Source organism: Pseudomonas sp. GL_093 (genome assembly GCF_057837605.1).
Genome location: NZ_CM174448.1, coordinates 6,619,447 through 6,677,117, shown reverse-complemented (window position 1 = coordinate 6,677,117; position 57,671 = coordinate 6,619,447). Strand labels below are relative to the sequence as shown.

Below are 57,671 nucleotides of genomic sequence, written 5' to 3'. Positions count from 1 at the left end.
TAATCCTGGTGCCATTGATCCAACGTGGCCATCTCGGTGCGGCCGAGGACTTCCAGGCAGAAGTTCAGGTAAGCATCGTTATCCAGCTTGCCGGCCAGGTAATCCTGATAGAACTCGTCGTTGCGTGCCTTGTAGGCGACGGCGTCGAGGAAGCCGCGTTCGCACAGGTAATCACCCCAGGCGTGGTCACTGTCACCGCCCAAGAGCGTGTTGTCCAAGTCGAATAAAGCCAGCCGCATTGCAGTTACTCGCTGAAAAGTCTGTAGAAAGGCGTCCAGAATACGGACTTTTCACAAGAGTGCACATAAGGTAGACCGGCTCGTTGCTGCTATCACAACCTTTGTGGAACAATGCGGCGACATGCGTTTGCGAGGTTGTTGCCGTGATCGACCCCGATGGTTTCCGCCCCAATGTCGGGATCATTCTCACGAATGATGCCGGACAGGTGCTATGGGCTCGCCGTATCAATCAAGATGCCTGGCAGTTTCCACAGGGAGGGATCAACCCCCAGGAGACGCCGGAAGACGCCTTGTACCGCGAGTTGAACGAAGAAGTGGGGCTTGAGCGCGAAGATGTTGAAATTCTCGCCTGCACCCGGGGCTGGTTGCGCTATCGTTTGCCGCAACGTCTGGTCAGGACGCACAGCCAACCGCTGTGCATCGGCCAGAAACAGAAATGGTTTCTCCTGCGCCTGGTCTCCAACGAGCAGCGGGTGCGGATGGATTTGACCGGTAAACCGGAATTCGATGGCTGGCGCTGGGTCAGTTATTGGTATCCGTTGGGCCAGGTGGTGACATTCAAGCGCGAAGTGTATCGACGCGCTCTCAAAGAGCTTGCCCCGCGCCTTTTATCGCGCGACTGACGACGGAGTTCGACCCCGAGCCATGCTCAATACGCTGCGCAAGATCGTCCAGGAAGTTAACTCCGCCAAGGATCTCAAGGCGGCGTTGGGGATTATTGTGTTGCGCGTCAAAGAGGCCATGGGCAGCCAGGTCTGCTCGGTCTACTTGCTTGACCCAGAGACCAACCGCTTCGTGCTGATGGCCACCGAGGGCTTGAACAAGCGCTCGATCGGCAAAGTCAGCATGGCACCCAACGAAGGTCTGGTCGGCCTGGTCGGCACGCGTGAAGAACCCCTGAACCTCGAAAACGCCGCGGATCACCCGCGCTACCGCTACTTCGCCGAGACCGGTGAAGAGCGCTACGCCTCATTCCTCGGGGCGCCGATCATTCACCACCGTCGCGTCGTCGGCGTGTTGGTCATTCAGCAAAAGGAACGTCGCCAGTTCGATGAAGGTGAAGAAGCCTTCCTCGTGACCATGAGCGCACAGCTCGCCGGCGTTATCGCCCACGCCGAAGCCACCGGTTCGATCCGGGGCCTGGGCCGTCAGGGCAAGGGCATTCAGGAAGCCAAGTTCATCGGCGTACCGGGTTCGCCGGGTGCGGCGGTCGGTACTGCGGTGGTCATGTTGCCGCCGGCCGATCTGGATGTGGTGCCCGACAAAACCATCACCGACATCACCGCCGAACTTGGGTTGTTCAAGACCGCCATCGAAGGCGTGCGCGCCGACATGCGCGCCTTGTCGGCCAAGCTGGCGAACCAGTTGCGCCCGGAAGAGCGCGCGCTGTTCGATGTCTACTTGATGATGCTCGACGATGCCTCGCTGGGCAGCGAAATCACCACCGTGATCAAGACCGGTCAGTGGGCCCAGGGCGCGTTGCGTCAGGTGGTCACCGAACACGTCAACCGTTTCGAATTGATGGACGACGCCTATCTGCGTGAGCGCGCTTCCGACGTCAAAGACCTTGGCCGGCGCTTGCTGGCTTATCTGCAGGAAGAGCGTCAGCAGACCCTGGTCTACCCCGACAACACCATCCTGATCAGCGAAGAACTGACGCCGGCGATGCTCGGCGAGGTGCCGGAAGGCAAGCTGGTCGGTCTGGTCTCGGTACTCGGTTCCGGCAACTCCCACGTGGCGATCCTGGCGCGAGCCATGGGTATCCCGACGGTGATGGGCCTGGTCGACCTGCCGTATTCCAAGGTCGACGGCATCCAGATGATCGTCGACGGCTACCACGGCGAGGTCTACACCAACCCGAGCGAAGTGCTGCGCAAGCAGTTCGCCGAAGTGGTCGAGGAAGAGAAGCAACTGGCCCTCGGGCTGGATGCACTGCGGGACTTGCCGTGCGTGACCCTCGATGGTCACCGCATGCCGCTGTGGGTCAACACCGGCTTGCTGGCGGACGTGGCGCGGGCGCAGAAGCGTGGCGCTGAGGGTGTCGGTCTGTACCGCACCGAAGTGCCGTTCATGATCAACCAGCGCTTCCCGAGTGAAAAAGAGCAGTTGGCGATTTATCGCGAGCAGCTCGCCGCGTTCCACCCGCAACCGGTGACCATGCGTAGCCTGGACATCGGCGGTGACAAGTCGCTGTCGTACTTCCCGATCAAGGAAGACAACCCGTTCCTCGGCTGGCGCGGTATTCGCGTCACGCTCGACCACCCGGAAATCTTCCTGGTGCAGACCCGCGCCATGCTCAAGGCCAGCGAAGGCTTGAACAACCTGCGGATTCTGCTGCCGATGATCTCCGGCACCCACGAGCTGGAAGAAGCCCTGCACTTGATTCACCGGGCCTGGGGCGAAGTCCGCGACGAAGGCTGCGACGTGCCTATGCCGCCGATCGGCGTGATGATCGAAATTCCGGCGGCGGTTTATCAGACCAAGGAACTGGCGCGGCAAGTGGACTTCCTGTCGGTCGGTTCCAACGACCTGACCCAGTACCTGCTGGCTGTAGATCGAAACAACCCGCGAGTAGCCGACCTCTACGACTACCTGCACCCAGCGGTGCTGCAAGCCCTTCAGAGCGTGGTGCGTGATGCTCATGCCGAAGGCAAGCCAGTGAGTATCTGCGGTGAAATGGCCGGTGACCCGGCGGCGGCGGTGCTGTTGATGGCGATGGGCTTCGACAGCCTGTCGATGAACGCCACCAACTTGCCGAAAGTGAAGTGGATGTTGCGTCAGATCAACCTGAGCAAGGCCAAGGAATTGCTCGCCGAACTGATGACCATCGACAACCCGCAAGTTATCCACAGCTCGCTGCAACTGGCGCTGAAGAACCTTGGGTTGGCGCGGATGATTAATCCGGCTTCGGCTAAAACTCTCTAAAATGCTGATGGCCTCATCGCGAGCAAGCTCGCTCCCACACTGGATTTGTGATCGACGCAAATCCCCTGTGGGAGCGAGCTTGCTCGCGATGAGGCCAGTCCTGACACCGCCAATCTAAACCCTGATCTCCACTTCCCCCAAATGCCCGCCATACGGCCCAAAACTCCGCTCAACCATCCACCGCGTCCCATCCGCCTGAACAATCAACGCCGTACTCGCTCGCGTCCCATAAGTCGGACTGGCAATAAACACACTCGACAGTAACGTCTCGGTGGCCAACCCGACCCCGGTATCCGGCAGTTCGGCAAATGGCGCCGTCAGCGGATCATTCAGCAACGCCAACAAAGCCTGGGGTTGCGGATCGTCCAGCACTTCCTCCAGCGCTGCCCGCGCCTTGAGCAGTTTCGGCCACGGCGTATCCAGCCCGGCGTTCGACAACCCATAAACACCAGGCTGCAGCATCACCGCCTCAGTCTCCCGGGCATTGAAGTGCCACAGTTCGTTGGCATTGCCGACCAGCAGGTTAAATCCGGCATATTCCAGCGAACGTCCGCCAACGTCCGCCAAGTAGTCATCTATCGACAGGTCGCCGGTCAGGAATCGCGCCACCAGTTCCCCCCGAGACTTGCGTGCGGGTGGCTGATGCGGATCGCGGATGTTGGTCAGTGCGGCGAAGCGTCCATTGGCGCCAACACCGAGCCAGGTGCCTCCCGCCTCCAGGTCGCGACCGGCATGCACGTGCGGTGCTTCGGGCCATTGCGCCAGGGGCAGGCTGGGTCGGGCATAGAATTCGTCGCGGTTGGCCGCCACGATCAGCGGCTGGGCGTGACCCGGTCGCCAAGCGAAAACAATCAGGCACATAAGGTAGTCCTTGTGTGTTTTCTGCCCACTCTACTCAGTCATCGTGTGGGTATCCATCGCCATCCAGTGGAGCTTGAGGCCATGCATCCGTTACCATGCCGCTCTCATTTGGGGATGCGCATGGAATTTCTGCTCTATCTGGCGCTCGGCGCCTGTGCAGGTGTGCTGGCCGGGCTGTTCGGGGTCGGCGGCGGGATCATTATCGTTCCGGTGCTGGTTTACAGTTTCAAGCTGCAAGGGTTCGATCCGTCGATCCTCACGCACCTGGCGGTCGGTACGTCCCTGGCGACAATCATATTTACCTCGGTCAATGCGATCCGCGAACATCATCGTCGCGGTGCCGTGCGTTGGCCGATTTTTGCCTGGATGACCCTCGGTATTCTCATCGGCGCCGGTTTCGGCGCGCTGACGGCTGAAGCGATCTCCGGGCCCAACCTGCAGAAAATCATTGGCGTCTTCGCCCTGGTCATCGCCGCGCAACTGGCACTGGATTTCAAACCCAAGGCCAGCCGAACGGTGCCGGGTAAAGTCGGTCTGACCGTGGCCGGCAGTGTGATTGGCTGGGCCTCGGCGATTTTCGGGATTGGTGGCGGCTCGCTGACGGTGCCGTTCCTGACCTGGCGCAGCGTACCGATGCAGCAAGCGGTGGCTACTTCATCCGCCTGCGGCCTGCCGATTGCCTTGTCCAGTGCATTATTTTTCATGATTCTGGGCTGGCACGATCCGTTGCTGCCGGCCCATAGTCTCGGTTTTGTTTATTTGCCGGCGCTGCTGGGGATCGCCCTGACCAGCATGTTCTTCGCCCGCCTCGGCGCACGACTGGCCCACAGCCTGTCGCCGAAGTTGCTGAAAAGACTGTTCGCCGCTTTGCTGTTCTGCGTGGGCCTGAACTTCTTGCTCTGACGTGTACCGCAATCCTGACTTAATCCTGGCGTGACAGCGTCGCCCGGGAATTTTGAAAGTTTCAACTCTAACAAGGAGTCGCAATGCTGCCTTACCCGCAGATCGACCCGGTGGCATTGGCCATCGGTCCGCTGAAAATCCACTGGTACGGCTTGATGTACCTGATCGGCATCGGCGGCGCCTGGCTGCTGGCATCGCGCCGGCTGAACCGCTTCGACCCGACCTGGACCAAGGAGAAACTCTCCGACATGGTGTTCTGGATGTCGATGGGCGTCATCGTCGGTGGTCGCTTGGGTTATGTGTTGTTTTACGACCTGAGCGCCTACATCGCCAACCCACTGCTGATTTTCGAAGTGTGGAAGGGCGGCATGTCGTTCCATGGCGGCTTCATCGGCGTGATGTTGGCCGCGTTGTGGTTCGGTAAAAAGAACAACAAGTCGTTCTTCCAGCTGATGGACTTCGTCGCACCAATGGTGCCGATCGGTCTGGGCGCCGGACGTATTGGCAACTTCATCAACGCCGAGTTGTGGGGCAAGGCCACCGATGTGCCGTGGGCGATGGTCTTCCCGACCGATCCGGCGCAACTGGCGCGTCACCCGTCACAGCTTTACCAGTTCGCCCTCGAAGGCGTGGCGCTGTTCGCCATTCTCTGGTTGTTCTCGCGCAAGCCGCGGCCGACCATGGCGGTGTCCGGGATGTTCGCGCTGTTCTATGGCATCTTCCGTTTCATCGTCGAATTCGTCCGGGTGCCGGACGCGCAACTGGGCTATCTGGCCTGGAACTGGCTGACCATGGGTCAGGTGCTGTGTGTACCGATGATCGTCGGCGGTCTGTACCTGATCTGGCTGGCGTATCACCGTGCACCGGCGGCTCCAGCGGCGGCCGTATAAATTCGAACCCCGGGGCGACGGTCCCGGGTTCAAGGACACAGGTAACTCATGAAGCAATATCTCGAACTGGTCGCCCACGTCATCAAGAACGGCACCAAACAAGCCAACCGCACCGGCGTGAACACCATCAGCTTCCCTGGCGCGATGCTGCGTTATGACCTGAAGGAAGGTTTCCCGGCGATCACTACCCGCAAGATGGCCTTCAAATCAGCCATCGGCGAGATGTGCGGTTTTCTGCGCGGGGTGAACAACGCCGCCGAGTTCCGAGCCTTGGGCTGCAAGGTCTGGGATCAGAACGCCAACGAAAACGCCCAGTGGCTGGCCAACCCGTTCCGTCAGGGCGAAGACGACCTCGGCGAGATCTACGGCGTGCAATGGCGCAAATGGCCGGCGTACAAGCAGATCCCGGTCAGCAACCAGGCCGCCATCGAACAGACCCTGAGCCAAGGTTATCGTCAGATTGCTGAAGGCGAAGAGGACGGTCAGGCCTACGTGGTGCTGTACAAGGCGATCGACCAGATCCGCCAGTGCGTCGACACCATCATCAAAGACCCGGGCAGCCGCCGCATCCTGTTCCACGGCTGGAACGTCGCCCAGCTCGATGAAATGGCTTTGCCACCGTGCCACTTGTTGTACCAGTTCCACCCGAATGTGGAGACCAAAGAGATTTCTTTGACCCTCTACATCCGTTCGAACGACTTGGGCTTTTTATACCCCTGCGAAGAATCCGCACATTACGCAATGGCTGCGTAGTAAGGCTCTACCTTCCAAGCTCATTTATTGTGCCCTGGTACAAATTGCACATTGTGTATAGTACGGGCCATTTTGAGGAGAGTGGAAGCATTGAAGGTCATCGCAGTTAGGGGCAAACCCCTAGATTTCAGAGAGTCCCCAACCAGGCGGGACGACCCATCCGAAGAACCTCAAGTCCAGGAAGCCGTGAAGGTTACAGGGGCAGCCGTCTTTGATGACGATGAGCGCCTAATGCCTTTGATCTCGGGCTACTTATCCCACGCGCTCCAGAACGCTCAGATTTCCCAGCTGACGGCTATTACCTACGGTCGCAACCTTGGGTATACCTGCGAGTACCTAATGAACCGTCGTGAGTTTCGTGATTGCGAGCGTGACTCAGCGTTCTTGGAAATCCGAACCCATGTCATCGAGGAGTACTTCGCTCACCTCCGCGAGGCAGAGGAACTCTCTAAGAAGACGGTGCGCAACCGGGATTCTTCCTTGATGGCGTTTTTCAATGATTCTCTGTGCAAGGGAGTGGATGACCTACCCGCACCTCGTACCGCGCCTAACCCCTACACTGCCGGCTATCTATCCCCCCGTCCCAACAAGAACCTGGTGGTGGCCTGCTCCCTGAATGACCTCAGAGAGCTCATCCTGGCCACGCAGAGTGAGCGTGAACGCTGCTTGCTGCAGTTCATGTATGACGCAGGCCCGCGACGCTCAGAAGTCCCGCGAGTGACCCTCAAGGCCATTGATGATGCCCTTCGTTTCCAAGACACGTTGTTCATCTCGCCAGGTGTGTCTGAGGCAATCAATGCTGACTATTGCCCCCTGCATATCGACGGTAGCAAAGGCCCTGCAGACTCCATTAAACCCCGTCAGACTTTGGTCAGTCGCGCCACTTTGCTGCGTGTGAAGAAGTATCACGCTTCCCCGCTGTACAAGATGTACAAGCGCCAATTCTCCGGAGCAGAGAACACCCCAGCCTTCCTGAATGCAGAAGGGGGTGAATACACCAGACGCTCGATTTCCAAGCTCTTGGAGCGCACGTCCACGCGTGCTCTGAACCTTCTGAAAATCGACAAGATGATCTCCCCGCACAAGTTGAGGCACGGGAACGCTTATGCCCTGCTGAGGACGCCTGACATCGGTAGTGATTACCTTGATCGACTGGTGGCCGTGCAAAAGACCTTGGGTCACTCGCACCTCAATACCTCGGAAACCTATACCCAGATCCCCTACGATCTCTACCAGAAGCTCGTACGCCCCGGAACTGAGGCCAAGACGAAAGCAGGTGAGATGGCTGAGCTTTCCCAACAGACGCGCCTGAAAATTGATGCGGGAGTTATGAAATGAGTCGGCTTAATAGTGCTGAGGTAGGCGCCGTTATCGAGTCGTTTGTGGCCCGCGTTACTGATGATCGTGAGTCGTTGCTGAAGGTATGTCTCAGCGGGGGTGAGGACTTGGCGGTGGCTTCTAGATACGTCGTAGAACAGACCAATCTAAGCCCAAAGGCTATCTCAAAGCGCACCTCATACTTCGAGCCTATCTTCGATGCTATGCGTGCCGAAGGAATCATTATCCCAGGTCATTCGTCGAGCGCCTGCGATTGGCGCCGTAGGCTGCTTGCTTGGTATGAAGGGATGCCTATGGAGGAGAAGTTGGCCATTCCAGTGAATGCCAATACCGTCAGGGATCGTGGCTTCATGAGCGAAATCCCTGAGCTGGCAGGCTTCAAGATGGCGAGGGGGAAATTCGAATTGGTGCGGATCACGTTCGAGGAAATTCTCGATGATCTTCGCAAGCTCGGTGTTCTTAATCCGAACTACCAAACCGTCGAGCAGCGTATCGCCTCGAAGAAGGTAGTCGAAAAGACTGAGTCAGTGCGAGATGCCTTCAGAGCTTTGCGCTCAGTCCACATCCATCGTCTGTCCGACTTCGCAAGCCCGGAGCCGGAGCGTCCCTTCCTGCACCTGCTGCACCTGTTCAGCGCTTCATCAATGAAGAGCAGTAGTGCGTCAGGTCAGTCGAATTTCATCGAAGCTTTCAAAAACTACCGAGCCTATCTCAAGGAATCGAGTTACACGGGCTTGGAAGACATCCGGGAGCTCGTAACTGCCTACTCTCTGCCAAAGTTCAGAAGCTATCTTCAAAACAAGATTCTTGAGCGCTTGCTATCTACCAGCCACTGCAGTTCGATGATGAGCTCGGCTCGGAAGATGATGGCTCGTGCAGTCCAGATCGAGGGCCTCGGGCTGACTAGTTATGTCGGAGCTGCGGGGTTCGATGCTGAACGTGAAACTGACCAATACAAGCCCTATCCCCAAGCTGTGCGAAACCGCATTTCGCAGGTCATTGAGCAAGAGATTGAGGAAACCAATCGCCTGGCTCATCCTTACGTCCTAAGCCATGTAGGGGAAGACCCGCTAAACCCTGACGGAAGAGTGCGTCGAGGCTTTAACAACCTTGATAATGCTCGGTGGGTTTTTGAAAACAAACTTGACTGCAAGCCTTTGAACTTCGAGTCAGTAGATCGTGATGACTCCTACCAAAAGGCTTTTATGTCGATTATTTCGAGCTCATCAATTTCGATCTTCGAGATTTATAAAGCTTGGGGTGTGCAGTATCAGGTTGATGGCCGTGCCATTGCGCCATACATCGCCCGGCTTGCTCAGGTCACCGGCATGAATGCTGACTCGTTGCTGGGACTGGAGCTGGATGATTTCATCGAGCGCCATGATTTAACCGATCGCCCATGCTTGCTGTATTGGAAAGAGCGCTCTGAGGGCGCGAAGATGCTTCATCTTGATATTTTCGATGCGGAGATCTCTTGGCTGACCACCTCTCAAGGCCGTGCAGTCAAGCAGATCTTCGACGATGTGAAATTTCTGACCCGTGATATTCGCCTTAATGCGCCCGTTGGGGCCCAGAACAAGCTCTTCATCTACCGGTCAAGCTCTCCCAGGAAGTTCGGGGTCGTGGACTCTTTTGAGAACTCTGGCGCCAACCAATTGAATAAGACCCTGGAGAAGTTCTCTCAGGATCACGGGCTGCTTGATGAAGATGGCAATCCTCTCAAGCTCTCACCGTCACGTTTCCGGCCAAGCTTCGTGAGTGAGCTGATCGAGCGCGGTGTCTCACCACGCGAGATCCAGGTGCTTCTGGGCCATAAGAGCCTCAGCACCACCATGGCCTATCTGGATCAGATGGACTTCAACCCCATGGCGCGCCGGATGCTGAACAAGGTTCTCCATGAAATGCAGCAAGACACTTTGGATGAAATGCCAAAGCTCATCCCAACCAAAACGATTGAGTCCACGCCAGAGGCGATGCCGCTGCGGTCTGGCTTGGCGACCTGCATGAACGTGTTTGACCCACCAGCTTTCATCAAAGCTTTGGCAAGCTACGACCCTAGCAAGCCCTGCACGTTGTTCAACAAATGCCTTTCATGCAGCAACAGCATTATCACCGTGTCGCACCTGCCAGAGCTCTTTGCCATGCGGCGCGATTACCAGCGGATGATTGAGGTCAACCGGGTGCTCGATACGCCCTACGGAGCCGTTATCCTGGACAACCTTGATGTGCTCAACAACATCCTTCACGCGGAGACATCTGACTTTTCCGTGGAAGAGCTGATCAAGGCTGAGCGTCTCTCTGAAAACCTGCAGGTCAGTATTATGACCGAGGTAGTAACGCTATGAGCCACGCTCTGATCCCTGTACTTGCAGCTTACAAAAAGTGGCGGACAGCCGCTCACACCCTCATGGTGGAGTTGCAAAAAAACGTCGCCGATCCGGCACCTGTGTCGTTGGAAGCGCTCTCTTGGTACCAGGCGCTGATGGCGTTACCTGTCAGTAAGACATCCGTCTTGGGTGACGCTGCTTGGGACTTCAACGACGATCATCCGAATGCCGCTAGGAACGTCAAAGGAGCCAAGCTGCGGCTCAATTTTGAATCGTATCCATCGCTTAACCAGTCGGCGGTGTTAGAGGTCAAGGTAGCCCTGTATTGCTGGCTTAAGATGCCGTCGGCACTGCGCACGTTTGCCTCGCCAAGAAACATCAAAGCCAATACTGCCATTTCATGCATGAAGGCGGGCTTGAGCTTCCTGGATACGATGTCTGGGCAGGCGCGGCAGCTCATGACGGATGAATTCTTTGAGGTTGGGTATCATGGTCTGACGTACTTCGACGCGGGTATGTATCGCGAGGCAGCACTCATTCATCCCTATGCTTTTGGCCCTGATCTCAAGAAGTTCTTCACCCTGCTTAGATCGCCATTTTTTCAAGAGCAGATTTTCGACGAGCCATTGCCTTACGTTGAGCTGGAGTCACTGGCTTGGGCTAAGGTGCTCAAGCACGTCCAGGATTCCGAGCGAACGTACCGGATTCTCCCGAACGACGTCTTCGAAAAGGCTTCTCGCGAGGCTTCGTTCGCAGTTGTCGATTTCCTAAGCACCCTCAGGGAGCCCGTAGATGACCTGGTAGCCCTGACCCGCCAAAACAACAGTGGCTACTCGCTGGCCAACGCTCAAGAGCTGTCGCGTTACAATTTCGAGTTGTACGTCGCGCTGAGGCTGCGGAGAAAAGGCTATGATTCCGATGCGATGGCGGATGCTCTGTCCGCAGCGTTTGGTCACGTTCCACCAGCCTTCCAGTCCGGCTCTGGTCAACATGATTTCAAGGCGACCGAAACGTTGCTCAAACTCTCGGATTCTAAGCTGGACGATGATTTCCGTCGGTACATCAACTTTGTATCATACAGCGCGTGCTATCTCGTGGCGCAGTACACCGGGATGCGTCCCTCCGAGCTCTCTGAGATCCTGGTTGAGTCGTGCATGGAGCGAGAGAGCGACTACTGGTTGCTCATCAGCAATGTGATCAAACACCGGCAGGGCTTGGCCAAGCTGTTCGATGACAAATGGATCGCCATTCCCGTCGTCCGTGATGCTATTCGAGCGGCCCGTCTCATCGCCAAGGTTAAGCAAAACCCTTACCTGTTTTCCAACGTGGATACGGTTGCACAAGGGGCGGAACCAGCTTCTATGAAGTCATTAGGAATCGCCTATCAATTCAGTGCATTCTTCGAAGAGATCCTCACCGACGAACAGTTTGAAGTCCTCCAGTTCTCGCCCTACACGTTGCGGCACACCTTGGCGTACCAGATGGCCAGGGCTGAGCTTGGGCTCCCATTCATCTCTCACCAGCTGAAGCACTTTGGCGACCTCATCGGTGGGGCGGGTCAGAACAAGGCGTTCAGTGCGGTGACGCTTGGGTACGGTGCGATCGCTGAAATCTTGTCCAAGGGTGGGCGCTCCTCTGGCAAAACGCCGGCGCAAATGGCAGAGGAGGAGTACATCCAGAGCTACTGCGATCCTGACGGTAACTACGCCGGCCCCAACGCGGAGAGCCACAAGGCGCGAATGAAGAAGGTGTTCAGCGGGTACATGGCTGCTGGCTACACCAAGGAGCAGATCATCGCCCAGATGGCCAAGAAGCGCATGGCGATCATCAACGTGGGACAAGGCTTCTGCTACGGCAGTCAGCGCGAGGCATTTGATGAGTCTCTACCTTGCATCGGATCGCTGCGTTGCAATCCGAATCGCTGCAAAAACGCCGTGGTCACCAAGGTTCATGCTCCTAAATGGCGGGAGATCTATGTGCAGAACAGCTTAGCATTGGGCTCTCCTAACTCTGCAGGTGTTGAGGAGGAGTTGAGAGCGGCGATGGAGGAGGCCAAAGGCGTGTTGGAACATCTGGGCGAGGAGGTCGAGGTATGACGGGCCAAGCGTTTGATGCCAAAAATAAGCTCGACTACGACAAAAACACTGAGCTGCTGGCTCAAGGGATCCTACAAATCGCCTCTGACCCAAATTTGAAGCCAACGATGGCTGAGCTCAGCCGCATTACTGGCATTCATCGCAACACCATCCGCCAGCGAGATTTTCCGGCGGAGCGCCTTGAGGCGATCAAGGAGAGCCGCCGCGTTGCAGTGCTTGCTCAGAGGGTGAAGGCAGAGAAGAAGCAGGATCCCAAGACGATTCTGCTGCAACGCCTTGAAAAGAGTCGATTGGAAGTGCTTTATTGGTTCAATAGGTATCAGGAGTCTGAGAACTCTTGCGCCACGCTCGACAAGCGGTTAGTCACCGTCCGCGAGTCTAGGGATTACTACGTCCAGATCGCAGATGAGCTGCGTCAGAAGATCAAACAGCAAGATACTGAAATTTTGAAATTGCGTAACGCGCTGGATTTGGTCAGCGCGAACCTTGAGGAACCGAAATGAAGATGTACCACGATTTGCTGGCCGACGTGCTGGAGAATGGCGTCGAGAAAGGCGATCGCACCGGCACAGGCACGCTGAGTGTCTTTGGTCGCCAATTCCGCCACAACCTTGAAGATGGCTTCCCGCTCCTCACCACCAAGAAGCTGCATTTCAAGAGCATCATCAACGAGATGATTTGGTTCCTGAACGGTGACACGAACACCAAATGGCTAAAGGAGCATGGTGTAAGCATCTGGGATGAGTGGGCGACTGAAGACGGTGACCTCGGCCCGATCTACGGCAAGCAGTGGACGGCCTGGCCTACCCAGGATGGCAAGACCATCAATCAGATCGACTATGTCGTTAATACGCTCAAAACGAACCCGAACAGTCGTCGCATCCTCTTCCACGGGTGGAACGTCGAGTACCTTCCCGATGAGTCGGTGAGCCCACAAGAGAATGCAAGTAACGGGAAAATGGCTTTGCCGCCTTGCCACCTGTTGTACCAGTTTTATGTGGCAAATAATAAGTTGTCTGCGCATCTATATATTCGGTCTTCCGACCTACTGCTGGGCAATCCGTACAATCTAGCTGGTGTGAGTTTTTTAACACATATGCTTGCGCAGCAGTGTGATTTAGGGGTTGGGGAAGTTGTAGTTACCATGGGTGATGCGCATATTTACTTGAATCATATTGAGCAAGTAAAACTGCAGCTGACTCGTGAACCTCGCCCTCTCCCGAAGTTGGTACTCAAGCGTAAGCCAGAGAGTATCTACGACTACAAATTCGAGGACTTTGAGATCGTAGGCTACGACCCACATCCTCATATTCCTGCTCCTGTATCGATCTGACCTATAGAGGGATTGAGTCCGCCGGTATCAGCGCTTCAAGCGCTTGAGAGCAGCTACCGGGCTCTTTCCCTCCTTCCTCAAACGCCAGCTTCTCTGGCGTAAGCTTGAGCTCACCCATTAGGATTTCCACGAGATGGATCTGGTCGATACTCTGCGTAACAAAATTTCGGCACTGGGCGATGAGGAATGTGTTCCAGGGCTCAAGGCCGTGCTCCTCCACATAGAGACCGCATTTGGTCATCTGTCGAGGGGGCAGGAGGATGGTGAGGATACCGCCTTCACAGATTCAATCTATCGTACCAACCAAGCATTCGAAGGCAGCATTAAGGAAGCGTATCGAGTTCTGGCCAACAAGGATCCTGGCCGAAAAAAACCGTACGAGATTGAGAACTACCTTGAAAAAAACGGTGTGTTCAAACCTCGGGTTCTGTCCCAGCTAACGACCTACCGCACAGAGTGGCGGAATCCATCCTCTCACGATTACAAACTGAATTTTGACGAGAGCGAGGCCTTCTTGGCCATCGTGTCCGTCTCCGCATTCTCATGTCTCTTGTTGGATCAGATCACTGAGCGCGTTGCTTACAATGCGGCTCAGGCGGAAGCAAAGCGTGAAATACAAGCTGCTATTGAGAGTATCAATGCTGCGAAGGAAGCTGGTCTTCTGGAATGGGTGGCGGAATTGTTTTTGCGTTTTTTGTCCCATTCTGAAGTGGATATGAAGTCAGGCCCAGCGCGTCGGCAAGCACAGTTCATCGGCGGTCTATCTGGGTATATGGCTACCGTTGCCCCTGAGCTTGTTGTCCAGACAAACGTTCCCTTAGGACGCATGAGTGCAGATTTTATAGTTGCTCATGGGGATGAGCAGGTCATGGTTGAAACCAAAGGCCGATACAGTTCAGAAACCTTTCGTTGGTCGTTAACGCAGTTGCACGAGCTTCTGAGGGCCCACAGAGGTGCCCTCACCAAAGGTCTGATCATTTTGGGTCTAAGTGGTGATATGAGGCAGTTACGACTTCCTTCTGCCTTGCCAGGGGTCGAAGTTATCGTTCTGATACCAGCGGATGCACGCGTGCCAGAGGATCTGATGACTCGTTTCTCGCAGGGCAGTCTGCTGTAGCTGGCCACTCACGATTCTCCGCATAGCCTGTGCACCTCTCCCTAGGGCTGCAGCGGATCAGTCAGGCAGATCCTTGTGTCAGTTGCGCCCACCGACAAACAACATGAGAGCCCTCCATGAATAACGTTGAGCTGATCCAACAAAAAGCTGAGTTGGTTTTTGGCAACAAAACGAAAGCAAATGACTGGCTGACTCAGCCCAAAGTCGCTCTGGGTGGTCAATCACCGATTGAGCTCGCCCGCAAAGAAGCTGGGTATCTATTGGCCAAGGATGCGCTTGAGCGAATCGACCATGGATACACCGGCTAACAGGGTCAAGTGATGGGAAGAACATCAGATCGCAACAGCACGCGAGCTGATGGCCAACTCCGCAGGCATGCGTCAGTCGCTGAAAGCGAGCTTTTCAGCCAAATCAATCACCTGTTTTCGAGCGTATTTGTTCAAGCTGTGAAAGCACTGCAGCAGATGCGCCGTCTCGTCATCCTCGCAATAGAAATAGGGCACTGGCAGGTTCAGGACAGCAGCGATCTGCTTCACGATGCTTTCACCCGGCTGGTGAACGCCCTTTTCGTATTGAGACAAGCATGCAACTCAGTAGCCTATGTTCGTGCATGCACCTTTCTGTTGAGCAGCCCCGACCACAGCATTCCTTAGGGCTTCAGCTGTCGTGCCTGCCTTAGGGCGACCAATCTTGTCGAACTCGATCGGCCCGATGGCGAGGGGGGATCCTGGTGAAAGAACTCTAAGCAAAGGATCCTTATCAACATCTTTCGGCCAGGATGACATCTTGAAGATCTTCGCCTCCGAACAGACCATACGAAGAGGTGCGACCTCAGGCGATAGCGGATTCACTGGATCGAAACCATTGAAAGGAACCTCGTCTTCGTATACGAATGCGACGTACCAAGGACTTCGATGCGAAGCGTCGCTCGGCGCTGAATGCAGCTCGAACCGGATGGGTATGTCCGTGTCCTTCGGTAGTTGAACGAGCTCCGGAGTGTTTGAGTCCATGTAACCGAAATTTGTTTCCTGGGAAAGCACAACCCAAACTCTTCGTGCGTCACGAAGACCACTGTTTCTTAACGTGATGGTGACTGCGTACTCCTTCACCGTCTGATCTGAATAGAAGGTATCTGGCCTTTGCGAACTCAGAGACGTCTCCCCTGAAAGTACAGAAATCGAGGGGCGACCAAGCGCGATTTGATCGATATAGACTTTCTGGGCGAAGGCCTGAGAAGCCTTTGCAACACTGTTCGCGCTCTCCGCCGCTTCCCACGTGAACCAGGCCGCTACCGCCGAAGCCACCGTGGCAATGAACGTGAACCCTCCCAGAACGCCCACTTTGCAAGCAAGACGCCATACGGCCCGAAAAGAATCAAGAATCCCTTCCCACAGCAGCTGCAGATTCCACAAAATGTCCACCTGAACGCCCTACCAATTAGTCCCGTCACGGTATCGGCCAAGGGGGCATCGGCATGAGCTCAAGCACCCTTCCACGGGTTCGCTCCCCCAGGGAGTGAAAAATAACGGTTAACGACGCACTCTTCTGACGAACAATCCAAGGACTGGAACTGCATCATGATCAATCTCTACGCACACAAACTCTGGTCAATATTCAGAGAGCAGATCATTGCTCTTGATGGCGGGCTATGTGTTGACTGCGGAAGAGGCAAGGATGAGGTCGTTCTGCAGGTTCACCATAAGCACTACATCAAGGGCCGCAAGCCTTGGGAGTACGAAACACTCGATTGCGAAACGCTCTGCAGGGGCTGTCACGCCAGAGAGCACGGAGAAATCCAGCCAGACAGCGGGTGGGAGTATATCGGCGAGGAAGATCTGGGAGACTTGAGTGGAAACTGTGAACTGTGCGACAACGCCATCCGCTATGTTCACTACGTAATACATGAGCACTGGGAGCAGATGGGCGTCGGCACACATTGCTGCGACAACCTCACCGGAACGAAAGAGGCTACAGAAGGAAGGCGACGCCTAGGGCGATACAGGCGATTCATGTCCGTGACGAAATGGACTGGAGACAACAACTGTCTGAAAACCAAACATGGTGCCCTCACTGTCGCAGTTATCCCTGACCAGCAAAGCTTCCAGTTGATCATCAATCAGGCGCCAGGGCGAAAGAGATTCGCGAGCATGCTGGACGCGCAAAATTTTGCCTTCACTTTTATTGATAGCGGTGAAGCTGCGCAATTTGCCCAAAAACAAAAGGCAGAAAACAAGAAACTTCGAGTCTAGCCCCCTGGATGGATGATCAGGTACACCCTGGCCAATCGTATAACGCGGATCAGAGCCGCTAGCCTCCCGCTTTCGCTCACAGACAAGTGCCCTGCACCTGCCGTCCTCGATAGCGTGCAAGTAGGCATCTAGAGGTACTTGCCTAACACTGCTCCGCCCAACGACAGCACCTCAGCCACTTGCTCAAACAAGCTGACCGGTAGGCAGTAGTCCACGAAGCCGTGATCCACTGTATCTGCCAAAGCTAGATTTAAGGTCTTCAACGTATGATGTCGACGCCGCCCATGAACTGCTTAAGAACAGCCGGCACGCGGATCGAACCGTCAGCCTGCTGATAGTTCTCCAGTACCGCCACCAGCGTACGACCGACTGCCAACCCTGAACCGTTCAAGGTGTGCACCAGTTCCGGCTTGCCGGTTTCCGGGTTGCGCCAACGCGTTTGCATGCGGCGGGCCTGGAAGTCGCCACAGTTGGAGCACGAGGAGATTTTGCGGTATTTGTCCTGGCTCGGAATCCATACTTCCAGGTCATAACTCTTGAACGCGCTGAAGCCCAGGTCGCCGGTGCACAGCGCCAGGATGCGGTAAGGCAGGCCCAGCAGCTGCAGGACTCTCTCGGCGTTGGCAGTTAGGCTTTCCAGCGCTTCCATCGACGTCGACGGCTCGACGATCTGTACCATCTCGACCTTGTCGAACTGGTGCAGGCGGAGCATGCCACGGGTGTCGCGACCCGACGCGCCGGCTTCGCTGCGGAAACACGGGGTATGGGCAACAAACTTGAGGGGCAGTTGTTCTGCATCGAGAATCTGCCCCGCCGCCAGGTTGGTCAATGGGACTTCGGAGGTAGGGATCAGGTACAGATCGGCTTCGCCGTCGCGCCCGATCTTGAACAGGTCTTCCTCGAACTTCGGCAGTTGACCGGTACCTTGCAGCGCCGATGCCCGCACCAGGTACGGGGTGTAGGTCTCTTCGTAGCCGTGCTCGCTGGTGTGTAGGTTGATCATGAACTGCGCCAGGGCGCGGTGCAAACGGGCAATCGGGCCGCGCAGCAGAGTGAAGCGCGCACCGGATAGCTTGGCGGCGGTTTCGAAGTCCACCCAACCGAACTTCTCGCCAAGTGCGACTTGGCCCTTGATCTCAAAATCAAAGATTCGTGGAGCACCCCAGCGGCGTACTTCGACGTTATCGTCTTCGTCTTTGCCGAACGGCACGGACTCGTGCGGCAGGTTGGGAATACTCAGTAGGATCGCCTCCAGCTCGGCTTGGATCTTGTCCAACACAGCCTTGTTCTCGTTCAGCTGGCTGCCCGTGTTCTCGACACTGGCCATCAGCGGTGCGATGTCTTCGCCGCGTTGCTTGGCCTGACCAATACTCTTGGAAATCGCGTTACGCTCAGCCTGCAGTGCTTCGGTGCGGGTCTGGAAGGTCTTGCGCTGTTCCTCCAGCGCTTCGATGCGCGCAACATCTAGGATGAAATCACGGGAGGTCAAGCGATCCGCCACTTCCTGAGTATGACCGCGTAGTAACAGCTTGGGATCGAGCATAGGAATATCTCGCAGTGTTGGAATATGTCGCTTCGCATAGGGCTGGGTTGATCGATGATTCGAACTTGATCTGAAACCGAGATCAGTTGCCCAGAGGCAATCCTAATTTAATCAAGGCATCCATCCCCGTGGTGTCATGGATGTGTGCGTAATGCTGTGGCGTCCAAGTCGCAATTTCCGCCCGGAACACCTCCATAGATTTAAAAGGCATGGTGGCCGTGGCATCGAGCATTCCGACGCGTTTGTTGCTCCACCGATCGACGTCGTCCAAGCGAACAAAGTAGGCGTTGATACCTGGCGCATAAACCATTTCGGCGCGAGCGCTCAGGCATAAAAACTCCTTCAGAAGTTGTAGAGCGGCCCCCGTCCCCAAACAGCCTCAACCGCTTGTATGTAGTAGCTGGCACACAAGGGGAGCTCGCTGCGGGGATCAAACATTCACAATATCCGAAGTGAGTAATGGGGAAGACTCTGAAGAGTGTTCGCGAGCCAGGAAGGCAGTTACGATCAGCGTGTCTTACTGTATGCATTTAGCGCTTGAAAAGCCGGCAAGCTCACATGCTTGCGAAAGCCTCTGCCGGACAAGATGTAAAGGGCGTCTTCGCTTTCAAAAAAACATCCGTGGAGGTCTTTTTGAAATCCAGTGATGAACCTGTCGCGTGCTGCAATTCGCCCTTCGCTGTCGAATATTGCTTCGTGGACGAGCAGAACTGAAGGTTGCAGGCCTCGTTTTCTGACGTCCCTCTCTTCAGTTTCAGGGAGCAAGATGTCTAGGAGCATCCAGTTTCGAACGATGCAAAATGGTTGGCCATCGAACTCCTCGCGTGCCAGTCTGATCAGCTCGTCATCCTCTAATCGCGATCCCCCTATCATCCTTGCCGGGCCATACAACACATCTTCAATCAATTCGGTTTGCACATTGCTGCCTAGTTCTTTGAAAATTTTAATGCTGCACGAAAGCCTTCATCTGCTGGCCTTGCGTCGTGAGTATTGTTTTAGCTTCGCCTGAAGATTTGGAAACCTAAGCTTCGTCAATGAATTATGTTGAACGCGGGCAAGGCACCATTTTCATACCACCAGTGACAAATCAAGTATCGGCTCCCGCTGAACGTCTCACAGAGCTGATACCCCTTAACCTGGAACACTATTTCGAGCTTGGAACTACGGATCGTTTTACCATCCGCAAACCGCCCTAGCGTTTCTGAAAAAAACACTCCAATCACGCAGGGAGGTTGAAACTCGGCGCAACATAGATACCCAGTAATCGGTACACCGAAATCGATTTTCTTTGCGTCCCGCACACATTGTGGAAGCCCCATTTCCCTAACTTTTTGCCTGCAAACGCCACCGAAGGCGACATCAGTGAACTCGGTCAAAACGGTCTAAAGCGCCATTTTCATGCAGCCAATGAGCAACGACGAAAATCCCGCCATCGATTATCGTGAATAGGTCGTAGCCTGCACGCCGACACCGGTTGATGACTGGCAGAGCATGGATGGGCAGACCTTCCGGGTACTTTTTTGCCGGGTCGAAAAACAACAGACCTGTGATTTTTGGAGGTCGCTCCAAGGCGCAGAGCAAGTACCCGGCAACATCAGGATCAGTAATGGCTTCACGTGCTCTCTCAATGACTCTTGGATATCTGTGAAAGCGGAGATCCGAAAGTCCGGCACCATAAGTCTTTATCCAGTACATCCTGGCTACCTTCCTTAAATGGGTCAGATTTCAATCGTGAAATCCGGAATGAATCCTGTGTCCTCCCGTGGATAACCTCTCGGATTTGAGATAAACCGGCACCCATCCAGCTCGACATCAACAGCGCGATGCGTATGCCCAAAGATCCAAACGTCCACCTGTGGCAGAAGCGAGTGCCATCGATTTGTGTAAGCCGCGCTGAGATCACCGTCATGCTTGTCTCCCTCAACTTCCGGGATCGGACAATGGTGCGTAACAACGACCGTTGAACCTTCAAACGGCTTAGCGAGTTCATCGCTCAGGAAGTCATACGCAACCCGGTTTCGCTCAATCACGTCATTAGGGCGTAGTCGGCGAAAGCTCTCCTCCGCTCTGATCACCTGGAAGTCATTCATCCATTGGCCACACGTCTTCGTCGCTGCCACAATATCTCCGGTGGATGAGAAATCCGTCCACCCCGTTGTGGCCAGGAAGCGCGTTTGGTTGCAAACAAAAACCTGGTTTTCCAGGACGTGAATATGCGGTGAAGCGGCCTCTCGCATTTTGCGTAGCGTGTGGTCGATGTGGCCTTTGTAAAACTCGTGGTTGCCGGCGCAATAAATAACGGGCTGGCTGAACACCTCGTTTGCCCAGCTAACGCCTCTCGCCTGGGTGTCGATGTCGCCGGCCAAAATGACCAGGTCGGCGTCAGTCGAGGGCGGTTCAAATGGGGCGAACTCGTTGTGCAGGTCTGAGTAAACTCGAATCCTCATGGGCTCGCTCGATCTCGATTTAAACCTATATTGACTAGACCCTAGGCACAGCTTCACGCGTGGTGAGTGCGACCTGCCTTCCTAACGGAGCAGATGCGCAGGGTTGAAAAGCCAGAAGTTCCGATACTAGCACTAAATTGCATTTATCGGAACAGCTGCGATGTGGCCCCATCCTTGTCTTTTGGGACGAACATGTCGCTCACTAAACAGCTTGCCGCAGCGATCAGAGTGATTCGCAGGCAACGTGGACTCGGGTATGAGGATCTGGCCGACGTCAGCGTGCAACGCCATATCAGTGCGCTGGAGCAGGGCAGTGCCAACCCCAGCCTTGGCAAGCTGATGAGTCTTGCCGCCGCTTTAGACTTTGATCCAGTGGCTCTATTGGCGATATGCGTTGCCTTGCGAGATGGCAATACTCCCGATCAAGCACTCGAACGCGCCCATGCCCAACTGAGTGACTTCAAACACTTGGGAGGTATCAAGCAGCTGGAGAGCGAATATGCCGGAAGCGAACTGGTCAAGCGCCGCTCTGGCAAACCGACCAATAACGAAAATGCTGACGCGGTCAAAAAATTAAAATCTGACGGGTTAAGCCAAGCAGAAACCTGTCGGATTCTTGGATTGTCAAAGTCAACAGTACATCGCTACTGGCAAAAATGATTGAATTATTTGAGGCGCTACCGGACTATCTTTACAGCGTTAAATAAACGCAACGATGTAAGCATGATCGAATACGGGGCGCGCTGGAGGTCTGCCAAGATCGACATCGACATCGGCACTCGATGATCACCGCCTTCGCGCCCATGCAGCGGATATCGGCAAGCGGGGCGGTTGCGAGAAGGCTGGCAGGGCCCCTCATTTTTGGGCAAGGGAAGCCCATCATGACCTGAGGTGCTAGAGAGGTAAATCCCCCACGAAACCGGGCAACCCTGCGGAGACGCCCTCTTTCCAATACCTACGGATACAGCATGAAAGCGCTGCCATCATGCCACTGGTTAGGATCGATATCCGTGATGTCTAGCCCGTAGGTACGTAGCAGCCAGCGTGTTTGCTGGCCGTGGTCACTTCCAGGTTCACTGCGACCGTGAAGCGCGATCCGATTGTTTACGAGGGCGATATCACCTGGTTGCAGAGCTACAGCGATCGCACAGTCAGCACATGCGTGCTTCAAAGCGTCCATTGCTTCCTGCGCGGATTTGTGGCCAATGTCAGCAATCTGCGTAGTGCTGTGGCTGAACCGGATCCACCAGCTCCCATTCATTTGGAAGAGAAGCTGCGCATCATCGACATCAAGTTCGTCGCCCAGAATGTCCACCATTCCATCACGGAAGGTCAGTTGCGAACCAATGATGTACTGGGGCTTCTGGAGCTCTTCGATATGCTCTTGGCTCAATCGCGCCATGAGGTGGTCGAGGGGCATCACCGTAGTCGGAACTTGCTTCGGGTTACGCAGTGCCGACAAGCACACGAAGTCTGGAGACGGTGCAATGCGGTCATTCAGAGGGTCGCGGTACCCCCGCAACGGGAAGGTCACACCATCCGTGTGCCCGCTCATCTTGTCCGCCGATTTGACTGTGAATTTACCTCGGCCAGGCGGGAACACCACCAAGTTCACGAACAGGTCGCCTTCGTTCTCGGATCCGTAGGAAACCGTGGCTGAATTGATAGCCGCAAGGCACGCGATCGCAGTTACTCGGGCCAGGACAGTTCCTTCTGCTTCGGGCACCGGGCAAAAATCAATGGGGGTGTCGGGTAGGTCACCTGGCTGGAAAATAGCCTCCAGCTTCAGGCATGGCTGTGCCCATGCAAAGGCTTGCACGTCTGCACAGCTGCTGCCCCGGCTAATCAGCTCACGTTCGATCGCTGGCTGCAGCTCACGCCCCAGATCGCCAGGGCGCGCCAAGTACTCAAGCACTTGCTCAAAGGTCACGTTCGCTCGCCATTCGCTGACAGCGACACGCACTGCTTCTGAAAAGATTGTCTGGATCAATTGTATCCCTACACTCGCGAGTGATATAAAAGTGATGTACGTCAGCGTGATTCTCACGCACGATCCTACCAGCGACCAAATCCGTCTATGAAATTGCCTAAGCTTCAGCCTGCCGATTATCTCCAAGGGTGCGCTAGTTTCCTAGCCTGCCTTAAGCCATTCATGCACCTGCGGGAGAACTCTCAGGGCATTGAGTGCGAGATGACTCTGGCTAATGGCCAGTCTGTGGTGGTCACTGGCAAGGACGAGCCGCATCTGCTGCTTAGCTTGATGTCCGTACTCGTCGAACTGATTCCTCAAGTTCCCACTGACGAACGGTCAGCGATGGCACCTGTCTCACGCACAGCGCCTGCTGATAAGCAGACTTTGGAGACGACCATGCAACCTGCCACTAGTACCAAAAACACCGATGAACGAACCCAAGCTGCCCGCTTGCAAATTGGTTTAACTACTAAGGTCTCGCTTCACCAGTTGGTAAGGGGAGTAGCAAAACGCCGTGGGGTATCGCTATCGATCGCTGCGCGTGATCTGTTGCAGGATGGGTTGACTCGATTCGACAAGGAATCAAGGACAGTAGACCCGTCGGAGTTGCTGACTGATTACGAGCGCACTGCCAATGATTACGAAGGCGCGGATTCGGAAAGTTGGATTATCCGGGCTGACAGACGGCTGGTGATGAGAGCGCGTTTACGCGCAGGCGAGTATGAGCGCTCGTTGTCTTCCTTTACCAACTTCCTTCTCGCCGACGCGTTGATCCATTGCCCTCACGCTGCCGCTGTGCGTGAGGCGACGACTAGTTCGAATACCAGTGATGAGGCTGTCGTAGAGGCTATCAGGGAGATCGAGCAGACCAGTGGGGTCAAAGCTCGTGCTCTCGCTCCTCAGATCGATCTAGGTGAGCAACGCGGCTTGACCAACATGATCCTTGGTGGTTCGGTACTGGCACCTGCGCGAGTCCTGGCGAAGCTGGCCGCCGCTTTGAAGATGCCTCTGGACGTTTTGTCGGTAGCCTTAGAGCGTCGGTTCGCCACCCAATGCGTTCCAGCTTTTAAAGCGACTGATGGAAAACCAACCGTGCAAGCGGAACGCAAGGCTTGGAGTGTTGCAGTCAAAGAGCTTCAGCTACCAGCTGAGGAGCAACAGCGTCTCCTGAATCTAGAGGGCTAAGTGTGAATCCATTCGACCGGGCACGTCGGCAAGCATTCGAAACCCGAGAAGCCCTAGTCGGATTGGCCGACTCTCTAGGTGGGGTCAGCTCCTCTGAGCTACTGGCTCATGTTGAGGACGCACTCGAAATCGCAATCGAGCGGTTGCCTTTCGGGCACCCAGAGCTGGGTGGCGGCAGCGGGGTGCTCAAGCGAGAAATTCAAACCATCTACATCCGCAACGACGTTTCTCCAGGAGAAACCGCCTATCTCATCGCCCATGAGTTGGGCCATTGGTACCTCGACGGCGATCGCCCTGCACAGACTGTTGCTCATCTGACTAGCATGACGGATTCCTACGGGAGTCAGGCTACAGTGGCGGTGGAAGCATACGGTGCTCGTGAGCGCTTGGAGCTTCAAGCCAACGTATTTGCCCGTGAGCTACTGCTACCACGTGGCGTCGCAAGCCACCTGTTCCATAATGGTAATGGTGCTACGGCCATCGCGGTCACTCTGGAGGTACCGCTGGAGATCGTTCGTCTTCAGCTGTTCGACGGCATTTTGCTCCCAATATTGCCTCCCGCTCCACCTCCGCCTCTGCCGCTTATGACGCAGGGGCAGCACGATGCCGCTACCGCGTCCGAAACCTTCGTCAACGTTGTTGCGGGGCCGGGTACTGGTAAAACGACAACACTGATCCATCGCATAAAACACTTGGTAGAGCGCGGTATTCCTCCTAGTCAAATCTTGGTGCTTACTTTCACGAACAAGGCAGCTCATGAATTGGTGGAGCGCCTGAAGGTATCTGGCATCGCCGGGGCCGCCGACGTGTGGGCCGGGACTTTCCATGCATTCGGGCTCGAATTCCTTCGCAAATATCATCAGATTTTCGGCCTGCAGTCCGACGTTCGGCTCGCAGATCCGCTGATGCAAGTTCGCCTGATGGTGAGCACGCTGCCCAAGGTGCGGCTCAAGTACTATCTGAGACTGCAAAACCCCTACGATTGGCTACCTGGCGTCTTGGGCCATATCAAACGACTCAAGGAAGAATGCCTCACCGTTGCCGACTACCGAGCACGCTTGGCTGCACTGCCGCCCTGTGAGCCGGATGTAGCCAATGAGCGCGAAGACATTGCCACTCTGTTTGAAGCCTACGAAACGGCAATGCGGGCTGAGCATTTGGTCGACTACGTTGACCTTATTGCCCTCCCTGCATCCCAGGCCAAGCGGGATCGAACAACCGTTGCTCAGTACATCGACCATTTCTCGCACGTGCTAGTGGACGAGTATCAGGATGTCACCGAGGTGATGGTCGACCTCCTTCGCCAATTGGCTCTCAATGCTCAATCATTCTGGGTCGTTGGTGACGTGCGCCAAGCCATTCACCATTGGCGAGGCGCATCGATCCGTAGCTTGATGCACTTCGACGCCACGTTTCTGAGCACCATTCCAGGAGCAACAGTGCGCCGTTACGCTCTCGATCTGAACCGGCGAAGCACGCCTGAGATCTTGGAGTTATTTTCCTGCGCAGGCATCCATCATGCACTGAATGACCGGATGCCTCTGGAGCCAGTCACGGCGTATCGTCCCTCAATCGGGGTTATACCTACCCTGTATGAATGCGACTCCAAACCCTCCCAAGCCGTCACGATCGCTCAGCGCATTGATGGACTAGTGCAGAGGGGTGTCCCGTACAGGGATCAAGTCGTGATCAGCCGTAAATCGGCAAACGTTGAGCAAATTGTTGAAGCGCTTGAAAACCTGAATGTGCCAGTGCTGCACATTGGCGATGTCTGCCAGCGCCCCGAGATAAAGAAACTGCTGTGCCTGATGGAACTGCTGTGCATGCGACAGCCGCGCTCACTGGTCGGGCTGATCTCTGAGCCAGCGTTTCGAATGCCACCCCAAGACATCGAGCACCTCATATTCCTGACCCGCAAAGGCGCGGGATTGAGCATGCAGCGAGGCCGTTGGCTGTGGCTGCCTACGCCAGGTCTATCGCCTGCTGGCCAGCAAGCCAAGTCAAATTTGGCGTTGCTGTTGAAGGGGCTCAAGCGTAATTCAAGGCCCTGGGATTTTGTCTCCAAAGTACTGCTCGATCAGCGCTACGGTCTTCCAAACCCCGCTGATCAGACCATACAGGCCCATACTCAGCGCTTGGCGACATGGCTATTCGTCTACGCCGTACGCAATGGTGACGGAGATATCCGCCAGGCACGGCTTTCCCAGTTCCTGCTTCGTGAGGAGCTACGCCGCAGGATCGGAGAAAAGCTGGGGGATCGTGGCTTACCGCCTGAAGCGCGAGTCCTGGATGCGGTGAGCGTCATGACTGTGCATTCCAGCAAGGGGCTTGAATACCCTGCAGTTCACGTCACCGACGTTGACGACGCGTCATACGGCGCCAATCGGCCCTTCGCATACGATGTGCGGGGGGTGGATCTCATCCCCCCGGAAGTGCTGAATAGCACCGGAAAAGAGTTCATGTTCGAAGAGCGGGTGGAGCGCAATAACCTGCTCTACGTCGCTCTGTCTCGGGCCCGTGATTACCTGTATCTCTATGAGATCAGCGGGTGGCCACGTCCAGTTCCGCTCAATCGCGCTGCTGCCACGAGTCTGGTTAAGCGCTCGGGGGTGAAGGTACCGCCCGCACCCATCATACCGGTGCCGTTGGCTAGCAGTACCGTGGTACCCACTGTGAGCTATGAGGCGTTTCAGGCCTACATGAGCTGTCCCCTGCAGTACCACTATCGTTACGAGCTAGCGCTCACTGCCGAGCAGGAAATCGATGTCTCGATCCGTGCTCGCTGGGCGATTATGGACATGCTGTTGGCAGTGGCGAGGGACGGCACTGACCCCAACACGGCATTTCAAGCCGCATGGGCGTTACACGGTCTACCAGATAGGACAGAAGATCCTGGCTTGATGGATGATGCGATTGCCGCCGCCAAGCGCGGGCTGGTAGTGGTTAACAGCGTCGGCGGCGCCGTCGAAGAAGGGATGGTTTCCGAAGTCAACGGGGTGCGCATTGAGCTCCCTTGGATGATCGCCGATAAAGGGCAGCTGCACTGGATTCGAGCTCAGACGGGGATCCAGTACACCCTCAGTCACCTACGGCCCATGATGCTGGATATCAATGGGTCTAGAAGGCCGAGTGTGAAGATCTATTCCATTATCACTGACCAGCACGTGATGGATGGCCCTTCCAAGCAGGTCGCAAGCACGTCCGTTTACAAGATGGCTCAACGTTTTGCTGCAGGTGATCGATCTGCTTCCAGGGGGCGGCATTGTGGGCGCTGCGCCTATCTGAGCATCTGTGCCAATATCCCCTGATTGACCTCAAGCTCCAGCGCTGTATCGCCATGGGCTATCTCTCAGCGGTGCGGAAAGCTGTGCGCTGAGATGAGGAGGTAGCTTGGCCGCCATTACACAAGGACAGTTTTGGGTATGACCTACATTAACCTGCCGAGTAATCAGCAAGCTGTAATCAGCGACGTGGACGAAACGGCGCTTCGGGCAGCAGTACGCAAGTGCCTGGATGAAGAGCGCATAGGGCCGATTCATGGCCTCGGTCTCAGTAACTGTGGGCCCTATGTGGCTAACAAGCTCCATGGGTTCCAGCAAGCGATCACTGAGTACAGCAAGGCCAAGGCCCATGCCAAGCGCGAACGCACTCGGCAGGATGCGCTGTATGCCGGCAATGACCTCATTCACGCTATGCAGCAGATGAAAGGGCGGCTCGAAACTGAGCGTAAAGAGGGTGAGCTGTTCTTCATTGATGATCAGATCAGGCCGCCTTTCCATCTCAGTAAGCGACTATCGGTGCAAGTGTCGTTCCGCTGGCGAGCGTCGCCGTCTGCGGACTGGAAGCACGGGTACCTCACCTTCGTCTACGATTTCTCCCCTCAGCCCAGCTACACCCTGCCGTTGCCAAAGCGCAAACCGAGCGCAGCGCAGGCAGCTAGGGATCTCGAAGACAGCCTGTACCGTGAATGGGAGCGCTTGAAAGCTCAGGCGCTGTTCTCTATGAGGGAGTTCTTCCGCGATGGCGGTGACGGTGATGATGTGCCTGAGGTGTTCGCGGTGAGGCCTAGTTCCTTCGGTGGGGGCTTGAATAACTTCAGCTGCAATTTTTGGCAGCCCGAGAGGCCAGCGCCATAAATTCGAGCAAGCATCAGCCTCGGTAACTAGGGCTGGTGTAAACGACCGTCTGCTCATCCAGTATGCGCGGGCGTTACCAAGCATCGTGTACCGCACACCATCACGATGACGCCGAGCCCTGTGTTGACCCAGGGCCAGAGCGTTGATCGTAGCCGGGCGATGCCAGTGGTCATTTCAGGAGTGGATGATGGACAAGGAACAATCGGCTACCAAGATAACTGCTCCCAAGCCGCAAGACTTTCTGCGAACGAGACGTCCGGAGCAGTTCTCGGACTCTGTAAAGCTACAGGAGTCGACTATCGATCGCTCCATGCTGGAGTACCACTTCGAGACCCTGAACAATCGAAGCCAAGAGCTTGAGTTCGAGATATTCGTAAAGAAGCTTTGTGAGCGAGAAGTCTGTCCCAACCTGGTTGCCCAAACCGGCCCCACTGCGGGTGGAGACGGTAAAACCGATACCGAGACGTATCCTGTAGCCAGCCAAATCGCCTTTTTCTGGGGGTTAAATGAGGCCCCCGAGTCCGAGCGATGGGCGTTTGGGGTCAGCACCCAAAAAGACTGGAAGACGAAATGCACGAAGGATGTCGAGAGCATCATGTCGACCGGGCGTGGGTACGTCCGGATCTTCTGTGTCTCCAGCCGCTTCATCAAGAACAGCTTGAGAGCGCAGCTTCAGGACGATCTTTCGACGAAGCATGGCGTCAAAGTGACCATCTACGATAGAACCTGGTTGCTTGATAAAACACTGCAGCCTAAGAATCAGCACCTTGCCATCGATCACCTATGTCTTACAGGCAGTATTGAAAGCAAGATTCAGATCGGCCCGTTCGACGCTGACAAGCAAATTCAGCTCACAGAGATTGAACGCCAGATCGAACAGATTGAAGATCCGGGCCGTCTGACGCTCTCCCAGGTCGACCTCTACACCAAGCTGGCCATAATTTACAAAGAGCTGGAACGTGATGCCTTTGCTGTGGAGCACCAGTTCAATATCGCTGTGCGGACAGCGAAAAAGTTTGGTACCCAGAGACAGCATTTCGACGCCCTTTACCAGCTGACATGGGCCGCGTACTGGTGGCTGGAAAATGCCGAGCTCTTCGAGGAAAACTTTGAGAAGACGTTTGGAGTTGCTCAAGATACGGACAATGTCGAGGTCTGGGAGAAAATTGTAACGTTGTTTAATCTGGTGGTTACGACTCACAGACACGGCACTTGCACCCTCGATGTACCTGCCCTTGAAACCATAATTCGCATAAAGTTGGACGCGATAGCCTGCGACGACAGCATGATCAGCGCAGCGCTCCAAGCTCGGACGTCCTTGGCACTGTTGGACTTATTAATGGCTGACAGTGAGGATCAAATCACCGCTACTTTCCAGTCCCTAGTCCCGATTGCTGAAAGCGCACAGAAGCTTATCGGCTATCCAATGGCTAGGCTCATCAACCTACTGGAGTCGCTGGATGTAGCCTTTGGCGAATTTGAGGACTATGAGCTACTGATCGATAAGCTTATTGACGATGCCAGTGCGCGAGAAGGTGATCGACTGGTAGCTGATAAGTTTCTCAGGCGCGGTGCGTTAAGTCTCGACAAGAAGGATTATTACCGAGCGATCAAGTGCTTGGGCTTGTCTCTCTACGGGTTGTACAAAAACGAGAGCAAAAAAGAAGTTTTCGGTGCCCTCTACATGCTCTCCGACGCCTATGAAAAGCAGGGGTTGCTCTGGGCTGCAAGAGGCACAGCATTAATGGCGGCCCATATTGTCAGTGCCGACGCTATCAAGGGGCAGCGAAGCAGCGCCAAACAGGCTGCTATATACAATCGCCTCATGTGGATTGACGCACAGTTGGGGCGCCTGAGTCAGTCGTTGCATTGGTATTACCTATGCCGGCTCATAGCGCCCACGCTAGCTGACGAAATTTGGTCTGATGACCAGCAAATTAGTTACGAATGCTTGATCGGAAAACTTTTTTTAAATGCTAAGTTTTCGGATATTGAAAAGTTAGCGTGGTTGCCGGACAAACTTAATCAGCTGGATCTGACGTTCAGTGCGGACGCGCTTTTAATTTGCTTGGGGCACGAGGATAAAGTGGGCCCTGAAGGCGAGCCTATTGATTTAGAGTTTATTAATAGGTGGCGATCCCTTGACCTTGGCGCTCCAATTGCGGCACTGGATTTGTATTCGGAGCGTTGGACTACCATAAATTCGGACATCTTGGGTTGCAAGGTGTCGGTAACCTTTCCTGTTAAATCCCCTTGCATACAGCTAGCGCAGCAGTTGCTGGCTGTGCTGGAGAGCTTCTGTGCTCCGATGATGGCAGATGGTTTAGTGGCCACGTTGCCCAGCGTAAATATTGATATTTCCTTGGAAGACGATGATGACTTGGTGTTACATCATACGTTTGATGTGAGTACGCAAGTAACTACAGCCCACATCCAGTGCTCACTTTTCAATGCCTCCACGCTGGACGAAAAGCAGCTAAGCATAGTTCAACAATTTTACACTGAGTTTTGCCTCCATTTTGTAACTGTTATTTGTCCCCAGGTCAGCTGGTCAAAGCTTGAGGCGATGCTACGGGAAGATAAAGCGTTAGAGCGTTCAGTAATGTTCAACTGCAATCTTGGGTTAGAAGGTTTCATGATAGGTCATGACATTTTTCCAGGAGTAATGTCGCACCAAAAACCGCCCTTTGAACTTTATGAGCCGACTCGTAAGGTGGCTTGGTTTGATCATTATATGGTTGAACCTAAGGATTGGCTCTCCAGCGCAGAGGCTTCTGAACAACGACCCAAGCACCCCTTAAAAATTTCTAATTTAAAACACAGGGAAATAAAAGTCGACTCCCTCATTCAAGGTGGCCTTTGGGACAGCGCTGGATGGAATGGCATAGGTTTCATAGGAGACGGCGAACGCGTGACTGGACTGATGTTTGTGTTTAAAAATCCTGCAGTTGGTAATAAAATTTTTTCAAATATCGCGAGCACTATTGGAAAAAAAGACCCTGCCAATAAATTGCGTATTATATTAATCAGGGGGATTAGTAAAAAGAACCCTGCGCACTATCGTGTTGTGGTCACGAGTCGTCTTGATATGAGCGATTCTGGGTCGGCGAGAATGCAGACGATACTTTCTAGATTCAATACCATGACTCCAGAGTCTTCTGAGAATCTTGAGCAATTCTTAAAAAATTACAAGGATCTTAAAAAGAGTGACATCGCTACAATGAATGTCCAAGGAGATCTTGTTATCCACTTGGAAACCTGCGGTGTAGAGGTAAAATATGCTTGGGAAATTGATGAGAACGATCAGGATATCTCCGCTATAAAGCCTGACGACGACATCTTTATTCCGCAAGGCATGGAAAATCCGCCAATCAGCCGTGCGCTGGCGAAGATTCGTTCATTTAAAACTAAGTAAAGGTTAAACACCTACGAGGGTGCGCCAGGAGTGTCATCTCGACTGTCCGGGGGGGTAGTGCCTTCCAGCCGAGATTCCTTACGCAACGATGGTGATGGCAGCGACATAACCTCCAGCAGTGGCGCAAATTTTCATCGATAAATTCTCCAGCATTCTAATAACGGAAGTGAGTATGTGACCCGAAATCGAGTAGAGCTCGCCTTGATTGCGAGAGGTGTAGACAGTGCATTGGCCGAGAAGCTCAGGAAGGAGAAGTGGACGCTTGCGAAGCTTCAATCGCAAGCCCCGGAGAAACTGTTGGATCTTGGCATTGGCGAAGTCGCCGTGCCCGTAATCCTCGGGAGTGGAAGGCCGCCGATCCCTCCTGAGCACCTTATCCGGACGCTTTATGACAATCGCTGGCTTTGCTGTGTTTGTCGAGATGCTAGCCGTCCCATCATCGTTCATCACATCAAACCATGGGCGGAAAGTCGCGACCACTCTCAAACCAACCTAGCCGTCCTGTGCTCAATCCATCACGGTGAGGCCCATTCAACGCACGCATTGGAGCTTACGCTTACGCCTGACCGGCTTAAGGCTGCAAAGGCCACCTGGGAGCAGGAGGTCAGTCGATTAGACCCTCTTGCCATATTCCAGGCCACTCAGCTGATCAGTTGCCAGTGGTGGTATTTTAACCACCTCAGGGTTTTTGAAATCGCGGAACAGGTTGGGGTGAACGTCTCCGAGCTTGAGGGATTCCAGGACGCCCTACTAAATGGCGCGTGTGACGCACAAGGCCACCTTCGCCCCAGGAAAGGCCCTCTGTACGTTGGTCATGCGCTCTCGCATGCTTTGAGGCGATACATGAGCAGCATGCTTGAGACCGCTATGGGGCATGCCTGTGTCAGGAACATCTCAGATGATTTAGATCGAGGGACACTTGATCGTCTGATCATTGAGGGTGACCTAGTATTCGTACAGGGATTGTACAGTTTCACCAATTTGGATCCTGACGGTTCAGGGCAAGATTTGGTCAGGGGGCGACGGCACGCTAACAAAGTTGAGGTCACATTCGTCTTCGACAGAAACGAAGGAACATCTGGCTCAGCACGTTACGAATGGCTTCGTCGCGTGCGCGCGTTGGGCTGTCTCCTACGCGTGAACAGTCTAAGGAAAGATGTAAAGGGTGTTTTGCATATCGAGGCTACAGTCCTGGCAATTCGTAGCGTTAATCAAGAGCTGAAGCTGAGGAGTTACGAGGCTGGGCTGCAGAAAAGCGGTCTGCTTGGAGAGGTGTATGAGGATGAAGAGTTCGACATCCATGATTACGACGATGGGTGTGATGAGCCTGGTGAGAGCTCTGGAACGTTTCGACGCAGGCTTCTATCGAAGAGTCAGGCAATCTGGCGAAAGCTAGTAGTGCGGTTTTGACCAACCTGGAGAAACGTCGAGCTCTTGCACGAGACCATCATCGTCTCGATTGGTGTGGTACACGGTCGTCCGCTCACCACGTGCGCGCGGGCGTCGCCTGCCTTACGAATCGACCACCGTTAGGGGCTGAGGTCGGCCAGGGGTAAGCTGGTCAAGCCAGGAATGACCTAGCCCAGGCTTGACTTTTCGTCATCGTCTTCACCCCGTGCCGGACAGATATCACGCTGGTGCGGGCCCTGCGGTGATCGACGACTGGGCGCTTTTTAGCGTGAGAAGCCTCAATTGTCTGTCTATAATCCGCGCATGTTGAATCCAACCGAAATCCGCCCAATCCTCAAGCAGTGGGTCGCGAAAGCGATGTGCCATGAAGAGAGTGACGTCTTCATCGAGGAACTGTGCTTCATCGATAAGGCCAGACGCGCCGACCTCGTTCATGCCAATGGAAAGCTAACCGCTTTCGAAATCAAATCTCATGCTGACACCTTGGCACGCTGGGAAGGCCAGCAGCAGGCCTATATGGCGTGCTTTGACGAAGTCTGGCTATGCTGTCATTCAAAGCACTTGGTGAAGGCTCTTGAGTCATGTCTTCCGCATGTTGGCGTGCTCGTCGTCGATGACTATTCGGGCATGGCGATGATTCGAAAGGCGAAGCCCAACAAGCTCCAGGATAAATTTCACCTTACGGGATTCTTGTGGCGTAGCGAGTTGGACGTACTCGCGAACCAGAATGGCGTGCCAACGAAAAGTCGTGACCTCATAAAAGAAGTGCGTCGCCAGCTATGCGACGCCCTCCCCATGAGCTTGATCAGATCACATGTCCTAGCAAGCTTGAAACAACGCTATCGCTCGCTAGAGTAAGTCGTCGGCATCGAGATCATCGAAACTGTTATCCGTAGCTACGATGGACTCGATCATGGCGCAGATATGCTGATTGACCCTGTATCCATTCCACGTACCGTTGTTCCCGTAGCCGGTAGATGTGGCGACAATTCTGCTGTACTCACGAGTAGCCCAGCAAAAATCATCACCGTGGTAACCCGGCAGCCCTCTGATTTCTTGGGCGATTTCAATGTACCGCACAAATTCCTTGTCCGAACCTTTGCGTCGTTGCCACCATTCTGTTGGTGTGTAATAGCAGGCGAAAGGAAGCACAGGCATGCCTCGTATGTATTCCATCGAGGCGGTTGGATTGGTGGCGGCGTAATCCCCATAGACAATATCCGACGCTATGCCGCTGGTATCGACCCTTGCTTGCCACGCAACGTCGTAACAGGCGGAGGAACGTGAAGTGTTTGAGGCCGGCTTATCGATAGGGAAGGAGGTGCTCATCAGCACCAGATTCCGTATCTGATAGGTATTCAGTTGACGCAGCGATAGATTGAAATCCGAACCTGAGGCAGTGTTGGCCGGGGCTGTGGCGCCGAAATCCAAAATCACCGTCGCGGTGTCTGGGCTTTCAAGAGCATCCAGGATTGATAGTAATCTGTTCCACGAAGTCGCAGTCGGGTTTTCCGGACAGGTAACCCTGATAGCTATATGTGGGAAATCGCGTTGAAGAGCGAGTGCACTTTGGATGACTGCTCGTTGGGGGTCATCATCAACCCAGGAAACCACTGGTATAACGTTCTGGTTGATGCCTGCCACATCTGAGAAGAATCGACGTTTGTTCTCAAACGCACCATGAGAATTATGCAGGTCATTCGTAGTAATGAAGGCCTCAGCAACGTCCTTCGCTACTCTTGAAACGTCCAGGAAAAAAGGATGCTCAGTCCAATTCGCCAGGAATGTTTGTAGGTGTCTGTCTTCGTCGCCTCGCATGTCCAACAGCGGAGCTACGACGTCCCGCCTGTGGTCTTCCAGATTTATCAGCGCCTTAACGTCATTCTGACCAACTCGTAAACAAGCCACGTATTGCATCTTGCACTCCTTGCATGCTGTAAAGAACGGCTTCGCCGTGGTGCTGAATGCATCATGAGTAAAGTGCCCCGGCCATCAGCAAGCGTCGACATGCAGAACATATCGGTGCGTGCTGCACTACCATTGGCCGACGTCATGCTCCCAGCGAGACGGCAGGTGAAGATTGGTACGATAGCACTTGGCTACTCAATAAAAGCCGTAATACGTTGTTTTTTGGATATGGGGTGCGCCTATGTCCGATTAGTCGGTGCGTTACTCATAGTGGAGTTCACCAAACAGTCCGATCATGAGGTCACCATCCAGGATCTCAAAAGGGAGGGTGACGTACTGGTCAGGATGCCGAGGCAGCGCCTTTCCGTCGTGCGGTGCATTCTTCGTGTGCCCTTGAACCTTTTCCCCGTTCTCCTTGATATAGGGAAGCACGACGATCCGGCCATGGTTCTTGGATAGGATCGTTCCCTCGTGCCATAAGGTGTTTCCTTCTTCACTGCTGGACTCGCCACCCGTGTTTTTCACCACCCACCGTGGCACCCCGTCGTCCTCATACCAGAACACAAAGCCAGCGCAGACCAGTACCCTCTGGCCGCGCATCCTTGCCTCAGCGAGCATTTGCTTGACGCTCGCTAGTTGCAGCAGCTGATTGGCTCGGGGTAGCAAGAGTGCGCGTATCTGCGCTTTAGTTCTTCCCCAGTGTTCAGCTCCCGAAAGACCAAACCCTTTGGCTGTCACTTCGCGCAGACAGATCTGCGAGCGTTTGGGCGTCAGGGCTCCGATGTGTTTCCATGTCCGGTCATCGACACGGCGAAGGCACATGTTGAATCTCGGCAGGGCCACCACATCCACATAGGGGGCTCGTTCGAGCTCCTCGTAAAGAGGTTGGCGCAAGCTCTCCATCGTATTGTGCAGTTTCAGCTCTTGCACCGAGAGCCGGGGCAGATGGGCATTCCGCTTGATCGCCTCGCGCTCCATGAGCTCCTCTTCTCCCTGGATACGGCGCGCCGCCGTCAGTGCTTTCTCGACTTTCAGGGTGGTCGAGCTCTGAAGCACAGGATCCGATACCGCCTGAACTACCAGATCACTAGTGCGGCTGTTGAACTCGTCTGCAGCTTCCATGGCCTCCTCGTAGGAGGTGAAAACAGCTGCCCTCGCATGTCCGCTGCCGTTATCGTAGAAGTAACGCTTCCAGGACAGCTGGGAGTCGGGGAAGAGCTTGAGTGCCCGCAGCTGCCACGTCCATCCGATGCGGAACTGCCGGAATGGAAGGACGGCCAAGGTGGGCATTGAGTGGTATGGCATCTGATCTAGGCGCATCGATTCTCCCTGCTGTTTGCGTCTTAGCGCCTGCGGAAGCGCTGGAGCTGATCCTGGGGAGATAGATTCCCCCGACCTCATGGATAGCACATTGCCAGGATGAATCAATTTTTTGGCTATGAGGCCCGTATTTGGCCTCTTCAGAAGAAGATGAGCTTTGGGCGAGACTTAAAAAAACTGGTGGTTCATCCAGTATTATGGCTTGAGTATGTTATGTGCAAAAGCTATAATGCACATATACCAAGTTGCTTTGAAGGCATTACAAGTCAACGTAATGTGCAGTAAGATGGGGGCGAGAGGGGCCTGGGCACGCCGTTCAACCTCACCGAAGGCGCCGCGCTGCTGAGCCTGATCGGTCGCCTGACCGGCTACACGCCGCGCTGGTTCACCTATTTCATCGGTGATGCCCACGTCTACGAAAACCACTTGGACATGCTGAATGAACAGCTCAAGCGCGAGCCGTTCCCGATGCCGAAACTGGTGATTAGTGATCGTGTGCCGGAATTTGCCAAGACCGGTGTGTATCAGCCGGAATGGCTGGAGTTGATCGAGCCGAGCGATTTCTCGCTGGAAGGCTACGAACACCACGCCCCAATGACCGCGCCGATGGCGGTTTAAGCCTTAACACCGACCAAATGTGGGAGCGGGCTTGCTCGCGAAGAGGGAGTGTCAGTCGACAGAGATGTTGTCTGACACACCGCATTCGCGAGCAAGCCCGCTCCCACAGGGTTATTTGGTGTTCTTAATGGCCGTGACTGCGGCCCACATGAGAATGCTCAACCTCCGTCGCCACAACCCCGCCGCTCACTTCCAGCCGCTGCAAAATCCCGCACTGATCAATATCCGGCCCTTCGCTGCAACGTTGGCGCAGGTCGAGCAGTTGTGTCTGCAACGCCATCAACCCATCAATCCGCGCTTTGACGTGATGAATGTGTTCGTCGATCAACGCATTCACGCTTTCACACTGATCTTGCGGGCTGTCGCGCAGGGCCAGCAGGCTGCGGATTTCTTCCAGGGTCATGTCGAGGGTGCGGCAGTTGCGGATGAAAGTCAGGCGCTCGGCATGGGCCTGGGTGTAGACACGGTAGTTGCCGTCGCTGCGGGCCGGCTCCGGCAGCAGGTTCTCGCGCTCGTAGTAGCGAATGGTTTCCACGGCGCAGTCGGTGAGTTTGGCCAGTTCTCCGATCTTCATGACGGCAATCTCCAAATAGGTGCTTGACCCTATAGTGGCTACAGGGTCTTTACTTGGCAACAGGCACCTTTCCGGACGCGACCCAATGAGCGATTCCCTTCACACGCACAAACCCGAGGCTGATCACGATCACGATCACGATCACGATCACGATCACGATCACAGCCACAAGCTGCAGCCTGCACAGAAGCATGACCATGGCGGCCACGGGGATTCCTGCTGTTCGTCCAAAGTGGCGGCACCGTCGCTGATCAAGTTGAGCGAAACCCCAACGGCTGGCGCGCGCCTGAGCAGCTTCCGCATCGACGCCATGGATTGCCCGACCGAGCAGACGCTGATCGAGAACAAACTCGGCAAGCTCGCGGGTGTGCAGCAACTGGAATTCAACCTGATCAACCGCGTGTTGGGCGTGACTCACGACCTGCCGAGCACTACGCCGATCATCGACGCCATCAAGTCCCTCGGCATGCAGGCCGAGCCGATAGAGCAGGGCGTTGAACCGCCAGCGCCGGCGCCCGAGAAAAAGCCCTGGTGGCCCTTGGCGCTGTCGGGTGTTGGCGCACTCGCCGCCGAAGTGATCCACTTCACCAACGCTGCGCCGAACTGGGTCGTGGCAGTCATTGCGTTGATCTCGATCCTCAGCGGTGGCCTCGGCACCTATAAGAAGGGCTGGATCGCACTTAAAAACCTCAACCTGAACATCAACGCGCTGATGAGCATCGCGGTGACTGGCGCGATCCTGATCGGTCAATGGCCGGAAGCGGCGATGGTGATGTTCCTGTTCACCGTGGCCGAGTTGATCGAGGCCAAGTCGCTGGACCGGGCGCGCAACGCCATCGGCGGTTTGATGCAGATGACGCCGGAACAGGCCACGGTGCAGCAGGCCGACGGCAGTTGGGTCGAGCAAGACGTCAAAGCCATCGAGCTGGGCGCGCGAGTGCGGGTGCGTCCTGGCGAGCGGATTGGTCTGGACGGTGAAGTAGTTTCGGGCAGTTCGACCATCGATCAGGCGCCGATCACCGGTGAAAGCCTGCCGGTGGAGAAGACCATCGGCGATAAAGTCTTCGCCGGCACCATCAACCAGGCCGGTTCCCTGGAGTACTCAGTAACCGCAGCGGCCAACAACTCGACCCTGGCGCGAATCATCCACGCCGTTGAACAGGCCCAGGGCGCGCGGGCACCGACCCAACGTTTCGTCGACAGCTTCTCGAAAATTTATACGCCAGCGGTGTTTATCCTGGCGCTCGCGGTGGCGGTGATTCCGCCACTGTTCATGGGCGCCGTATGGTTCGACTGGATCTACCGGGCGCTGGTGTTGTTGGTGGTTGCCTGCCCATGTGCGCTGGTGATTTCTACGCCAGTGACCATCGTCAGCGGCCTCGCGGCAGCGGCGCGCAAAGGCATTCTGGTGAAGGGCGGCGTCTATCTGGAGGGCGGTTACAAACTCGATTACCTGGCCTTGGACAAGACCGGCACGATCACGCACGGCAAACCGGTGCAGACCGATTACCTGTCGCTTGATCCAACCGCTGACGCATCAGCTCCGGCGATTGCAGCGGCGCTGGCCGGTCGCTCCGATCACCCGGTGTCCTTGGCCATCGCCAACGCGGCTGTGGATAAACAACTCGCGCCGCTGACTGTGGATAACTTTGAGGCGCTGGCCGGTCGCGGTGTGCGCGGAGAAATCAATGGTCAGGTTTACCACTTGGGCAATCACCGTTTAGTGGAAGAACTGAACCTATGCTCGCCTGCACTGGAGGAAAAGCTGTTCGCGCTGGAGAAGCAGGGCAAGTCCGTGGTGCTGCTGCTCGACAAATCCGGCCCCTTGGCGCTGTTCGCCGTGGCCGACACCGTAAAAGAGTCCAGCCGCGAGGCGATCCAGCAACTGCACGACCTGGGCATTAAAACCCTGATGCTCACCGGCGACAACGTCCACACCGCTCAGGCGATTGCCGCGCAAGTCGGCATCGACGAGGCCAAGGGCGATCTGCTGCCGACCGACAAGCTGCAAGCCATCGAAGCCCTTTATGCACAGGGCCATAACGTCGGCATGGTCGGCGACGGCATCAACGACGCACCGGCGCTGGCGCGAGCCGAGATCGGTTTTGCCATGGCGGCGGCGGGCACCGACACCGCCATCGAGACCGCCGATGTCGCCCTGATGGACGATGATCTGCGCAAGATTCCGACCTTCATCCGGCTGTCACGGCAAACCTCAAGCATCCTCAAACAGAACATTGCCCTGGCATTGGTCATCAAAGCGATCTTTCTTGGGGTAACCTTCGCCGGGATCGCCACTATGTGGATGGCGGTGTTCGCCGACATGGGCGTGAGCCTGTTGGTGGTGTTTAACGGTTTGCGCTTGTTGCGCAAATAAACGATGAGGAAAGGGTGTGCTGAGTGCCGAGCTGAAGGCGTTTTACATGGTTGCCCGCCTGGGCAGCATTACCCTGGCGGCGAAAAAACTCGGCCTGAGCCAACCCACGGTGACGACGCAGATTCGCAATCTGGAAAGTCAGTACTCGGTCGAGCTGTTCTACCGTGGCGGCCGCCGCCTCAGCGTCAGCGATGAAGGTGCGCGGCTGCTGCCGATGGTCAAGGCGCTGTTGCAACAGGAAGCCGACATCGAGTTTTTCCTGCGTAACAGCGGCCAGGTCCAAGGCACGTTGCGCATCGCCGCTACCGCGCCGTATTACATCCTCGACCTGGTGAAGACCTTTCGCGAGCGCTTGCCGCAGGTGGAAGTGTCGGTGGAAATCGGTAATTCCCAGCAGGTGCTTGAAGCGCTGGAGGATTACCGGGTGGATGTTGCTGCGTCTTCGCAGTTACTGGAGGATGCGCGGCTGATTCGCCGGGTACTCGGCAGCGATCCGCTGGTGCTGGCGGTGCATCGCAATCATCCGCTGGCGGTTCACGATCATGTTCCTCTGAGTGCATTGGCCGGGCATACCTTATTGATGCGCGAGTCGGGTTCGACCACTCGACGTCTGACCGAGGAGTTGCTGGCCAGCGCTGGGGTGAGTTTCGGTCCGCTGCTGGAGATTGGCAGCCGTGAGTCGATCCGTGAGGCCGTGTTGCGCAACATTGGCATCAGCATCATTGCCCGGCAGGAAGTGCCGCATGATCCGCAACTGCGCGTGTTGACCATCGAGAATGCGCCGCAGATTCCCGAGTATTTGTACTGCCTCAAAGAGCGAAAAGGCGCGCGACTGCCGGCGGCGTTTCTCGGCCTGGCGCAGGAAATGGCCCCCGCTTAAGATCTTCGTCGCCTATTAGGGCCTCATCGCGAGCAGGCTCGCTCCCACAGGTGACCGCATTCCCCTGTGGGAGCGAGCCTGCTCGCGAAGGGGCCAGACCAGCCAACACATCACTCAACCCCAAATCCCTGAATACCACTATCAGCCGTTTTTGCCTCACTGCCACATGACGGACGCATTACAAATCTAGGATGGCCTTCATCTGCTTGATGAGGCCTGTCCATGAACCACTCGATCGCAACTGCCCTGACCAATCCCGGCGCCCCGATGAAAGTGCGCGGCGTGCAGAAACGCTTCGGCGCCTTCACCGCGCTGGATAACGTTTCCCTCGACGTGGCGGCCGGTGAACTGGTGTGTCTGCTCGGTCCGTCGGGCTGTGGCAAAACCACTTTGCTGCGCTGCATCGCCGGTCTTGAGAAACAGGACAGCGGCGAGTTGTACCTCGGCGATCGCGACGTTTCCCACCTGGCGCCCCAGGCTCGGGACTACGGCATTCTGTTTCAGTCCTACGCGCTATTCCCCAATCTCACCGTCGAAGCGAACATCGCCTACGGCCTCGCCGGCAGTGGTCGCGATGAAGTGCGCAAGCGCGTCGGTCAGATGCTGGAACTGGTCGGCCTGATCGGCAGTGAGAAAAAGTACCCCGGCCAATTGTCCGGCGGCCAACAGCAGCGCGTCGCACTGGCTCGGGCCCTGGCGCCGGCGCCTTCGTTGCTGCTGCTGGACGAACCGATGTCGGCGCTCGACGCCCGGGTTCGCGAGCATCTGTGCACCGAATTGCGCCAACTGCAGCGCAACCTCGGCATCACCACCCTGATGGTCACCCACAATCAGGACGAAGCCATGCTGATGGCCGACCGCATCGCCGTGATGAACAACGGCAAGGTCGAGCAATACGCCACGCCACAGGAAATCTACGATCGCCCGGCGACGCCGTTTGTGGCGGAGTTCGTCGGCCAGGGCAACTGGCTGCCATTCCAGCGCAGCAGCGACAGCCATGCTCAGGTCGGCGGTATGAACATGCGCCTGGCCGACGGCAGCGCCAAAACCGCGTCCGGACGTTTGTTCTGCCGCCCGGAAGCGATCAACGTCAACCCGCCCGTGCATGAAGAAAACCTGTTCCCGGCCAAGGTTCGCGAGATCACCTTCCTCGGCAACCGCTGCCGCATGAGCTTCGAACTCGATCAACTGCCAGGCCACGCATTGCTGGCCGAGCTCGCGCCGGAAGCCATGCCACGCCTCGGCGCCCAGCAGATCATGGTCGCCTTGCCGCCACGCAGCCTGCAGGTGTTTGCCTGATGAGCGCGAACCTCGCGCTGCCGATACCGCACAAGCAGGTTCGGCAGACCTCCCGTGCCGAGATCGGCGACCGGGTGTTCGTGGTCGGCGGCAAGGTCCTGTTACTGGCGTTGCTCGGCGTTGCGGTGCTGATGCCGTTGCTGGCGATCTTCTGGCGCGGCTTCAGTTCGGAAGCCGGGCAGGGCGGCGGTCTGGTGGCCGCCCGTGAATTGGTGACCAGTGCGAATTTTCATTGGCTGCTGGGCAATAGCCTGAAAGTTTCCCTCAGCGTGGCGGCGATTGTCGTACCGCTGGCCTACCTGTTTGCCTACGCGCTGCAACGCACATTGATTCCAGGCAAAGGCATCTGGCGCGGCATGTCGCTGTTGCCGCTGATGGCGCCGTCGATGTTGCCGGGCATTGCGCTGGTTTATCTGTTCGGCAACCAGGGCATGTTGCGCGGTTTGCTTTCGGACAATATCTACGGCTTCTGGGGGATTGTTCTGGGCGAGGTCATCTACACCTTCCCACACGCCTTGATGATTTTGCTGTCGGCGTTGTCCCTGGCGGATGCGCGACTGTTCGATGCCGCCTCCAGCATGGGTGCCAGTCCGGCAAAGGCCTTTCGCAGCATCACTTGGCCGGCAACGCGTCAGGCTGTGTTCGCGGCGTTCTGTCTGGTGTTTACCTTGACCATCACCGACTTCGGCGTGCCCGTGGTGGTCGGTGGCGATTATCAGGTGCTGGCGCTGGAAGCCTACAAAGCCGTGGTCGGCCAGCAACAATTCGGTCGCGGCGCGTTGATCGGCATGGTCCTGCTGCTGCCAGCGCTGTTCAGCTTCGGTGTCGACGCCTGGCTGCGTCGCCGTCACGGCGACTCCATGAGCGGCCGGGCACAGGTTTTTCAACCGGCGCCGTCGAAACTGCGGGACGGTTGCTACCTGGCCATCGTATTGCTGATCTGCGCGGTGTTGCTGCTGGTGTTCGGCATGGCGGTGTATTCGTCGCTGGTGAAATTCTGGCCGTACAACCTGTCGCTCTCGCTCAACCATTACCAGTTCAACGACACGGCGGGCGGTGGCTGGCTGGCCTATGGCAACAGCGTGAAGATGGCGTTGTGCACGGCGCTGATCGGCAGTGTGTTGATCTTTACCGGCGCGTACCTGATGGAAAAAACCAAGGGCCAGCGCGGGCTGAATCTGATACTGCGCATGCTCAGTTTCGTACCGATGGCGGTGCCGGGTCTGGTGCTGGGCCTGGGTTACGTCTTCTTCTTCAACCTCACCGGCAACCCGCTGCATGTGCTCTACGGGACCATGACCCTGCTGGTGGTCTGCACCATTGCTCACTATTTGACCACCGCGCAAATGACCGCGACCACGGCGCTGCGCCAACTCGACGCCGAGTTCGAAGCCGCTGCGCTGTCGCTCAAGGCACCGCTGTATCGGCATTACCTGCGCGTCACCGTGCCGATCTGCCTGCCGGCGCTGCTGGACATCGTGCGATACCTGTTCGTCTCGGCCATGACCACCGTTTCGGCGGCGATCTTCCTCTACAGCCCCGACACCATCCTCGCGGCGGTGGCGGTGCTGAACATGGACGACGCCGGCAACGTCGGCGGCGCGGCGGCGATGTCGACCCTGATTCTGTTCACCTCGGCGGGCGTGTCCCTGCTGCTGGCCTGGGCTTCGCGCGGTTTGTTGCGCCGCTCCCAGGCCTGGCGGCAGACCGCGCCGGGCCATTGATTCGCTTCAACCCCTCAACTCAAACAGGAAAAGATCATGTTCAAGCCTATGGCCCTGGCCGCTGCTGTCCTCACCGCTTTCAGCCTGAACGCCTTCGCGGCGAAAACCGAGTTGACGGTGTACACCGCCCTCGAAGCCGAACAACTGAAGACCTACAAAGAAGCCTTCGAAAAGACCAATCCGGACGTCGAGATCAAGTGGGTGCGCGACTCCACCGGCATCATCACCGCCAAACTGCTGGCCGAAAAAGCTCGTCCGCAGGCTGACGCGGTGTGGGGCCTGGCGGCTTCAAGCCTGGCGATCCTCGATCAGCAAGGCATGCTGCAAAGCTACGCGCCGAAGGACTTGGGCAAAATCGGCGGCAACTACCGCGACGCTGCCAACCCGCCAGCCTGGGTCGGCATGGACGTCTGGGCCGCGACCATTTGCTTCAACACCGTCGAAGCCGAAAAGCAGGGTTTGAGCAAACCCGTGAGCTGGCAGGACCTGACCAAGCCTGAGTACAAAGGCAAGATCGTCATGCCCAACCCGGCCTCGTCCGGCACCGGTTTCCTCGACGTCAGCGCCTGGCTGCAAACCTTCGGCGAGAAGCAGGGCTGGCAGTACATGGACGACCTGCACCAGAACATCGGCCAGTACGTTCACTCCGGTTCCAAGCCTTGCAAACTGGCGGCTTCGGGTGAGTTCCCGATCGGCATTTCCTTTGAATACCCGGCCGTTCAGCTGAAGCGCCAAGGCGCGCCGCTGGACATCATCCTGCCGAAAGAAGGCCTGGGCTGGGAGATCGAAGCGACGGCTGTGATCAAGGGCACACCGCACGAAGAGGCGGCGAAGAAGCTGGCTGACTTCTCGGCCAGTCCAGCGGCGATGGAGCTTTATAAAGAGAACTTCGCCGTGCTCGCACAACCGGGTATTGCCAAGCCGCAGACCGAACTGCCGGCGGATTACGAGCAGCGTTTGATCAAGAACGACTTCGCCTGGGCGTCGAAGAATCGCGACGAAATCCTCACCGAATGGCGCAAGCGCTATGACGGCAAGTCCGAGAAAGTGGCTGCCAAGTAAGATCTTTATTGGCTGACAGGGCCTCATCGTCGGAACGCCGCCCGGAGCAAGCTCGCTCCCACACTTGGAATGCATTCCCCTGTGGGAGCGAGCTTGCTCGCGATAGCGGTCCTGAGTTCAGGACAAAACCCCATGACACAACACAACGACATACTGATCGTAGGCGCCGGCATTCTCGGCCTGTCCCACGCCTACGCCGCCGCCAAGCGCGGTCTGAAAGTCACCGTTTTCGAACGCAGCGAAACGCCCTTAGGCGCATCGGTACGCAACTTCGGTCAGGCACTGGTCACCGGCCAACCACCGGGCCCGATGCTCGAACTGGCCAAGGCCAGCCGCGAGATCTGGGGCCAATGGGCGCAACTCGCCGGCTTGCAACTCAAGCGCAACGGCTCGTACCTGTTTGCCCGCACCGAAGCCGAAGAACACCTGCTGGAAGCCTTCTGCGCCGGTCGCGCCGTGGAACACGGTTACCGCGTCGACCTGTTGCGCGGCGCTGCATTGCGCGACTTGTACGGCGGCCAGTTCAGCCATCATCGCGCCGCGTTGCATGGGATGGACGATCAGCAACTGTATTCCCGTGAAGCGATTCCAGCGCTGATCGACTACCTGCGCCGCGAACTCGGCGTTGCGTTTCACTTCTCCACTCTCGTGCGCGACATCGAGCCCGGCCGCTTGCACAGCACCGCCGGCACCTTTAGTGCCGAGCAGATCATCGTCTGTTCCGGTCACGATTATCAGACGTTGCTGGCCGAGCCGATCGCCGAACTCAACCCGCAAATCTGCCGCCTGCAAATGCTCCGCGCCCGGCCGCAAATCAACCTCAACCTGCAACACGCGTTGCTCACCGGTTTGAGCTGCGTGCACTACGGCGCCTTCGCCGATCTGCCGGAAGCGGCGGCGGTGCAGGCGCAGATTCTGCGGGACGAACCGCACCTGCATGAAAACGGCATTCACCTGCTGATCAGCCCAACGCCGTATGGTGAATTAATCATCGGCGATTCCCACCATTACGGCCGCGACCCGTCGCCGTTCAACGCCGAGCAGGTGGACAACTGGATGATTGAACTGGCCGAGCAGACGTTGGGTTGCAATGTGCAAGTGGTCGAACGCTGGCAGGGCGTCTATGGTTCTCGAGGACCGGGGCCGTTCTCGTTTCTGCGTCCGATGCCGGGTGTGAGCGTGGCACTGATGCACACGGGTGTCGGCATGAGCGTCGGGCCAGCGATGGCTGAACGTAACGTAGCAACGTTGTTGGGAGAGCGTTGATGGACCGCAATGAGCAAGTGATCGCCGAGGTGTTCGCGCTGTACGAGCGCTTTGGTGACAGCGATTACATCGGCGAGCCGGTGTCGCAGATCGAGCACATGTCCCAGGCCGCCGAACTGGCCATGGCCGAGGGCTTTGATGACGAAGTGGTGCTAGCGGCGTTCTTCCACGACATCGGCCATATCTGCGCCGAGAGCGCCGAGAACATGGGCGGCTTTGGCGTGGTCAGCCACGAGCGCCTGGGCGCCGACTATTTGCGCCGCGCAGGTTTCAGCGAGCGGATGGCGCGGCTGGTGGAATATCACGTTCAGGCCAAGCGTTATCTGACGCTCAAAGAGCCCGGGTACTACGAGCGCTTGAGCGAAGCCAGCCGCCGGACGCTGGAGTATCAGGGTGGGGTGATGACCGCTGAAGAGGCTGAAGCTTTCGAGCAGGATCCGTTGTGCGAGGTCAGTCTGCGCATGCGCCAGTGGGATGAGTTGGCGAAGGAGATGGAGGTGCCGGTGATGGATCTGAAGGTGTTGAAACGCAAAGCGGTCGGTCTATTGTCCCGCGAGGCGCAATGAGTTGTCTCACAGGCAATTGAGAAACGGCGGATGGATGGGCTTGCGATAACGGTTCAATCTGGGCTTTTCGCAAGGAAGCGCACGGATGCGTTATTTGAAAGTGATTGCACAGGATCGAAGCGGTCAGGGGGCGGCAGATACCGTTCATTTTGAGTTCTATGAAGACGACCAGTTGCAGCGCAAGGCGACGGAGTCGGATCGACAGCGGCTCAAGTCTTTCAGCAAAACGTATTTGAAATGCGCCTGGTACAACAGCGGGGAGGGTGAGGACCGTCACTTGCGAATCTTCTCGCAGAATCCATCTGCTGACGGCACGCCGGAAACGGTACGGCTGCACTTTCATGACGGACCGACGATTGCCTATAAAGCCGCGGCTCACGATCTTGATAACGATGGTGGGTTGGAGGTGATATTGAGTTCGGATGTGGACAATGACGGGCGTGCTGATCGCACGGATCGAAGTCGTGTGACGGCGCTGGTGAAACAGTTTTTGAAGGTGGGGTGGTAGCGTTCAAGACGCGAGACCGAGTTGCGGCCATCGCGAGCAAGCTCGCTCCCACATTAGACCGCGTTCGTCTGAACAACTTGGTCAACTGTGGGAGCGAGCTTGCTCGCGATGGGGCCAGAACCGGCGCCGCATATTCAGAGCTGCTGCGCCAACACCTCAACCTGCTCCTGCCGCTCCGCCTGGTTCAACTTCGGATGCGCATTGAGCGACGACCACTGCGGATGCGCCCGAGCCTTGTTCAGTGCCTCGGGCAGTTTGCCTTCGCGCCAGGATTTGTCCTGGGGGGTGGCGACCTGAATGCTGTCCATCGCCGCATGCCCACGCGCATTGAGCGCTTGCAGCAGTTGCCGCTGACGCAATGCCAATAGCCGCAGCACGCTGTCATCGACGGTCAGCTCTCGCTGGCCTTTGATCTTGCCCAGCAAGCGGCTGCCATAACTGCGCGCGGTTTGCAGGGCGCCACCGGCAATCGCCCCGGCCAATGCCGCCACGCCGAGGGTCAGGCCACCGACCAGCAGATCCACGCCAGCACCGGCCGCCGCGCCAGCCGCGATACCACCACCAACCCGGACCCCCAGTTGTTTGAGGGTTTCCGGGTTGAACAAGTCATCGCCCCAGCGGCCATCGAGCAGTGGCAGATCACTGGCCGCCGCGTCCTGTGGGCGGAAGGCATAGAGCTTGAGCAGCGCTTCGACACAGCGTTGTTCCCGCTGTCGAACCGCTTTGCGCAGTTCATTGATGGCCTGCTGTTCTTGCTCGGCTTCGCTGACCACGCTGCGCCGGCACGCGGCGCAGTCGATCAATAATTCTGCAATCAGCCGCGCCGCACTCTGTTGACGAGCCAGGCGTTGTGCTTGCTGATCGGCGATCAGGCGTTCCAGTTGTGGCCGGGCGTTTTCCAGCAGCAGCGCGAGGCTTTCATACAGTCGCCGTTCGCCATCTTCCGGCGGCGCGACGCTGTCGAAACGCACCAGTGCGTGCAGGCCCAACCGCGCCAGCGCTTCGCGCCAGTCCGGCTCGCGGTGGTTGGCGCTGCTGACGAAATTCAGCACCGGCAGCAGTGGTTTGCCGCAGCTGGCCAACACTTCCAGTTCGTCGCGGTACTTGGCCAGCACCGGTTCCCGGGCGTCGATCACGTAGAGACCGGCGTCGCAGGTCAGCAATTGCCGCAGCACCTTGGCTTCCTGTTCGAAACGCTGCCGGGCTTCGCTGCCTTCAAGAAATCGCGCTAACCGTGCCGGGCCGTCGAGGCGTTCACCCGGTCGTTCCAGACGTTCGAGGTAGTCGAGCAGGGCGATGGCGTCTTCCAGGCCCGGCGTGTCGAAGAGGTCGAGCAACGGCTCGCCATCCACCGACAACCGCGCGCCTTCCACGTGTCGAGTGGTGCTGGGGCGATGAGAGACTTCGCCGAAGCCGACATCGCGGGTCAGCGTTCGCAGCAACGACGTTTTGCCGACGTTGGTGTGGCCGACCACTGCCAGCTTCAAGGGCGCTTTCCACGGATTAGTCATGACCGCTCTCCAGCCAATTCAATGGAGCGCAATCGGCGAACGGCAAGTCCAGCTGCTGCAACGCCACGTGCCAGTCGCCCAGCCTTTCGGCATCCAGCGCTTCGCCCGGCGGTGCTTGCAGCAGCCAGACGCGAGTGGCGCTGGCGTTGCGCGCCAGTTCGGCGATCAGTGCCAGACTGCCGCGGTCCGGCGAACGTCGCGGGTCGCAAGCGATGGCCAATCGGGCCGGGGGGAAACGGCTCAGCTGTTCGAGAAGTTTGTTGCGCGATTCGCGACTGTCGAGGATGCCGGCGTTGCCCACGGTTTTCGGCAGTGGCGGCGGCCAGGGGCGTTGATCGTCCAGCTCGATGGCGACCAACAGCGCGCCATCGCTTGGCAGGTCGCTGACACCGCTTTCAATACGATGCAACTGCTCTGGCGCAGCGTCGCTGATGCCCAGGCGTTCACTGGTCGGCATCAGCCGTTCGCGCAGTTGGGCATAACCGGGCAGGTTCAAATCCAGACGCAATGCCGCTTGCCCGGTTTTCCAGCGCCACAGGCAGAACAGCGCCAGCAACAGTCGCGGCAAAACACCGTAGACCACCAGCACGCCGACCAGCCATGTTGCCCAGGCCTGACGGGCGCTTTCGATGTTCAGCGCGGCATCGCCGCTGGCGCGGATCATCTCCACGGTCGGTACGTTGAAACCAAGCATGGCGGGCAGGGCGCCGAGAGCCTGAGTCATGGCGACAAAGGTGTCGCCGCTGAGAAGGGTGGTTTCCCAGACGAAGCCGTAACGCCGGGTCGCCATCAGCATTAACAGCATCACCAGCGCGCTGAGCATTGCCAGCAACCACAAACCGTTGACCAGTACGCCGACCGCCCAGCGATTGAGTTTCTGTCGTTGCAGCAATAACAACAGGGCCGGCGCCAGTTGCGCGGCTTTGGCATCGCGAGCGAGTTTTTCGCTGAGCCATAACCACAAGCGGCCGAGGGTGGCGCCGTGTTCGCCGGCGAAGGCCAGGCCCAATGCCCAGCTCAGCAATAGAATCAGGTTCAACCCGAGCAGACTGCCCAAGGCCCAGAACACATTCACTGGAGTTTGTCCGTCACCCAACGCGGCAAACGCCAGGCCGGCGCCGCTGGCAATAGCGAGAACAGCCAGCACCAACAGTGCCAGCCGCGCACCTTGCAGCCAATGTTTGAGGGCGCTGGTCAGCCCATCGCGGTCCGCCAGCCACAGGGCACGGCGTTGAATACGTGTCGGCAGATCGCCGCCCGCGCTGCGGGCCAGTCGGTTGGCTTCCAGATCATCCAGGGGGCCGGCGTGTTCTTCACGCAGGCGCACCGTCTCGGTCAGCCAGAGGTTTTGCAGTGGAGTCAGTTCAGTCACGCGGCATCCCGTCGCTCAATTGAACGGTGAGCATAACCGCTGTGGCGCTTATCGGGGTACGGGAGGCTCTGGTATCCTCGCCGGCATGACTAAATCACTCCCCCTCAGCCTGATTGCAGCCCTCGGTGAAAACCGTGTGATCGGCGTCGACAACAGCATGCCCTGGCACTTGCCGGGGGACTTCAAATACTTCAAGGCCACCACCCTCGGCAAGCCGATCATCATGGGTCGCAAGACCTGGGATTCCCTCGGTCGTCCATTGCCGGGCCGGTTGAACATCGTGGTCAGCCGTCAGACGGATCTGCTGTTGGAAGGCGCGGAGGTTTATCTGTCGCTGGAGGCCGCAGTGGTTCGCGCTGAAGAGTGGGCGCGGGAACAGGGTGTTGATGAGCTGATGCTGATTGGTGGGGCGCAGTTGTATGCGCAGGGGATGGCTCAGGCTGATCGGCTGTATTTGACGCGCGTGGCGCTGAGCCCGGAAGGGGATGCGTGGTTTCCGGAGTTTGATCCGGGCCAGTGGAAACTGGTGTCCAACACCCCGAATCCTGCTGAAGGCGACAAGCCTGCGTACAACTTCGAAGTGTGGGAAAAGGCTTAAAAGCATCGCGAGCAAGCTCGCTCCCACAGTGGTTTGAGGTGAATCACAAATTGTGTGAACACCAAAGATCCCTGTGGGAGCGAGCTTGCTCGCGATAGCGGTCTGTCAGACGCCGATCAAGCGTGAGCCAACTCCGAATGCTCATCCGCATCCAGCAGTTCTTTATCGGTCTGCTGCATGATCTGGCTGGTGATCGCCCCCGCCGTAATCGAACCACTCACATTCAACGCCGTACGGCCCATGTCGATCAGCGGCTCAACCGAAATCAGCAACGCCACCAGTGACACCGGCAAGCCCATCGCCGGCAACACGATCAACGCGGCAAACGTCGCACCACCGCCCACGCCGGCCACACCGGCCGAACTCAGCGTCACAATCGCCACCAACGTCGCGATCCACAGCGGGTCCAGCGGATTGATGCCCACAGTCGGCGCAACCATCACCGCCAACATCGCCGGGTACAGACCGGCACAGCCATTCTGGCCAATGGTCGCGCCAAACGACGCGGCGAAACTGGCGATGGATTGTGGAATGCCCAAACGGCTGGTCTGGGCTTCGATGCTCAGCGGAATGGTCGCGGCGCTGGAGCGGCTGGTGAAAGCAAACGTCAGCACCGGCCAGATTTTGCGGAAGAAGCGCAGCGGATTGATCCCGGCCGCCGACACCAGCAGGCCATGGACCACAAACATCAGGCCCAGCCCGATGTAGGAAACCACCACGAAACTGCCGAGTTTGATGATGTCCTGCAGGTTGGAGCCGGCGACCACTTTGGTCATCAGCGCCAATACGCCGTACGGAGTCAGCTTCATCACCAGACGCACGAGACGCATCACCCAGGCTTGCAGGGTGTCGATGGCGTTGATCACTTTCTGACCTTTTTCGACGTCATCTTTCAGCAGTTGCAGCGCTGCGACGCCAAGGAATGCAGCAAAAATCACCACGCTGATGATCGACGTCGGCTTGGCGCGAGCGAGGTCGGCGAACGGGTTTTGCGGAATGAACGACAGCAACAGCTGCGGCACATTCAGGTCGGCAACCTTGCCCGCGTAGTCGGTCTGGATGGTTTGCAGACGCGCCATTTCCTGAGTGCCGGCCACCAGGCCTTCGGCGGTCAGGCCAAACAGGTTGGTCAAACCGATACCGATCAGCGCCGCGATTGCGGTGGTGAACAACAGTGTGCCGATGGTCAGGAAGCTGATCTTGCCCAGCGACGAGGCGTTGTGCAGACGGGCCACGGCGCTGAGGATCGAGGCAAACACCAGCGGGATCACGATCATTTGCAGCAACTGCACGTAACCGTTGCCCACCAGATCGAACCAGCCGATCGAGGCTTTCAGTACCGGGTTGCCGGCACCGTAAACGGTGTGCAGAGCCACACCGAAGACCACGCCCAGCACCAACGCGAGCAGGACTTTTTTCGCCAGGCTCCAGGTGGTGTGACGGGTTTGCGCCAGGCCAAAGAGCAGGGCGAGGAACACCAGCAGATTGAGGATCAGCGGCAGATTCATTGGAACTCCGATAAAGACTTGTGCCGGCTACCTTCCGGGGCAGCCGCGAACCGGCAAGCCTAACAGCTTGATATCTAATGAATTAATATCAAAAACATCTGAATACTGTCGTTTTTGGAATAAGCGAGTGTCGCTGACAGAGATGCAGCTGGCGCAATAGGCACGTTAGCGGTCGCAGGTAGACGAGAGGTGTCATATTAATTTGATAGCGTCGATCTCTTTGATTCAGGGTCTTTTAATAAGGGAAGTATGCCGATGAAGCTCGCACCGAAATTTCTGGTCGCTGCACTCTGCCTGGGCCTCGCCGGCCAGGTATTCGCCACGGATTTGAAGCATTGGCCAGCCGATCAGGCCAAGGCGCTGGATGCAATGATTGCCGCCAACGCCAACAAAGGTAACTACGCGGTGTTCGACATGGACAACACCAGTTACCGCTACGACCTCGAAGAGTCGTTGCTGCCGTTCATGGAAAACAAGGGCCTGATCACCCGCGAGAAACTCGACCCCTCCCTGAAACTGATGCCGTTCAAAGACACTGCCGACCACAAGGAAAGCCTGTTCAGCTACTACTATCGCCTCTGCGAAGTCGACGACATGGTCTGCTATCCATGGGTCGCCCAAGTGTTCTCCGGCTTCACCCTCCAGGAACTCAAAGGCTACGTCGATGAGTTGATGGCGTCCGGTAAACCGGTGCCGGCGACGTATTACGAAGGCGACGTGGTCAAGAAGCTCGACGTCAATCCGCCGAAAGTCTTCACCGGCCAGGCAGAGCTCTACAACAAGCTGATGGAGAACGGCATCGAGGTCTACGTGATGACCGCTGCCTCCGAAGAACTGGTGCGCATGGTCGCTGCCGATCCGAAGTACGGCTACAACGTCAAACCGCAGAACGTGATCGGCGTGACCACGCTACTCAAGGACCGCACTACCGGCGAGCTGACCACGGCGCGCAAACAGATCACCGCGGGCAAGTATGACGAGAAGGCTAACCTCGGACTCGAACTGACCCCGTACCTGTGGACCCCAGCGACCTGGATGGCCGGCAAGCACGCGGCGATCCTGACCTACATCGACGAGTGGAAAAAGCCGGTACTGGTGGGCGGCGATACGCCGAGCAGCGACGGTTACATGCTGTTCCACGATGTTGACGTGGCCAAGGGCGGCATCCACTTGTGGGTCAACCGCAAAGACAAATACATGACCCAGCTTAACGGCATGATGGCCAAGCACGCGGCGGCTCAGGCCAAGGAAGGGTTGCAGGTTACGGCGGACAAGAACTGGGTGATCGTCAAGCCAGAAGAGATTCAGTAAATGCCACGATAATCGCACCCGCACAGTGTGTGGGCGCGACCGGCCCCGCCAATGCGGGGCTTTTTTTTGTCCGGAATAACGACGCGCGGTGGCTGTAAGCTGCCTATATTCATTGGTTAATCATTGGGTGATACGGTGCTGGGCAGTTGGCTCGGGCAACGACCGAAGGAACGGGGGCATGCGACGATTACATCGGGTCTTTATCGCGTGGATGATCACCACGCTGAGCGGATACGGCTGGCTTTGCACGAGTGCGGCGGCTGAGTTGATGCCGCGAAATGATCAAGTCATTTCACCAGACGTGCCTCAAGGGGCCTCGACCCTGAACTTGAGTAAACTGGTGGGCAAACTAAAAGCCTCGCGCAGCACGTCGGTCAGTATTGTGCAACTGGGCGACTCTCACACGGCTGCCGATTTGTTCACAGGCGAAATGCGCCGACTGTTCCAGAAACAATACGGCGTCGGCGGCATTGGCTTCATCGCGGCGATGCCTGTACCTGGCACTCGTTACGATGAGGTTGTTCTGTCGACGGTAGATGGGCAGTGGCGTCTGGTTTCCAGTCGCAATCAGTACAGTGGCGAGTTTCCATTGGGGGGCTATCTGTCGCTGCCCATGAGCCCGGGCGCAGGGGTGCATATAGAATCACGAGCATCGAATGACGGCATATATCGAATATCGGCGCTGTACCGTGCGCTCTTCAATAGCCGCCTGACCGCCAGTGCTGGAGGGGTCTCTGCCAGTGTCGAGCTGTTGCCAACATCTGGACAGTGGCGTTTCAGCCCGGCTATCCAACCCGTAAGTCTGCCGGTGGATCTGGTGATAGCCTCGAATCAGACCGTAGAACTGGGAGGCTGGAACATCGAGTCTTTGACAGAGAGTGGAGTGACGTACTCTGCATTGGGTGTTAATGGTGCGATGTTGAAGATTCTCGATAGGTGGCAATACGGCTGGCAAAGCACTCTGCAAGCCTTGCGCCCTGACTTGCTGGTACTCGCGTATGGGGGTAATGAAGCATTTGACGACGATCTGGACCTGACACTTTATGAGGCTGACCTGAACGAGAAGCTTGTCCTGTTGCGACGCACCTTGCCTGATATCGTGATCTTGCTGGTCGGGCCAGCAGACTCGATAAAACAACGGTCCGCTGACTCGTGCGTCGGGCGCCAACCGGCAAAACTGGCTCAGATCATTCAAATTCAAAGGCAAGCAGCACTGAAGGCCGCAGCCTTGTTCTGGGACTGGCAAGCTTACATGGGCGGCGCCTGTTCAATTGAGCGCTGGCAGGCAGCGCATCTGGCTCAAAATGATCTGATTCACCTGAATGGTGAAGGTTATAAAAAAAGCGCCGGCGAACTTTACGATTACCTGCAAGCCCGGCTGGTGGGGCCGTAAAGCGAGATCTCATCTTCGGCCCATAAAAAAGCCCCGCACTTGGCGGGGCATTTTTTTGTTCGACGGTTAAGTTTTACAGCCCGTCGAGCATTGCCTTGTTACGCACGGCACCCTTGTCGGCGCTGGTCGCCAACAGAGCGTAGGCCTTCAGTGCGGTGGTCACCTTGCGTGGACGTTTTTCCACAGGCTTCCAGCCTTTCTGATCCTGCTCGGCACGACGGCCGGCCATTTCTTCGTCGCTGATCAACAGGTTGATCGAGCGGTTCGGAATGTCGATCAGCACTTTGTCGCCATCCTGCACCAGACCAATCGCGCCACCCGCCGCCGCTTCCGGGGAAGCGTGGCCGATGGACAGGCCCGAGGTGCCGCCGGAGAAGCGACCATCGGTGAGCAGGGCGCAAGCTTTGCCCAGGCCTTTGGATTTCAGGTACGACGTCGGGTACAGCATTTCCTGCATGCCCGGGCCGCCTTTCGGGCCTTCGTAACGAATGATCACGATGTCGCCGGCCTTCACTTCGTCAGCGAGGATGCCGCGTACGGCGCTGTCCTGGCTTTCGAAGATCTTCGCGTTGCCTTCGAAGACGTGGATCGACTCGTCGACGCCAGCGGTTTTCACCACGCAGCCATCCAGCGCAATGTTGCCGTAGAGAACGGCCAGGCCGCCTTCTTTCGAGTAAGCGTGTTCGACACTGCGGATGCAGCCGTTTTCACGGTCGTCGTCCAGGGTTTCCCAACGGGTCGACTGGCTGAACGCGGTTTGCGTCGGGATGCCCGCCGGACCGGCCTTGAAGAAGTGATGCACGGCTTCGTCGTCGGTCTGAGTGATGTCCCACTTGGCGATGCCTTCAGCCAGGGTCTTGCTGTGCACGGTCGGCAGGTCGGTGTGCAGCAGACCGCCACGGGCCAGCGAGCCGAGGATGCTGAAGATCCCGCCGGCGCGGTGCACGTCTTCCATGTGGTACTTCTGGATGTTCGGCGCGACTTTGCACAGTTGCGGCACGTGACGGGAGAGACGGTCGATGTCGCGCAGGTCGAAATCGATCTCGGCTTCCTGGGCTGCGGCCAGCAAGTGCAGGATGGTGTTGGTGGAACCGCCCATCGCAATGTCCAGCGTCATGGCGTTTTCGAACGCCTTGAAGTTGGCGATGTTACGCGGCAATACCGACTCATCGTTGTCGCCGTAGTAACGCTTGCACAGCTCGACGATGGTGCGGCCGGCCTGCAGGAACAGCTGTTCGCGGTCGCTGTGGGTGGCGAGGGTCGAACCGTTGCCCGGCAATGCCAGGCCCAGGGCTTCAACCAGGCAGTTCATCGAGTTGGCGGTGAACATGCCGGAGCACGAACCGCAGGTCGGGCAGGCGCTGCGCTCGTACTCAGCGACTTTCTCGTCAGAAGCGCTGGAGTCGGCGGCGATCACCATGGCGTCGACGAGGTCGAGACCGTGGCTGGCCAGTTTGGTCTTGCCGGCTTCCATCGGGCCGCCGGAAACGAAGATCACCGGGATGTTCAGGCGCAGGGCAGCCATCAACATGCCTGGGGTGATCTTGTCGCAGTTGGAGATGCAGACGATGGCGTCGGCGCAGTGGGCGTTGACCATGTACTCGACGGAGTCGGCGATGATCTCGCGGCTCGGCAGCGAATACAGCATGCCGTCATGGCCCATGGCGATGCCGTCATCCACGGCGATGGTGTTGAATTCTTTGGCGACACCGCCGGCGCGTTCGATTTCGCGGGCGACCAGTTGGCCCAGGTCCTTGAGGTGGACGTGGCCCGGTACGAACTGGGTGAAGGAGTTGGAAATGGCGATGATCGGCTTTTTGAAGTCGTCATCTTTCATCCCCGTGGCGCGCCACAGTGCGCGGGCGCCGGCCATGTTGCGGCCATGGGTGGATGTTTTCGAGCGGTAATCAGGCATGAAGCACTCCGGGCGGCTAATCAGGTATCAAAAGGGAAGTGAGCTTCTATTGACGTCTGGAACACTCAGAAATGGCCGTGTGTCCGGAAGTTGCCGATAACTTTGCGGGATCGCCGCGCGCTTCAGCTTGAGCTCATAAACCCGCCGGGGGATGACTGGCGATGAATGTCGCGATTCTACACGGCTGGCGTCAGGAGGGAATGCCGGAAAAGGGGGATCCAGCGCTGACGGAACGTGTGGGATGACGACCGGCAGGAATCACCCGCTATTCAGCGAGAGCTGCCGACGTGTGATCAGTGCATTGAAGGAAACGCCGACGGTGCTCAAGGCGAGGAAACTCAATGCGAGAGTCGTTTGCAGATGGGCTCCACTCAGATTGATCAGGGCGCTGATCACCCCGCCGAAGATGAATACCAGCGTGTTCCCGGCCGACGCCGAGGTGCCGGCCATGTCCGGAAAAACCTCCATCGCCTTCGAGGTGGCGACAGGGCGGACGATGGTCGTGCCGGCAGTGCAGATGATCATAGGGATCAGCACGGTCAGGGCTGAAAGCCCCAGCAGATTTGAGAGCATGAGCATTACCAGCCCCGAAAAGAAGATCAGGCTCAAACCAACAATGATCTGTGTATTGGGTGCGATCCGCCCAGCGAGGACTCGAGCGACAATGCCGCCGATGATGTAGGCCACGCCATACAGCAGCAGTGTCAGGGAAAACTCGTAGGCCGAAAGCTGCAACTGCTCCATGAAGATCAGGGGCGAGATGACAATGAAGGAAAAGTGGCAGGTGAAGGCGATGGCGGCGATCAGCCAATAGCCGAGGAA

The 57,671-nt window shown here is 56.9% G+C and carries 46 protein-coding genes and 2 pseudogenes (2 of these 48 only partly in view); 31 read left to right on the top strand and 17 right to left on the bottom strand.

Annotated elements, in window-relative coordinates:
- A protein-coding gene (locus AC3IUE_RS30855; RefSeq protein WP_489264577.1) for a histidinol-phosphatase crosses the window boundary here: on the bottom strand, nucleotides 1-239 show its 5' portion. The gene continues 418 nt to the left of window position 1, outside the view; 239 of the gene's 657 nt are visible here — the first part of the coding sequence; the start codon lies at nucleotides 237-239; the stop codon falls past the left edge of the window.
- Between the two features lie 143 nt (nucleotides 240-382).
- Here AC3IUE_RS30855 and AC3IUE_RS30850 point away from each other — a divergent pair, with 143 nt between their 5' ends.
- Together AC3IUE_RS30850 and ptsP are read left to right on the top strand one after the other, a co-directional pair.
- A complete protein-coding gene (locus tag AC3IUE_RS30850; RefSeq protein WP_008150514.1) occupies nucleotides 383-862 on the top strand; it encodes an RNA pyrophosphohydrolase in 480 nt (159 codons plus the stop codon).
- A gap of 22 nt (nucleotides 863-884) precedes the next feature.
- Complete coding sequence (gene ptsP / locus AC3IUE_RS30845) at nucleotides 885-3,164, top strand: phosphoenolpyruvate--protein phosphotransferase (RefSeq protein ID WP_056738869.1); 2,280 nt, start codon at nucleotides 885-887, stop codon at nucleotides 3,162-3,164.
- A gap of 114 nt (nucleotides 3,165-3,278) precedes the next feature.
- Here ptsP and AC3IUE_RS30840 read toward each other — a convergent pair whose 3' ends face one another.
- Complete coding sequence (locus tag AC3IUE_RS30840; protein ID WP_489264576.1) at nucleotides 3,279-4,025, bottom strand: NRDE family protein; 747 nt, start codon at nucleotides 4,023-4,025, stop codon at nucleotides 3,279-3,281.
- A 120-nt stretch (nucleotides 4,026-4,145) separates the two neighbouring features.
- Here AC3IUE_RS30840 and AC3IUE_RS30835 point away from each other — a divergent pair, with 120 nt between their 5' ends.
- From AC3IUE_RS30835 to AC3IUE_RS30790, 10 genes and pseudogenes are all read left to right on the top strand, one after another.
- Complete coding sequence (locus AC3IUE_RS30835) at nucleotides 4,146-4,928, top strand: sulfite exporter TauE/SafE family protein (protein WP_033060544.1); 783 nt, start codon at nucleotides 4,146-4,148, stop codon at nucleotides 4,926-4,928.
- 83 nt (nucleotides 4,929-5,011) lie between these two features.
- Entirely contained in the window at nucleotides 5,012-5,818 is an 807-nt protein-coding gene (gene lgt / locus AC3IUE_RS30830; RefSeq protein WP_056738876.1) for a prolipoprotein diacylglyceryl transferase, read from the top strand.
- A 48-nt stretch (nucleotides 5,819-5,866) separates the two neighbouring features.
- Nucleotides 5,867-6,535, top strand: a pseudogene (locus tag AC3IUE_RS30825) (thymidylate synthase); the annotation flags it as partial.
- A 375-nt stretch (nucleotides 6,536-6,910) separates the two neighbouring features.
- Nucleotides 6,911-7,909 (top strand): tyrosine-type recombinase/integrase, encoded by a 999-nt coding sequence (locus tag AC3IUE_RS30820; RefSeq protein WP_489264575.1) that lies wholly within the window; start codon nucleotides 6,911-6,913, stop codon nucleotides 7,907-7,909.
- The gene (locus AC3IUE_RS30815; RefSeq protein ID WP_489264574.1) at nucleotides 7,906-10,254 is read left to right on the top strand and encodes a site-specific integrase; all 2,349 of its coding nucleotides are present in this window, start codon (nucleotides 7,906-7,908) and stop codon (nucleotides 10,252-10,254) included. The genes AC3IUE_RS30820 and AC3IUE_RS30815 overlap by 4 nt, the downstream gene beginning before the upstream one ends.
- Nucleotides 10,251-12,332, top strand: a complete 2,082-nt coding sequence (locus AC3IUE_RS30810; RefSeq protein ID WP_489264573.1) for a tyrosine-type recombinase/integrase — start codon at nucleotides 10,251-10,253, stop codon at nucleotides 12,330-12,332. Before AC3IUE_RS30815 ends, AC3IUE_RS30810 begins: the two co-directional genes overlap by 4 nt.
- Nucleotides 12,329-12,835, top strand: coding sequence for a hypothetical protein (locus AC3IUE_RS30805; protein WP_489264572.1), 507 nt, complete (start codon nucleotides 12,329-12,331; stop codon nucleotides 12,833-12,835). Before AC3IUE_RS30810 ends, AC3IUE_RS30805 begins: the two co-directional genes overlap by 4 nt.
- Nucleotides 12,832-13,665 carry a thymidylate synthase gene (locus AC3IUE_RS30800; protein WP_489264571.1) on the top strand — a complete coding sequence of 278 codons (834 nt, stop codon included), beginning with the start codon at nucleotides 12,832-12,834 and terminating at the stop codon, nucleotides 13,663-13,665. The genes AC3IUE_RS30805 and AC3IUE_RS30800 overlap by 4 nt, the downstream gene beginning before the upstream one ends.
- A gap of 133 nt (nucleotides 13,666-13,798) precedes the next feature.
- Nucleotides 13,799-14,782, top strand: coding sequence for a hypothetical protein (locus tag AC3IUE_RS30795; RefSeq protein ID WP_007897746.1), 984 nt, complete (start codon nucleotides 13,799-13,801; stop codon nucleotides 14,780-14,782).
- A 116-nt stretch (nucleotides 14,783-14,898) separates the two neighbouring features.
- Nucleotides 14,899-15,090: an MbcA/ParS/Xre antitoxin family protein gene (locus tag AC3IUE_RS30790; RefSeq protein WP_007897747.1), complete on the top strand. Its 192-nt coding sequence runs from the start codon at nucleotides 14,899-14,901 to the stop codon at nucleotides 15,088-15,090.
- Between the two features lie 72 nt (nucleotides 15,091-15,162).
- On the opposite strand, the gene AC3IUE_RS30785 is transcribed toward AC3IUE_RS30790, so the two are convergent.
- Both AC3IUE_RS30785 and AC3IUE_RS30780 read right to left on the bottom strand, forming a co-directional pair.
- The gene (locus AC3IUE_RS30785; protein ID WP_489264570.1) at nucleotides 15,163-15,318 is read right to left on the bottom strand and encodes a hypothetical protein; all 156 of its coding nucleotides are present in this window, start codon (nucleotides 15,316-15,318) and stop codon (nucleotides 15,163-15,165) included.
- Nucleotides 15,319-15,372: 54 nt separating this feature from the next.
- Complete coding sequence (locus AC3IUE_RS30780) at nucleotides 15,373-16,203, bottom strand: hypothetical protein (protein WP_007897749.1); 831 nt, start codon at nucleotides 16,201-16,203, stop codon at nucleotides 15,373-15,375.
- A 156-nt stretch (nucleotides 16,204-16,359) separates the two neighbouring features.
- On the opposite strand from AC3IUE_RS30780, the gene AC3IUE_RS30775 reads away from it, so the two are divergent.
- Nucleotides 16,360-17,031 carry an HNH endonuclease gene (locus AC3IUE_RS30775; protein ID WP_489264569.1) on the top strand — a complete coding sequence of 224 codons (672 nt, stop codon included), beginning with the start codon at nucleotides 16,360-16,362 and terminating at the stop codon, nucleotides 17,029-17,031.
- 259 nt (nucleotides 17,032-17,290) lie between these two features.
- Here AC3IUE_RS30775 and serS read toward each other — a convergent pair whose 3' ends face one another.
- The 4 genes from serS to AC3IUE_RS30755 form a co-directional block, all read right to left on the bottom strand.
- Nucleotides 17,291-18,574, bottom strand: coding sequence for a serine--tRNA ligase (gene serS / locus AC3IUE_RS30770; RefSeq protein ID WP_140894895.1), 1,284 nt, complete (start codon nucleotides 18,572-18,574; stop codon nucleotides 17,291-17,293).
- Between the two features lie 507 nt (nucleotides 18,575-19,081).
- Nucleotides 19,082-19,492, bottom strand: a complete 411-nt coding sequence (locus tag AC3IUE_RS30765) for a DUF6957 family protein (RefSeq protein WP_489264568.1) — start codon at nucleotides 19,490-19,492, stop codon at nucleotides 19,082-19,084.
- Nucleotides 19,493-19,933: 441 nt separating this feature from the next.
- Nucleotides 19,934-20,269, bottom strand: coding sequence for a hypothetical protein (locus AC3IUE_RS30760; RefSeq protein WP_489264567.1), 336 nt, complete (start codon nucleotides 20,267-20,269; stop codon nucleotides 19,934-19,936).
- Between the two features lie 23 nt (nucleotides 20,270-20,292).
- A complete protein-coding gene (locus AC3IUE_RS30755; protein ID WP_489264566.1) occupies nucleotides 20,293-21,021 on the bottom strand; it encodes a metallophosphoesterase in 729 nt (242 codons plus the stop codon).
- A gap of 192 nt (nucleotides 21,022-21,213) precedes the next feature.
- On the opposite strand from AC3IUE_RS30755, the gene AC3IUE_RS30750 reads away from it, so the two are divergent.
- Nucleotides 21,214-21,681 (top strand): helix-turn-helix domain-containing protein, encoded by a 468-nt coding sequence (locus AC3IUE_RS30750; protein WP_489264565.1) that lies wholly within the window; start codon nucleotides 21,214-21,216, stop codon nucleotides 21,679-21,681.
- A 295-nt stretch (nucleotides 21,682-21,976) separates the two neighbouring features.
- Here AC3IUE_RS30750 and AC3IUE_RS30745 read toward each other — a convergent pair whose 3' ends face one another.
- Nucleotides 21,977-23,068 carry a TauD/TfdA family dioxygenase gene (locus AC3IUE_RS30745; RefSeq protein WP_489264564.1) on the bottom strand — a complete coding sequence of 364 codons (1,092 nt, stop codon included), beginning with the start codon at nucleotides 23,066-23,068 and terminating at the stop codon, nucleotides 21,977-21,979.
- A 144-nt stretch (nucleotides 23,069-23,212) separates the two neighbouring features.
- On the opposite strand from AC3IUE_RS30745, the gene AC3IUE_RS30740 reads away from it, so the two are divergent.
- The 5 genes from AC3IUE_RS30740 to AC3IUE_RS30720 all read left to right on the top strand — a co-directional run bounded on the left by AC3IUE_RS30740 (nucleotide 23,213) and on the right by AC3IUE_RS30720 (nucleotide 33,997).
- Entirely contained in the window at nucleotides 23,213-24,178 is a 966-nt protein-coding gene (locus tag AC3IUE_RS30740; protein WP_140894903.1) for a hypothetical protein, read from the top strand.
- A 2-nt stretch (nucleotides 24,179-24,180) separates the two neighbouring features.
- Complete coding sequence (locus tag AC3IUE_RS30735; protein WP_489264563.1) at nucleotides 24,181-27,486, top strand: UvrD-helicase domain-containing protein; 3,306 nt, start codon at nucleotides 24,181-24,183, stop codon at nucleotides 27,484-27,486.
- Between the two features lie 114 nt (nucleotides 27,487-27,600).
- A complete protein-coding gene (locus tag AC3IUE_RS30730; protein ID WP_489264562.1) occupies nucleotides 27,601-28,314 on the top strand; it encodes a hypothetical protein in 714 nt (237 codons plus the stop codon).
- A gap of 187 nt (nucleotides 28,315-28,501) precedes the next feature.
- A complete protein-coding gene (locus tag AC3IUE_RS30725; protein WP_489264561.1) occupies nucleotides 28,502-31,729 on the top strand; it encodes a hypothetical protein in 3,228 nt (1,075 codons plus the stop codon).
- 1,692 nt (nucleotides 31,730-33,421) lie between these two features.
- Complete coding sequence (locus AC3IUE_RS30720; protein WP_170206233.1) at nucleotides 33,422-33,997, top strand: sce7726 family protein; 576 nt, start codon at nucleotides 33,422-33,424, stop codon at nucleotides 33,995-33,997.
- Here AC3IUE_RS30720 and AC3IUE_RS30715 read toward each other — a convergent pair.
- Complete coding sequence (locus tag AC3IUE_RS30715; protein WP_140894909.1) at nucleotides 33,989-35,056, bottom strand: beta family protein; 1,068 nt, start codon at nucleotides 35,054-35,056, stop codon at nucleotides 33,989-33,991. The genes AC3IUE_RS30720 and AC3IUE_RS30715 overlap by 9 nt on opposite strands.
- A 252-nt stretch (nucleotides 35,057-35,308) precedes the next feature.
- Nucleotides 35,309-36,367 (bottom strand): hypothetical protein, encoded by a 1,059-nt coding sequence (locus AC3IUE_RS30710; RefSeq protein WP_489264560.1) that lies wholly within the window; start codon nucleotides 36,365-36,367, stop codon nucleotides 35,309-35,311.
- 300 nt (nucleotides 36,368-36,667) lie between these two features.
- Between AC3IUE_RS30710 and AC3IUE_RS30705 the strand changes: the two are divergent.
- Nucleotides 36,668-36,985, top strand: a pseudogene (locus tag AC3IUE_RS30705) (thymidylate synthase); the annotation flags it as partial.
- 124 nt (nucleotides 36,986-37,109) lie between these two features.
- Here AC3IUE_RS30705 and cadR read toward each other — a convergent pair.
- Complete coding sequence (gene cadR, locus AC3IUE_RS30700) at nucleotides 37,110-37,559, bottom strand: Cd(II)/Pb(II)-responsive transcriptional regulator (protein WP_056738877.1); 450 nt, start codon at nucleotides 37,557-37,559, stop codon at nucleotides 37,110-37,112.
- 85 nt (nucleotides 37,560-37,644) lie between these two features.
- Here cadR and AC3IUE_RS30695 point away from each other — a divergent pair, with 85 nt between their 5' ends.
- The 8 genes from AC3IUE_RS30695 to AC3IUE_RS30660 all read left to right on the top strand — a co-directional run bounded on the left by AC3IUE_RS30695 (nucleotide 37,645) and on the right by AC3IUE_RS30660 (nucleotide 47,241).
- Nucleotides 37,645-39,936: a heavy metal translocating P-type ATPase gene (locus AC3IUE_RS30695; RefSeq protein ID WP_489264559.1), complete on the top strand. Its 2,292-nt coding sequence runs from the start codon at nucleotides 37,645-37,647 to the stop codon at nucleotides 39,934-39,936.
- Nucleotides 39,937-39,952: 16 nt separating this feature from the next.
- Nucleotides 39,953-40,816, top strand: coding sequence for a LysR family transcriptional regulator (locus AC3IUE_RS30690; protein WP_056738879.1), 864 nt, complete (start codon nucleotides 39,953-39,955; stop codon nucleotides 40,814-40,816).
- A 222-nt stretch (nucleotides 40,817-41,038) separates the two neighbouring features.
- Nucleotides 41,039-42,115, top strand: coding sequence for a putative 2-aminoethylphosphonate ABC transporter ATP-binding protein (locus AC3IUE_RS30685; RefSeq protein WP_095127046.1), 1,077 nt, complete (start codon nucleotides 41,039-41,041; stop codon nucleotides 42,113-42,115).
- Complete coding sequence (locus tag AC3IUE_RS30680) at nucleotides 42,115-43,839, top strand: putative 2-aminoethylphosphonate ABC transporter permease subunit (protein ID WP_056738884.1); 1,725 nt, start codon at nucleotides 42,115-42,117, stop codon at nucleotides 43,837-43,839. The genes AC3IUE_RS30685 and AC3IUE_RS30680 overlap by 1 nt, the downstream gene beginning before the upstream one ends.
- Before the next feature lie 36 nt (nucleotides 43,840-43,875).
- Nucleotides 43,876-44,901 (top strand): putative 2-aminoethylphosphonate ABC transporter substrate-binding protein, encoded by a 1,026-nt coding sequence (locus AC3IUE_RS30675; RefSeq protein ID WP_489264558.1) that lies wholly within the window; start codon nucleotides 43,876-43,878, stop codon nucleotides 44,899-44,901.
- 132 nt (nucleotides 44,902-45,033) lie between these two features.
- Complete coding sequence (locus AC3IUE_RS30670; protein ID WP_489264557.1) at nucleotides 45,034-46,167, top strand: TIGR03364 family FAD-dependent oxidoreductase; 1,134 nt, start codon at nucleotides 45,034-45,036, stop codon at nucleotides 46,165-46,167.
- On the top strand, nucleotides 46,167-46,733 hold the full coding sequence (locus tag AC3IUE_RS30665; protein ID WP_489264556.1) for a phosphonate degradation HD-domain oxygenase: 567 nt from the start codon (nucleotides 46,167-46,169) through the stop codon (nucleotides 46,731-46,733). The genes AC3IUE_RS30670 and AC3IUE_RS30665 overlap by 1 nt, the downstream gene beginning before the upstream one ends.
- An 85-nt stretch (nucleotides 46,734-46,818) precedes the next feature.
- Entirely contained in the window at nucleotides 46,819-47,241 is a 423-nt protein-coding gene (locus AC3IUE_RS30660; protein WP_489264555.1) for a hypothetical protein, read from the top strand.
- A gap of 134 nt (nucleotides 47,242-47,375) precedes the next feature.
- Here AC3IUE_RS30660 and AC3IUE_RS30655 read toward each other — a convergent pair whose 3' ends face one another.
- Together AC3IUE_RS30655 and AC3IUE_RS30650 are read right to left on the bottom strand one after the other, a co-directional pair.
- Complete coding sequence (locus tag AC3IUE_RS30655) at nucleotides 47,376-48,752, bottom strand: GTPase/DUF3482 domain-containing protein (RefSeq protein WP_056738896.1); 1,377 nt, start codon at nucleotides 48,750-48,752, stop codon at nucleotides 47,376-47,378.
- On the bottom strand, nucleotides 48,745-50,124 hold the full coding sequence (locus tag AC3IUE_RS30650) for a DUF2868 domain-containing protein (RefSeq protein WP_489264554.1): 1,380 nt from the start codon (nucleotides 50,122-50,124) through the stop codon (nucleotides 48,745-48,747). The genes AC3IUE_RS30655 and AC3IUE_RS30650 overlap by 8 nt, the downstream gene beginning before the upstream one ends.
- An 85-nt stretch (nucleotides 50,125-50,209) precedes the next feature.
- Here AC3IUE_RS30650 and AC3IUE_RS30645 point away from each other — a divergent pair, with 85 nt between their 5' ends.
- A complete protein-coding gene (locus AC3IUE_RS30645; protein ID WP_489264553.1) occupies nucleotides 50,210-50,722 on the top strand; it encodes a dihydrofolate reductase in 513 nt (170 codons plus the stop codon).
- Nucleotides 50,723-50,838: 116 nt separating this feature from the next.
- Here AC3IUE_RS30645 and AC3IUE_RS30640 read toward each other — a convergent pair whose 3' ends face one another.
- On the bottom strand, nucleotides 50,839-52,230 hold the full coding sequence (locus tag AC3IUE_RS30640; protein ID WP_046045195.1) for an L-cystine transporter: 1,392 nt from the start codon (nucleotides 52,228-52,230) through the stop codon (nucleotides 50,839-50,841).
- A gap of 255 nt (nucleotides 52,231-52,485) precedes the next feature.
- Here AC3IUE_RS30640 and AC3IUE_RS30635 point away from each other — a divergent pair, with 255 nt between their 5' ends.
- Together AC3IUE_RS30635 and AC3IUE_RS30630 are read left to right on the top strand one after the other, a co-directional pair.
- Complete coding sequence (locus AC3IUE_RS30635; protein WP_056738902.1) at nucleotides 52,486-53,541, top strand: HAD family hydrolase; 1,056 nt, start codon at nucleotides 52,486-52,488, stop codon at nucleotides 53,539-53,541.
- Between the two features lie 178 nt (nucleotides 53,542-53,719).
- Nucleotides 53,720-54,934 (top strand): SGNH/GDSL hydrolase family protein, encoded by a 1,215-nt coding sequence (locus tag AC3IUE_RS30630; RefSeq protein ID WP_489264552.1) that lies wholly within the window; start codon nucleotides 53,720-53,722, stop codon nucleotides 54,932-54,934.
- Between the two features lie 73 nt (nucleotides 54,935-55,007).
- Here the strand turns inward: AC3IUE_RS30630 and ilvD are convergent, their stop codons facing one another.
- Nucleotides 55,008-56,849, bottom strand: a complete 1,842-nt coding sequence (gene ilvD, locus AC3IUE_RS30625) for a dihydroxy-acid dehydratase (RefSeq protein ID WP_008150549.1) — start codon at nucleotides 56,847-56,849, stop codon at nucleotides 55,008-55,010.
- A gap of 258 nt (nucleotides 56,850-57,107) precedes the next feature.
- Nucleotides 57,108-57,671: the 3' portion of a multidrug effflux MFS transporter gene (locus tag AC3IUE_RS30620; RefSeq protein ID WP_489264551.1), read on the bottom strand. Its footprint extends 642 nt past the window's final position; only the last 564 of its 1,206 coding nucleotides appear in the window; the start codon falls outside the window, past its right edge — the gene reads right to left on this strand; its stop codon occupies nucleotides 57,108-57,110.

Coding starts and splice junctions, on each gene's coding strand:
- ptsP (WP_056738869.1), top strand. CDS start 885: ATGCTCAATACGCTGCGCAAGATCGTCCAGGAAGTTAACTCCGCCAAG.
- AC3IUE_RS30840 (WP_489264576.1), bottom strand. CDS start 4,025: ATGTGCCTGATTGTTTTCGCTTGGCGACCGGGTCACGCCCAGCCGCTG.
- AC3IUE_RS30835 (WP_033060544.1), top strand. CDS start 4,146: ATGGAATTTCTGCTCTATCTGGCGCTCGGCGCCTGTGCAGGTGTGCTG.
- lgt (WP_056738876.1), top strand. CDS start 5,012: ATGCTGCCTTACCCGCAGATCGACCCGGTGGCATTGGCCATCGGTCCG.
- AC3IUE_RS30820 (WP_489264575.1), top strand. CDS start 6,911: ATGAACCGTCGTGAGTTTCGTGATTGCGAGCGTGACTCAGCGTTCTTG.
- AC3IUE_RS30815 (WP_489264574.1), top strand. CDS start 7,906: ATGAGTCGGCTTAATAGTGCTGAGGTAGGCGCCGTTATCGAGTCGTTT.
- AC3IUE_RS30810 (WP_489264573.1), top strand. CDS start 10,251: ATGAGCCACGCTCTGATCCCTGTACTTGCAGCTTACAAAAAGTGGCGG.
- AC3IUE_RS30805 (WP_489264572.1), top strand. CDS start 12,329: ATGACGGGCCAAGCGTTTGATGCCAAAAATAAGCTCGACTACGACAAA.
- AC3IUE_RS30800 (WP_489264571.1), top strand. CDS start 12,832: ATGAAGATGTACCACGATTTGCTGGCCGACGTGCTGGAGAATGGCGTC.
- AC3IUE_RS30795 (WP_007897746.1), top strand. CDS start 13,799: ATGGATCTGGTCGATACTCTGCGTAACAAAATTTCGGCACTGGGCGAT.
- AC3IUE_RS30790 (WP_007897747.1), top strand. CDS start 14,899: ATGAATAACGTTGAGCTGATCCAACAAAAAGCTGAGTTGGTTTTTGGC.
- AC3IUE_RS30775 (WP_489264569.1), top strand. CDS start 16,360: ATGATCAATCTCTACGCACACAAACTCTGGTCAATATTCAGAGAGCAG.
- serS (WP_140894895.1), bottom strand. CDS start 18,574: ATGCTCGATCCCAAGCTGTTACTACGCGGTCATACTCAGGAAGTGGCG.
- AC3IUE_RS30760 (WP_489264567.1), bottom strand. CDS start 20,269: ATGTACTGGATAAAGACTTATGGTGCCGGACTTTCGGATCTCCGCTTT.
- AC3IUE_RS30755 (WP_489264566.1), bottom strand. CDS start 21,021: ATGAGGATTCGAGTTTACTCAGACCTGCACAACGAGTTCGCCCCATTT.
- AC3IUE_RS30750 (WP_489264565.1), top strand. CDS start 21,214: ATGTCGCTCACTAAACAGCTTGCCGCAGCGATCAGAGTGATTCGCAGG.
- AC3IUE_RS30740 (WP_140894903.1), top strand. CDS start 23,213: ATGACTCTGGCTAATGGCCAGTCTGTGGTGGTCACTGGCAAGGACGAG.
- AC3IUE_RS30730 (WP_489264562.1), top strand. CDS start 27,601: ATGACCTACATTAACCTGCCGAGTAATCAGCAAGCTGTAATCAGCGAC.
- AC3IUE_RS30725 (WP_489264561.1), top strand. CDS start 28,502: ATGGACAAGGAACAATCGGCTACCAAGATAACTGCTCCCAAGCCGCAA.
- AC3IUE_RS30715 (WP_140894909.1), bottom strand. CDS start 35,056: ATGCAATACGTGGCTTGTTTACGAGTTGGTCAGAATGACGTTAAGGCG.
- AC3IUE_RS30710 (WP_489264560.1), bottom strand. CDS start 36,367: ATGCGCCTAGATCAGATGCCATACCACTCAATGCCCACCTTGGCCGTC.
- cadR (WP_056738877.1), bottom strand. CDS start 37,559: ATGAAGATCGGAGAACTGGCCAAACTCACCGACTGCGCCGTGGAAACC.
- AC3IUE_RS30695 (WP_489264559.1), top strand. CDS start 37,645: ATGAGCGATTCCCTTCACACGCACAAACCCGAGGCTGATCACGATCAC.
- AC3IUE_RS30685 (WP_095127046.1), top strand. CDS start 41,039: ATGAACCACTCGATCGCAACTGCCCTGACCAATCCCGGCGCCCCGATG.
- AC3IUE_RS30680 (WP_056738884.1), top strand. CDS start 42,115: ATGAGCGCGAACCTCGCGCTGCCGATACCGCACAAGCAGGTTCGGCAG.
- AC3IUE_RS30675 (WP_489264558.1), top strand. CDS start 43,876: ATGTTCAAGCCTATGGCCCTGGCCGCTGCTGTCCTCACCGCTTTCAGC.
- AC3IUE_RS30670 (WP_489264557.1), top strand. CDS start 45,034: ATGACACAACACAACGACATACTGATCGTAGGCGCCGGCATTCTCGGC.
- AC3IUE_RS30665 (WP_489264556.1), top strand. CDS start 46,167: ATGGACCGCAATGAGCAAGTGATCGCCGAGGTGTTCGCGCTGTACGAG.
- AC3IUE_RS30660 (WP_489264555.1), top strand. CDS start 46,819: ATGCGTTATTTGAAAGTGATTGCACAGGATCGAAGCGGTCAGGGGGCG.
- AC3IUE_RS30655 (WP_056738896.1), bottom strand. CDS start 48,752: ATGACTAATCCGTGGAAAGCGCCCTTGAAGCTGGCAGTGGTCGGCCAC.
- AC3IUE_RS30645 (WP_489264553.1), top strand. CDS start 50,210: ATGACTAAATCACTCCCCCTCAGCCTGATTGCAGCCCTCGGTGAAAAC.
- AC3IUE_RS30640 (WP_046045195.1), bottom strand. CDS start 52,230: ATGAATCTGCCGCTGATCCTCAATCTGCTGGTGTTCCTCGCCCTGCTC.
- AC3IUE_RS30635 (WP_056738902.1), top strand. CDS start 52,486: ATGAAGCTCGCACCGAAATTTCTGGTCGCTGCACTCTGCCTGGGCCTC.
- AC3IUE_RS30630 (WP_489264552.1), top strand. CDS start 53,720: ATGCGACGATTACATCGGGTCTTTATCGCGTGGATGATCACCACGCTG.
- ilvD (WP_008150549.1), bottom strand. CDS start 56,849: ATGCCTGATTACCGCTCGAAAACATCCACCCATGGCCGCAACATGGCC.